Source organism: Pseudoalteromonas maricaloris, assembly GCF_024746855.1.
In the GTDB taxonomy this organism is placed as follows: domain Bacteria; phylum Pseudomonadota; class Gammaproteobacteria; order Enterobacterales; family Alteromonadaceae; genus Pseudoalteromonas; species Pseudoalteromonas maricaloris.
On record NZ_CP024626.1, the window covers coordinates 173,014 to 230,684 of the forward strand.

General features: G+C 44.5%; 39 protein-coding genes (1 of these 39 running past the window's edge). 21 read left to right on the plus strand and 18 right to left on the minus strand.

All coding sequences use genetic code 11. The features are described 5' to 3' along the window. Positions 1-1,422: the 5' portion of a choice-of-anchor I family protein gene (locus CTT31_RS18695; protein ID WP_260492746.1), read on the minus strand. The gene continues 417 nt to the left of window position 1, outside the view; 1,422 of the gene's 1,839 nt are visible here — the first part of the coding sequence; it begins with the start codon at positions 1,420-1,422; its stop codon lies off the left edge, out of view. A 317-nt stretch (positions 1,423-1,739) separates the two neighbouring features. Here CTT31_RS18695 and CTT31_RS18700 point away from each other — a divergent pair, with 317 nt between their 5' ends. The 4 genes from CTT31_RS18700 (at position 1,740) to CTT31_RS18715 (ending at position 10,944) form a co-directional block, all read left to right on the plus strand. Next, the gene (locus tag CTT31_RS18700) at positions 1,740-4,019 is read left to right on the plus strand and encodes a CHRD domain-containing protein (RefSeq protein WP_260492747.1); all 2,280 of its coding nucleotides are present in this window, start codon (positions 1,740-1,742) and stop codon (positions 4,017-4,019) included. Between the two features lie 399 nt (positions 4,020-4,418). Continuing rightward, positions 4,419-5,795, plus strand: coding sequence for a glycerophosphodiester phosphodiesterase family protein (locus CTT31_RS18705; protein ID WP_260492748.1), 1,377 nt, complete (start codon positions 4,419-4,421; stop codon positions 5,793-5,795). Between the two features lie 472 nt (positions 5,796-6,267). Continuing rightward, positions 6,268-8,013 carry a methyl-accepting chemotaxis protein gene (locus tag CTT31_RS18710; RefSeq protein ID WP_211857400.1) on the plus strand — a complete coding sequence of 582 codons (1,746 nt, stop codon included), beginning with the start codon at positions 6,268-6,270 and terminating at the stop codon, positions 8,011-8,013. 549 nt (positions 8,014-8,562) lie between these two features. Continuing rightward, positions 8,563-10,944, plus strand: a complete 2,382-nt coding sequence (locus CTT31_RS18715; protein WP_211857399.1) for a TonB-dependent receptor domain-containing protein — start codon at positions 8,563-8,565, stop codon at positions 10,942-10,944. Positions 10,945-11,418: 474 nt separating this feature from the next. Here the strand turns inward: CTT31_RS18715 and dgt are convergent, their stop codons facing one another. Next, entirely contained in the window at positions 11,419-12,942 is a 1,524-nt protein-coding gene (dgt, locus tag CTT31_RS18720; RefSeq protein ID WP_260492749.1) for a dGTPase, read from the minus strand. 169 nt (positions 12,943-13,111) lie between these two features. Between dgt and CTT31_RS18725 the strand changes: the two genes are divergently transcribed. The 6 genes from CTT31_RS18725 to CTT31_RS18750 all read left to right on the plus strand — a co-directional run bounded on the left by CTT31_RS18725 (position 13,112) and on the right by CTT31_RS18750 (position 20,435). Beyond that, positions 13,112-15,058 (plus strand): BNR-4 repeat-containing protein, encoded by a 1,947-nt coding sequence (locus CTT31_RS18725; RefSeq protein ID WP_165384140.1) that lies wholly within the window; start codon positions 13,112-13,114, stop codon positions 15,056-15,058. Between the two features lie 526 nt (positions 15,059-15,584). Beyond that, on the plus strand, positions 15,585-15,797 hold the full coding sequence (locus CTT31_RS18730; protein ID WP_260492750.1) for a methyltransferase domain-containing protein: 213 nt from the start codon (positions 15,585-15,587) through the stop codon (positions 15,795-15,797). Between the two features lie 346 nt (positions 15,798-16,143). After that, the gene (locus tag CTT31_RS18735) at positions 16,144-16,458 is read left to right on the plus strand and encodes a hypothetical protein (protein WP_069021981.1); all 315 of its coding nucleotides are present in this window, start codon (positions 16,144-16,146) and stop codon (positions 16,456-16,458) included. A gap of 479 nt (positions 16,459-16,937) precedes the next feature. After that, the gene (locus tag CTT31_RS18740) at positions 16,938-17,291 is read left to right on the plus strand and encodes a hypothetical protein (protein WP_260492753.1); all 354 of its coding nucleotides are present in this window, start codon (positions 16,938-16,940) and stop codon (positions 17,289-17,291) included. 126 nt (positions 17,292-17,417) lie between these two features. Next, positions 17,418-18,557: a DUF1570 domain-containing protein gene (locus tag CTT31_RS18745; RefSeq protein ID WP_260492754.1), complete on the plus strand. Its 1,140-nt coding sequence runs from the start codon at positions 17,418-17,420 to the stop codon at positions 18,555-18,557. 636 nt (positions 18,558-19,193) lie between these two features. Next, positions 19,194-20,435 carry a UPF0149 family protein gene (locus CTT31_RS18750; RefSeq protein ID WP_260492755.1) on the plus strand — a complete coding sequence of 414 codons (1,242 nt, stop codon included), beginning with the start codon at positions 19,194-19,196 and terminating at the stop codon, positions 20,433-20,435. A 335-nt stretch (positions 20,436-20,770) separates the two neighbouring features. On the opposite strand, the gene CTT31_RS18755 is transcribed toward CTT31_RS18750, so the two are convergent. Then, a complete protein-coding gene (locus tag CTT31_RS18755) occupies positions 20,771-22,462 on the minus strand; it encodes a hemolysin D (protein WP_260492756.1) in 1,692 nt (563 codons plus the stop codon). A gap of 387 nt (positions 22,463-22,849) precedes the next feature. Between CTT31_RS18755 and lodA the strand changes: the two genes are divergently transcribed. Further along, entirely contained in the window at positions 22,850-24,934 is a 2,085-nt protein-coding gene (lodA, locus tag CTT31_RS18760) for a CTQ-dependent lysine 6-oxidase LodA (RefSeq protein ID WP_260492757.1), read from the plus strand. 5 nt (positions 24,935-24,939) lie between these two features. Continuing rightward, on the plus strand, positions 24,940-26,070 hold the full coding sequence (gene lodB, locus CTT31_RS18765; RefSeq protein WP_260492758.1) for a lysine-epsilon-oxidase maturase LodB: 1,131 nt from the start codon (positions 24,940-24,942) through the stop codon (positions 26,068-26,070). Between the two features lie 68 nt (positions 26,071-26,138). On the opposite strand, the gene CTT31_RS18770 is transcribed toward lodB, so the two are convergent. Further along, the gene (locus tag CTT31_RS18770; RefSeq protein ID WP_260492759.1) at positions 26,139-26,444 is read right to left on the minus strand and encodes a hypothetical protein; all 306 of its coding nucleotides are present in this window, start codon (positions 26,442-26,444) and stop codon (positions 26,139-26,141) included. A 112-nt stretch (positions 26,445-26,556) separates the two neighbouring features. On the opposite strand from CTT31_RS18770, the gene CTT31_RS18775 reads away from it, so the two are divergent. Next, positions 26,557-27,438 (plus strand): LysR substrate-binding domain-containing protein, encoded by an 882-nt coding sequence (locus CTT31_RS18775; protein WP_260492760.1) that lies wholly within the window; start codon positions 26,557-26,559, stop codon positions 27,436-27,438. A 128-nt stretch (positions 27,439-27,566) separates the two neighbouring features. On the opposite strand, the gene CTT31_RS18780 is transcribed toward CTT31_RS18775, so the two are convergent. Together CTT31_RS18780 and katG are read right to left on the minus strand one after the other, a co-directional pair. After that, positions 27,567-29,477, minus strand: a complete 1,911-nt coding sequence (locus CTT31_RS18780; RefSeq protein ID WP_260492761.1) for a S9 family peptidase — start codon at positions 29,475-29,477, stop codon at positions 27,567-27,569. Between the two features lie 170 nt (positions 29,478-29,647). Next, a complete protein-coding gene (gene katG, locus CTT31_RS18785; RefSeq protein ID WP_260492762.1) occupies positions 29,648-31,834 on the minus strand; it encodes a catalase/peroxidase HPI in 2,187 nt (728 codons plus the stop codon). An 82-nt stretch (positions 31,835-31,916) separates the two neighbouring features. Here katG and CTT31_RS18790 point away from each other — a divergent pair, with 82 nt between their 5' ends. Beyond that, positions 31,917-32,051 (plus strand): hypothetical protein, encoded by a 135-nt coding sequence (locus CTT31_RS18790; protein WP_260492763.1) that lies wholly within the window; start codon positions 31,917-31,919, stop codon positions 32,049-32,051. Between the two features lie 271 nt (positions 32,052-32,322). After that, on the plus strand, positions 32,323-35,148 hold the full coding sequence (locus CTT31_RS18795) for a TonB-dependent receptor plug domain-containing protein (protein WP_260492764.1): 2,826 nt from the start codon (positions 32,323-32,325) through the stop codon (positions 35,146-35,148). An 80-nt stretch (positions 35,149-35,228) separates the two neighbouring features. Here CTT31_RS18795 and CTT31_RS18800 read toward each other — a convergent pair whose 3' ends face one another. From CTT31_RS18800 to aroQ, 4 genes are all read right to left on the minus strand, one after another. Then, positions 35,229-36,824 (minus strand): PepSY-associated TM helix domain-containing protein, encoded by a 1,596-nt coding sequence (locus CTT31_RS18800; protein ID WP_260492765.1) that lies wholly within the window; start codon positions 36,822-36,824, stop codon positions 35,229-35,231. Positions 36,825-36,827: 3 nt separating this feature from the next. Further along, the gene (locus tag CTT31_RS18805; protein WP_039491737.1) at positions 36,828-37,082 is read right to left on the minus strand and encodes a hypothetical protein; all 255 of its coding nucleotides are present in this window, start codon (positions 37,080-37,082) and stop codon (positions 36,828-36,830) included. 528 nt (positions 37,083-37,610) lie between these two features. Next, positions 37,611-38,066 (minus strand): azurin, encoded by a 456-nt coding sequence (azu, locus tag CTT31_RS18810; RefSeq protein ID WP_260492766.1) that lies wholly within the window; start codon positions 38,064-38,066, stop codon positions 37,611-37,613. Positions 38,067-38,371: 305 nt separating this feature from the next. Then, positions 38,372-39,577: a gamma subclass chorismate mutase AroQ gene (gene aroQ / locus CTT31_RS18815; RefSeq protein WP_260492767.1), complete on the minus strand. Its 1,206-nt coding sequence runs from the start codon at positions 39,575-39,577 to the stop codon at positions 38,372-38,374. 284 nt (positions 39,578-39,861) lie between these two features. On the opposite strand from aroQ, the gene CTT31_RS18820 reads away from it, so the two are divergent. After that, complete coding sequence (locus tag CTT31_RS18820; protein WP_211857379.1) at positions 39,862-40,536, plus strand: TorF family putative porin; 675 nt, start codon at positions 39,862-39,864, stop codon at positions 40,534-40,536. Positions 40,537-40,672: 136 nt separating this feature from the next. Further along, positions 40,673-41,122 (plus strand): DUF4920 domain-containing protein, encoded by a 450-nt coding sequence (locus CTT31_RS18825; protein WP_211857377.1) that lies wholly within the window; start codon positions 40,673-40,675, stop codon positions 41,120-41,122. Here the strand turns inward: CTT31_RS18825 and CTT31_RS18830 are convergent. The 4 genes from CTT31_RS18830 to CTT31_RS18845 all read right to left on the minus strand — a co-directional run bounded on the left by CTT31_RS18830 (position 41,096) and on the right by CTT31_RS18845 (position 43,449). After that, complete coding sequence (locus CTT31_RS18830) at positions 41,096-41,395, minus strand: AzlD domain-containing protein (protein WP_039491726.1); 300 nt, start codon at positions 41,393-41,395, stop codon at positions 41,096-41,098. The two genes, CTT31_RS18825 and CTT31_RS18830, sit on opposite strands and share 27 nt — an antisense overlap. Next, positions 41,392-42,075 carry an AzlC family ABC transporter permease gene (locus CTT31_RS18835; RefSeq protein ID WP_010607477.1) on the minus strand — a complete coding sequence of 228 codons (684 nt, stop codon included), beginning with the start codon at positions 42,073-42,075 and terminating at the stop codon, positions 41,392-41,394. Before CTT31_RS18835 ends, CTT31_RS18830 begins: the two co-directional genes overlap by 4 nt. Before the next feature lies 1 nt (position 42,076). After that, entirely contained in the window at positions 42,077-42,877 is an 801-nt protein-coding gene (locus CTT31_RS18840; protein ID WP_260492768.1) for an AraC family transcriptional regulator, read from the minus strand. Between the two features lie 98 nt (positions 42,878-42,975). Further along, on the minus strand, positions 42,976-43,449 hold the full coding sequence (locus tag CTT31_RS18845; RefSeq protein WP_260492769.1) for a nuclear transport factor 2 family protein: 474 nt from the start codon (positions 43,447-43,449) through the stop codon (positions 42,976-42,978). Between the two features lie 552 nt (positions 43,450-44,001). Here CTT31_RS18845 and CTT31_RS18850 point away from each other — a divergent pair. From CTT31_RS18850 to CTT31_RS18860, 3 genes are all read left to right on the plus strand, one after another. Then, complete coding sequence (locus CTT31_RS18850) at positions 44,002-46,656, plus strand: glycoside hydrolase family 16 protein (RefSeq protein ID WP_260492770.1); 2,655 nt, start codon at positions 44,002-44,004, stop codon at positions 46,654-46,656. A 70-nt stretch (positions 46,657-46,726) separates the two neighbouring features. Then, positions 46,727-49,678: a TonB-dependent receptor gene (locus CTT31_RS18855; protein ID WP_211857371.1), complete on the plus strand. Its 2,952-nt coding sequence runs from the start codon at positions 46,727-46,729 to the stop codon at positions 49,676-49,678. Between the two features lie 326 nt (positions 49,679-50,004). After that, on the plus strand, positions 50,005-50,583 hold the full coding sequence (locus tag CTT31_RS18860; RefSeq protein ID WP_260492771.1) for a LysE family translocator: 579 nt from the start codon (positions 50,005-50,007) through the stop codon (positions 50,581-50,583). Between the two features lie 272 nt (positions 50,584-50,855). Here CTT31_RS18860 and CTT31_RS18865 read toward each other — a convergent pair whose 3' ends face one another. The 4 genes from CTT31_RS18865 to CTT31_RS18880 form a co-directional block, all read right to left on the minus strand. Further along, positions 50,856-51,395: a YqcI/YcgG family protein gene (locus CTT31_RS18865; protein ID WP_260492772.1), complete on the minus strand. Its 540-nt coding sequence runs from the start codon at positions 51,393-51,395 to the stop codon at positions 50,856-50,858. A gap of 273 nt (positions 51,396-51,668) precedes the next feature. Continuing rightward, the gene (locus tag CTT31_RS18870) at positions 51,669-52,073 is read right to left on the minus strand and encodes a DUF1801 domain-containing protein (RefSeq protein WP_260492773.1); all 405 of its coding nucleotides are present in this window, start codon (positions 52,071-52,073) and stop codon (positions 51,669-51,671) included. Between the two features lie 250 nt (positions 52,074-52,323). Further along, positions 52,324-54,864: a glycoside hydrolase family 3 protein gene (locus CTT31_RS18875; RefSeq protein ID WP_260492774.1), complete on the minus strand. Its 2,541-nt coding sequence runs from the start codon at positions 54,862-54,864 to the stop codon at positions 52,324-52,326. 3 nt (positions 54,865-54,867) lie between these two features. Continuing rightward, positions 54,868-56,121: a sugar MFS transporter gene (locus CTT31_RS18880; RefSeq protein WP_260492775.1), complete on the minus strand. Its 1,254-nt coding sequence runs from the start codon at positions 56,119-56,121 to the stop codon at positions 54,868-54,870. A 186-nt stretch (positions 56,122-56,307) separates the two neighbouring features. Here CTT31_RS18880 and CTT31_RS18885 point away from each other — a divergent pair, with 186 nt between their 5' ends. Then, entirely contained in the window at positions 56,308-57,651 is a 1,344-nt protein-coding gene (locus CTT31_RS18885; RefSeq protein ID WP_260492776.1) for a GH1 family beta-glucosidase, read from the plus strand. Positions 57,652-57,671: the final 20 nt, after the last annotated feature.

The following is a 57,671-nucleotide window of genomic DNA, read 5'->3' on the forward strand; positions in this document are numbered from 1 at the left end:
GCTATCCCAAATGGTGAATGAGCGTGCACCATAGGTGTACAGCGCTTCATATTGGCCGTCATTATTTTCATCGCCTTTCACCGTTGTGACTTTAAGGCGACCAATGTCGTCATCGTCATTATTAAGGTAAGCAAAGTTGCTTGCTAAGGTAAGATCTTCGGCACGGCTCTCATCAATGTACGCTAAACAGCCATCGTCTTTATCGTAATCTAGGCCACCTCTCGCGGTACAGTCGGCTTCATCGGCAGCATCAAAAAAGTATTCTCTACCATCACCTTCGTTAGCAGAGACAATAAAGTTCGCGCCTTTCCACGTGTAGCTAGAGATAGTATCTGGCTGATACATGCCGTAAAGACCGGGATACTTTTTAAAATTGATCTTTTTATCTTTATCCGAGGCATCTATGGTGTAATTAGACCAGTCTTTGAATCCCAAACCGACTAAATTAAGGCTGTTGTCACTTAGATCTACGATAGCGAGTGCGTTGTTTTCTTGAATTGAAACATATGCGAAGCGGTTGTCTTTAGAGATGGTGACATATTCCGGTTCTAAATCCATCGCAACTGTCGTATTAATAAGTTTGCCATTGATAGTGCGACCAGTTGGATTGGCGAAGACAATGCCTTGTGCTTCTAGCTCAGCTTGCTTGGTGTTAAATGCGCTAAAGTTTAATTGTGTTGCTGTATTTGCAACTACGCCATTTGTAATGTTGATAATGCTGATGCTACCTTCAGGATCAACGCTGTAGTCACCTGCGGGTTCCCCTTCATTTGCGACCACGACTTTGCTGCCATCATGAGTAAAGGTAACCATATCAGGTAGTGCACCCGCCGTTACATTTTTAACAAAGGCCGGAGTTGCACCTGAGATATCATAAAAAGCGATTTGTCCTGCGTCACCCGTAGTCTTGGCAGCCATTGCAACTGCCAATAGTTGGTTGTTTTCGTCAACTGCAATACTGTTTGCGTCGCCGGGGGTATTGTCGTTTAAGTTGATTGTCATGGCTGATGTTAAATTTGTAGCGGTAATAACACCTTCATTATTTTTGACCAGAGCGGCCGTATCAAAGCTGGTTGCTGGAATAACTTCAACCACAGCGGCACTGCCTGAACTATTAATGGCATATATCCATTTTTTGGATGCTTGGTAAGCGACAATTTCAGCGGCGCCTTCAGGGCTTTCTGCATTAAGCACTGCGCGTCCCACAAGACTTATTTCAAGCACGCTATTGGCGTTAGTGCCATTGGTTCCGTCTTGTCCGTTTGCTCCATCTTGGCCGTCGGAGCCATTTTGACCATCGTTACCATCTTGTCCGGCAACGCCTTGTTGCCCTTGCGAGCCTGTGGCGCCATCGTCACCATCAAGTGAACAGCCAGTGAGAAGAGAAAGCAAAGAGAGCGCGATAAGTGAGTGCTTAAACATAAAATATCCTGATTATTATTGTTAAAGCAGCTACTTAATCACAAAAATATGACTCTTATATGGCAATGAGGTTTCACAATTATTGTGAGAAATTCATTGATATCACTGAGCTGAATGTAATGCCATTCAAGCGTTAGTATCATCGGTATCAATGGATGAACAGGCAAAAGTTGGTATTGCAGTTGGCGCAATTAGGTACAGACAAAAATATACAATAATTTTGCAAATTTGATGAACTTTTATTCAACTCTGTTCGTAAGGGTTAGCTATGGGTGACAAAAGTCATTCTTTTTAACCGAGTCTACAGGATGAGTATAATGAAAAAGTTTATAGTAAGTGCCAGCCTCATGCTTCTTATGGCATGCAGCGATAACGACGATAACGATACAGTTACACCTCCGCCACCCCCGCCAGTCCAAGAGTTTTCAGCGACTAAGACCTTTGAATTGATGTTATCAGGAAAGCAAGAAGTACCGATGAATACGTCAATGCAAACTGCTTCCGCAACAGTTGAGCTTGATGAAAATCTGATGCAATTCAGAGCAACACTCGACTACAGCGACGTCGAAGGTTTTAGTGCTGCACATATTCACGATGGTGATTTGGGGGCGAATGGCGATGTGGCATTCGCTTTTGAAGCATCAGATGACAATAAGGTCAGTATTCCAATCACAGATCTGTCTGAGGATCTAATTGAGGATATGTTGGATGGTGATTGGTATATCAATCTACACACCGAAGCCTTTCCAAGCGGCGAGTTACGCGCTCAGATTGTGCCAGACACGGTAAGCGTGATCACGTTCAAATTAGATGGCTCACAACAGGTGCCAATGAATGAAAGTAGTGCCATGGGGTATGGTTATGCGTCATACGACAGCACCGACGGCGAGCTTTATCTTCGCGCGGTCACTATGGACGTCGATGATGCCACTGCAGCACATATTCACACTGGCCGCATTGGTATGAACGGCGATGTGCTTGTGGTGTTAGAGCAGGACGACGAAGTAATGACAGACTGGGTAACGCCAGATGACACGATGATCGACGAAGCGACGTTGAACGTTTTGCTCTCGGGTGGACACTACGTCAATGTTCATACGCCAGAGCTACCAAATGGTGAGATCCGCGGCCAAATCCTGACGGACAATTACGCAGTTGCGACATTTGACTTATCCGGCAAACAAGAAGTGCCAGCAGTAGCAACAATGGCATCCGGTGATGGCTATGCCCTTGTGAACACAGATAACTATGAAGTAGAGCTCAGAGTTGTCACTAGCGGTGTTGAGGATGCAACGGCGGCACATATTCATACTGGCCGGATCGGCATGAATGGTGATGTTCTAGTGGGCCTTGAGCAAAGCACCGATGATATGAATGTATGGATGACGCCAGACAACACTATGATCAATGCTGAGATTTTTGCGGTACTCGCATCGGGTGGTCACTATGTTAATGTCCATACTCCTAGCAATCCCAGTGGTGAGCTACGTGGCCAAATTCTTACCAGCAATTATGCGCTCGCTACATTTGCGCTTTCAGGTCAGCAAGAGGTTCCTGCAGTATCGACCATGGCGTCAGGGGATGGCTATGCATTGGTTAACATGAACGATTATGAAGTTGAACTTCGTGTAGTGACAATAGGTGTTGAAGATGCAACGGCGGCACATATTCATACTGGCCGGATCGGCATGAATGGTGATGTTTTAGTGGGCCTTGAGCAAAGCACCGATGATATGAATGTATGGATGACGCCAGACAACACCATGATCAATGCCGAGATTTTTGCAGTACTCGCATCAGGTGGTCACTATGTTAATGTCCATACTCCTAGCAATCCCAGTGGTGAGCTACGTGGCCAAATTCTTACCAGCAATTATGCGCTCGCTACATTTGCGCTTTCAGGTCAGCAAGAGGTTCCTGCAGTATCGACAATGGCGTCAGGGGATGGCTACGCATTGGTTAACATGAACGATTATGAAGTTGAACTTCGTGTAGTGACAATGGGTGTTGAGGATGCAACGGCGGCACATATTCATACTGGCCGGATCGGCATGAATGGTGATGTTTTAGTGGGCCTTGAGCAAAGTACCGATGATATGAATGTATGGATGACGCCAGACAACACCATGATCAATGCTGAGATTTTTGCAGTGCTGGCATCGGGCGGTCACTATGTTAATGTGCATACACCAGCAAGTGCGAGTGGTGAACTCCGTGGTCAGATCCTCACTGACAACTACACTTTGGTAGCGTTTCCATTGAGTGGCGAGCAAGAAGTCCCTGCTGTCACAACCACTGCCACTGGTAGTGGATATGCTTTGGTAAATCGAAACGGCTTTGACCTTGAATTACAAGTCCTCACCTCAGGTGTTGCTGATGCAACGGCTGCGCATATACATACTGGCATTGCCGGTAAAAACGGCCCTGTGTTATTGGCATTAATGCAAGATAGTAGTGATGCCAATCGCTGGATGGCTCCGGCCAATGCAGCATTGACAGCGGAAATATTTGCGATTCTGGCAGGCGGTGGTCACTACGTAAATGTGCATACACCAGCAAATCCAAGTGGTGAGTTAAGAGGCCAAATAGTTAATTAACCTGAGGTTTGGATAAGGAATGTTCCAACTCATTGTTTCTAAAGCACAGCTTAGTTTTTTCCTTCTCTAGCCAGAGAGTTTTAGGGAAAACAAGGCGAATTTACGCACCAATAGCTGGCTATTGGAAGTGAATTCAACGCAGTTAGCGCTAAAACTGGCTGCTAGAAAGGCATTAATTATCCGCAGCTCAGGTTAATTGATCGCTTAGATAATTAACTCGCATCTAAGAGTCTGTTAAGTGCAGGCTCTTTTTCTTTATATTCAAATTCCACAACCACTATCCAGTCAGGGGAGTTATATTTAGTTAAAAAGATGTAACCAAAAAATCATGATTTGTTCCCGTAATCGTAATGCAAAGCGTCTAGCGTAAGCCTTCTTTAAAATAATAATGGTAATACAATGAATAAGATAAGCGTTTGTTCTGCGATCGTAGCTGCATTATTACTGAGTGCATGTGATGATGATTCTGTGGAGGTTGTACAGGTTGAAAAGCCGGTGATCACAACGGAGACTGAAATAAAAGTCGTTGAAGTTCCGGTAATTGTGGAGGTGCCAGCAGGTAGCGCAAGTGCTATGCAAGTGGGCACACGTCCTGATTTCTTGATTCAAGATATGGAAGACAGTGCACTCAAAACCAAGCTTGAGCAGTGTGCTAACGGACCTTTTTATAAAACAGACTTTTCAATTGGACACCGTGGTGCGCCAATGCAGTTTCCTGAACACACGAAAGAATCTTATATTGCGGCGGCTAAAATGGGTGCTGGGATTTTAGAGTGTGACGTTGCCTTTACCAAAGACAAAGAGCTGGTTTGTCGCCACTCACAATGTGATTTACACACTACAACAAATATTTTAGCAACGGATTTAGGCCAAAAATGTACAACACCATTTGTACCAGGCGATCCTGAAAATGGAATTGCAGCCCAAGCGATGTGTTGTACCAGCGACATTACTTTGGCTGAGTTTAAGACATTAAAAGGTAAAATGGATGCCGCAAACTCAATGGCCACAACCGTAGAGGAATATATGGATGGCACGGCAAATTGGCGCACCGATTTATATTCGAGCCGTGGCACTTTAATGACCCATGCCCAGAGTATTGAGTTATTTAAAAGTTTAGGCGTGAAAATGACGCCAGAGCTGAAGACTCCGTCTGTCGCTATGCCTTTTGACGGTTTTACACACGAAGCCTACGCACAAAAAATGATCGACGAATATAAAGCTGCAAATGTAGATCCAAAAAATGTCTGGGCGCAGTCATTTAATCGGGACGATGTCGTCTATTGGATAAAAGAAAATCCAGAGTTTGGCGCACAGGCAGTATATTTGGACGACAGATACGAAGCGCAGGCAGTAGACAATGAAACCATGGTATCAGCAGAGCAAATCGTGCATAACCCAGAGCTATTGTCGCCAACGATGGAAGAGCTTGCAGCGGATGGTGTTAACATTATCGCACCACCTCTTTGGATGTTATTAACCGAAGAAGGAGGGGAAATCGTACCCTCACCTTATGCCAAAGCTGCAAAAGCAGCAGGGCTTGAGATCATCACTTGGACACTAGAGCGCTCTGGTCACCTAGCCAGCGGCGGTGGTTGGTACTATCAAAGCATCAACGGCAGTCTGTCAGGTGAGGCGATGATAGATAATGATGGCGATACTTTTAAAGTGCTAGATGTATTGGCCAAAGAGGTTGGCGTAATCGGCGTATTCTCTGATTGGCCAGCAACGACCACTTACTATGCAAGCTGCATGGGTATGCCTGCCAGTATTTAAGCGGTGTTTATTGTGGTAGGGGCGGATTTACCCCGCGATCTTATCTCTAATGATCGCCGCGTAAAGCGGCGCCTACCAAGGGTTTGAGTATATGGTAGGAGCGGGTTCACCCAACGATCTTGTCTCTAATGCTCGCCGCGTAAAGCGGCGCCTACCAAGGGTTTGAGTATATGGTAGGAGCGGGTTCACCTCGCGATCTTTTTCTAATTATCACCGCCTAATGCGGCTCCCACCAAGGATTTGAATATGTGGTAGGAGCGGGTTCACCCCGCGATCTTTTCTCTAATAATCGCCGCCTAATGCGGCTCCTACCAAGGGTTTGAGTATATGATAGGAGCGGGTTCACCCCGCGATCTTTTGATTTGGTTCTCACTGTTATTATGTCAACTCCATTTGTTCCTAATTCTATGCTAGAAGAATCTCAACCCCTGCACTAGTCTTTATTGTGAACGCTTCAATAAAGGCTAGAATCATGAAGTTAAACTCTATCCGTATCCTCATGACCACTATCTTCGGTGGCATTATTGTTTTTGTGGTCATCGTTACCTTATTGGTTGTTAACATGTACAACGCCTTACTTGATTTTGAACAAATGGCTGACAACCGCTATAAAGCCTATCAACTGGCCGACGAATTAAGACAAAGCTCAGACGATTTAACGCGATTGGGCAGAACCTATGCGGTAACTGGCAACGATAAATACGAAAAGATGTATATGGATGTATTAGCTATTCGTAATGGTGAAAAGGCAAGGCCTGAAGGCTACCATAAAATCTATTGGGATCTGGTGCTTAACTATGGTGAGAAACCAAAACCAGACGGTCAGCGAGAAGTATTACTCGATGCCATGAAAGCGGCGGGCTTTAGCGAAAAGGAGCTCAACTACTTAAGTGAGGCACAAGCCAATTCCGATGGCCTTGTTGCATTAGAAGTCGAAGCCATGAACGCAGTAAAAGGTAAGTTTAAAGATAGTGCCGGTAATTACACCATTCAAGGTGAGCCCGATTTGAACAAAGCGGTTAAGCTTACCCACAGTGATGATTATCATCGCTATAAAGCCAACATCATGAAGCCGGTTGAATCGTTTTTTACTGAACTTGAAAACCGCACCAAACAAAATGTTGTGCAAGCTCACAGTGCTGTAGAGTCTTACGTTTTGTGGGCTATGGTGATGTTAGTGATAACCGTATGTTTCAGCTTATTCGGCGTGTATTTAGTTCGTCGTCGTATTGTGAAACCAATTGAATTGCTTGGTAGAACTTTTGAAGAGATTGGCAGTTCAAACGATCTTAGAAAAACGGTAGACGAAAGTGGCGCAACAGAGATTAAAGCGGTGGCTAATATCGTAAACCGTATGCTCAGTAGCTTTAAAAATACAGTAACGAATATTGGCTCTGCGGGCGGCGCGATGTCACAATCTTCCAAAGAAGTGGCGCACTTTATTCGCAGTAATAAAGAGATAAGTGAAGAACAAAACGCCCGTCTTGAAACCATCGCCACGGCTGCGGAAGAAATGACCGCAACACTCAATGAGGTCACGTCCAGTACAGTGAGTACCGCAGATTATGCCAATCAGGTTGAACTTGAAGCACAGCGGGGGATGGAAGTGATGTCGCAAACCAGTCAGCAATTTAGTGATTTGTCAGTGCGCTTTGACGAAACTGCGAATATTATCTCTGAGTTGACTGAGCAAAGTGACCAAGTGTCAAATGTAGTGAGCGTTATCCAAGCTATTGCAGAGCAAACTAACCTGCTTGCATTAAATGCTGCCATCGAAGCGGCGAGGGCGGGAGAGCAAGGCCGCGGTTTTGCTGTTGTTGCAGATGAAGTAAGGACCCTTGCACAAAGAACCCAAAAATCCACCGAAGAAATTCGCGATATCATCAACCAGCTGCAAACCAAAGCGGGGAGTGCGAATACCGCCATTCAGCAAAGCCAGCACCAAGTGCAAACGACGGAAGAGCAGGTGATGGTATCTTCCGAAGTGCTCGATAGTATCTTTGAAGCGGTGAGCAAAATCAAAGACTTGACTCAAGGTGTTGCCACCGCCTCACAGGAGCAGCTATCGGTGACAGAAGACATTAACACTAATATCAATGGCCTGAGCGATATTTCCAAAGAAGCGATTAAGCGGATGAATGAGTTTATGGCCATTGTTGAGCAGTTAGAGCAAACCAGCCATCGCCTCAACGACAATGCGAGGGAGTTTACTGTTTAGCTTGTAGCAAGCGCTTTACGCGGCGATCTCTTCTTTACTGATCGCCGCGTAAAGCGGCTCCCACCAAGGGTTTTAATATGTCGTAGGAGCGGATCTACTCCGCGATCTTGTCTCTAATTATCGCGCGTGAAGCGCCTCCGACCAAGGGTTTGAATATGTGGTAGGAGCGGATCTACTCCGCGATTTTGTCTCTAATTATCGCCGTATAAAGCGCCTCCGACTAAGGATTTGAGTATATGGTAGGAGCGGATTTACTCCGCGATTTTGTCTTTAATTATCGCCGCGTAAAGCGGCTCCGACCAACGGTTTGAGTATATTGTAGGAACGGATTTACTCCGCGATCTTTTCTCTAAAAATCGCCGCTTTACGCGGCGATCTCTTCATAAGCAGAAAAAAGAAAAATCAAAAAGTCTATAACGCCCCTTAAATATGATTTAAATCAAAAATGCAAATGATATTAATTATCAATATTTTTTGACTTTTGTTCAGTTTCCATTTAGAGTACGCGCCAAAATTTACTTTAATGCAATAAATTTTGGGATATTAACAATGACAAACACGCCTTTTAAACGTGGTGTACTTTCTGCTTTGGTGCTTTCTGCCCTTAGTCCAGTTGCTTTTGCTGACTCGGTAAAAGCACAGCCAGACATGGAACACATCGTTGTAACTGCGACTGGTTTTGAGCAAAAAATACCAGAAGCACCCGCGAGTATTTCAGTGATCACTGCTGAAGACATTCAAGCTCAGTCCTATACGACTTTGCTTGATGCCGTGAAGTACCAAGAAGGCGTGGACATTGGCACAACTCGAGATAAAACCGGCCAAGGCAGCGTGAGTATGCGCGGTTTAACAGGTGAATATACGCTGCTACTTATCGACGGTAAGCGTCAAAACAACCACGGTGATATCTACCCAAATAACTTTGGTGGTAACGCGTTTAACCATATTCCACCTAAAAGTGCCATTGAGCGAATTGAAGTCATTAGGGGACCTGCCTCTACACTTTACGGCGCAGATGCGATGGGCGGCGTAATCAACATTATTACTAAAAAGTCAGTAGATGAATGGACTGGTAGCATCGATTTTGGCCGAAGCCTACAAACAAACGACCAGTTTGGTGATGACATTACCACTGACTTCAGTATCTATGGACCTTTGGTTAAAGGTTTACTCAACTTTTCTGCTCGCGGTAGCATTTATGAGCGTCAAGCTTCAAACCCTGAGTTTTCACCTGCAATCGATCCAAATGGTGAGCAGCATCATCGTGAACTTGGCTTTGGGCGCGGTGGCAAAACAGTAGATAACACTAACACCCAATTGGGTGCAACCTTTGTATTTACGCCAAACGACAACCACACGGTTACTTTTGACTACGATATCTCAAATCAAGAGTACGATAATACACCAAACTACGACGTTGAGTCGGGCAAAATTACCTATCCGCTTGGCACCAAAGATAACATCGAATCAATCTGGCAAGACCGTCGCGGTGTGGTAAATCCACGCGCAGGTTATGCGGCGGATCAAGAATTTGACCGAAGCTGGTGGTCACTAACGCATCAAGGTACGTTTGGTGATATTGAAACCTTTGTGTCATTGGCGTTTGTTGATACCGATAACAATGGCCGTACTATGCCGCTTTCTGTTGCAGAGCGTAAACTACTACAAGCCATGTATGATGGCAGTGGTAAATATGCCGATATGGAAGAAGCAGAACGTAAAGCGCTTGCTGAAAGCACATTCTTACCACGTCCAAAGCGCACACTGAACAGCAACCAATATACGTTAGACGCGCGAGTGGATATTCCTGTTGACGATTTACTTGGCGATCACGTGTTTGTTGTGGGCGGCCAGTGGGTTGATGGTGAATTGCAAGATGGCGTATTTGGTATGGAGTCTGGCGTTGATCAAGGCGTTCAGGAACACCAAATGTACTCGCTATTTGTAGAAGATAACTGGCACTTAAGCGATCCGCTAACAGTTACAGTGGGTGTCCGTCACGATAACCACGATGTATTTGGTAGCCAACTTTCTCCGCGTCTATACGGTGTATACGAGCTGTCTGACGATTGGACAGTAAAAGGCGGGATCAGCACAGGTTATAAAACGCCACAAACGACCGACTTATACAATGGTATCACCGGCTTTGGTGGTCAAGGTACGTCACCGTTTGCAGGTAACCCAGATCTTGAACCAGAAACCAGTGTAAACAACGAAGTTGCATTGTATTGGACGCACCCAACAGAGAACCACAATTTTAATATCACTTACTTCTCAACGGAGTTTGACGATAAAATCGCCCGTGGTGATACCATCAAGAGCTGCTCTGCAACCAATGGTGCAAAACCATGCGTGAATTTAGGTGTATACGACGAGCTTGGCTACGATACTTATAGCCAAAAAATCAATATCGACAAAGTTGAGATCCAAGGTATTGAGCTTGCAGGTCGTTACCAGTTCACTGATGCAGTTTCACTTTACGCAAACTACACTTGGACTGACAGCGAGCAAAAGAGCGGCCCTCAAGAAGGTCAACCACTAACCAATACCGCTGAGCACATGGCAAATGTCACGGTAAACTGGCAAGTAACAGACGAGTTTTCACTAACGCTAAATGCTGAAATGCGCTCTGATCGTTACCGTGGCTGGGACAATAATCTAGACAAAGCCATGTACTACAAAAACTACAACCTACTGCACTTAGGTGCTAAATACACCTTTAACGACAATGTTACTGTGTTTGCGCGTATCAATAACTTATTGGATGAAGACTTTACGTCTTATAGCACGGATTACAACGACTTAAACGGTGATGGTAAATACGAATACCTAAGCGGCCGTGGTGTGGTAAGTGAAGTCGTATTTAGCGACGACTACAACGTAAAAGACAAAGCCCGCAATATTTGGTTTGGTGTAAACGTGACGTTTTAATATTCATGTAAAGCATTACTAGATTACAAAACTCAAAGGAGGTGCAATTTGCACCTCCTTCTTTATTGCCACTTGTGCAGGACGCAGCGATCATTTCTCTACTTTTTACCTCACTCGTAGCAGCGGCTTTACGCCGTGACAGTCATCTGTTTTAACAGAATAAATCCGCTTGCCACCTTGTGTAGGAGCCGCTTCACGCGGTGATCATTTCTCTACCTTTTTTACCTCACTCGTAGCAGCTGCTTTACGCCGCGACAGTCATCTGTTTTAACAGAATAAATCCGCTTGCTACCTTGTGTAGGAGCCGCTTCACGCGGCGATCATTTCTCTACTTTTACCTCGCTCGTAGCAGCGGCTTTACGCCGCGACAGGCATCTGTTTTAGCAGAATAAATCCGCTTGCTACCTTGTGTAGGAGCCGCTTCACGCGGCGATCTTTTCAACAAAATCGCGCTCACTCTCTCAACCATTAACCTCAATCCAACGCGGTCAAGGCACGATAGGTATCATAAGCAAACTGATCAGTCATACCGCTAATAAAATCCTGAATAAGGCGGCAGCGATAATAAAACTCAAAAATCGGCTCTGCTTGCTCAGCCTCACTAAGCTGCGTGACCGTTTCGCGGTATACCGCAACATACTTTTTGGAAATCCGATTAATCAATCGCGACTCTATCGCAAAGTCATGGTCGCCACTTAATGCTGCGTTAAATTCATTAGCGTCTAAGTCAAGCACTCGCTGATATTCATTCAATATGCTGCTGGTGATCTTATAACCTTGAAGCTCCAATTGCTCGACTTCTTTATTCGAAAATACCTTGTTGGCCGCCACCGTTTTCAATGACTTTACAATGGCATGAAGATGGCTATTATCCTCCAGTAACGAAGCGTTAAAACTCCCTTCGTAGATCGCACCAATATTATCGATAAAACGCGTTTTGGCATGTTCAGCAAGCGGGTGTAGCAACCCCACGCGGAGCCAAATAAAAAATTCATTATCAAAATTCGCCATATGCTTGCTGGCTTTGTCATTGGCATAGTGCAGCTTTTTACTCATAAGCTCTAACAGCTTGTCATCGGTGATCCCAAATCCTGCGGCGATATTTTGATATTCCTCTATTAAACAGCCTGTTAACTCATCTACGCTAATAATGCCTTTTTCTACAGCGTCTTCCATATCAGCAAGGCAATAAGCAATATCGTCAGCCGCTTCCATGATATAAGTCACAGGATGGCGATTACCCACTTGGATCTGCAATTTGTCGCACAGCTCACTAACAAACCCACTCTCACTAAAATAGTATCCTGCTTTCTTTTGCAGATAAGATTTATCAATGGCTACGGTTGATTTAGGTGTGGTTGCGCAGCGGGTATATTTCATCACAGTGGCACACTGTGAATAGGTAAGATTAAGGCGAGAAAGCGTATGAATAACACGAATAGCTTGGGCGTTACCCTCAAAACTACAAATATCGAGCAGTAACTCCATTTCTTGATTTAATACCGCCAGATCAGATGCTTTGCTCTCCTTTGAGCCATACCTCAGCGCCGCCCGAGCACTTTTTGCAAACTGCTGATGCTGGCTCAAATAGCGTTTAAACCAATCATTGATAGCGGCCTCGCCAAAGTGACCAAATGCAGGGTTACCAATATCATGCATCAAACAGGCCATTTCAGACAGAGTAACCAAACACTCAGACAAATCCACCTGCTGTCCGTTTTTATCTTCATATTGCAGCAAATCTTGCCTACTTTGCTGCACCAGCGCATCAACAATTTTTTTAGCAATGTAACGGCCATTTTGTTGCACCTCCAGCGAGTGCGTTAAGCGCGAACGCACCGCCGCATTGCGCTCAAGCGGAAACACTTGGGTTTTTTGTTGCAGTCGTCTAAGCGCAGCACTGTTGATAATACGTCCACGGTCGCTCTCAAGGCTACTCGCCTCACTGCCACCGGTATTGTAAGAACGCTCGTTTGTTATTTTATTTTTGAAGTGCATGCCACCTTCCTGTTGAGACCCAAGCTACATTTCCAATGTAGGTGAATGTGGAAAAGTTGTAAACCGTCCAAACTATTCAAATGGCAATGTTGTATTTTTGTTTTCTTTGTTATTAAATTGGCTTCTAGTTTCATTATAGGGACTAGCTAATTCAACTAAAGGAATGACAATGAATACAAATGTGAAAAAAGCGCTGCTAGCCGGAATTTTACTTTCCCCTGCATTTTCTAGCTTTGCTGTCGATTCAAGTAAAGGCTACTCAGATCTTTACAACTTCAATAAACACGGCAAATGTCGTTATGAACAAGTAAACTTAAACTATCAAGATGACTCCCATAGTAATTACGCTAATAACTTTCGTGATGAGCTGTCACAGTACAATTACTTGAACTTGGCTGGAGGATTAAATAGAAAGCTACTACGTGGTAGTTGGTATAGCCTAGATAATCAACTATTTTTAGTTGGTGGCGTCAATGTATCAAAGTATTCAGGCCCGTCTTCGACGGGCTCTGCGAAAGCTGCACCAATGGCAATACAACGTGGTGATTGGACTTATTACGTTATCAATGGTGCGCATTCCGATTGCGCTGTAGCTAATATGCCACCGAATAAAAACTACGAACGCTTAGTTATTGCTGTTGGTGCCTATAACTATAAAACTGGTGAGATTAAGGAGCCTGTTATAGTCCATGTGAAAGAAACCAGTGACTTCCACGATACGGGAGTCATCAATATGGATGATAAAGGCTATGTTTACGTATTTATTTCAGGCCGCAACTCCAATCGTGGCGGATTAATCTATCGTTCAACTTTGAAAACCGATTTATTAAGAGATGGTAATGTAGGCGCATTCGAACTTGTTCACGCTGAGAATGAATTAGGTAGTGCCCTAGATAGAGAGCACAACTGTCCAGATAGCAACGCTTCTTGTCACTACCTTGGCTTTACTTATCCGCAAGCCTGGTGGGTAGAGGATAAATTTGTACTATTGAATACTCGTTACATCCAAACAACAACGGCTATGAGAGACAAGTTTCGACAGGATGCCCGTCGGCAGCTTTATTTTACGGAAGTTGCGCCAACTAATGCGAGCACCCAACAAGTTGCTGTTAAGCCTAGTAAAAAACTAGTTGCACTGGATGATAAGCTGAGTTTTGGACATTATGCTGTTAGTACAGAAAAAGATGGTGTTATCGCGGTCGCATTTAACGTGCACGTACCCGATCGCTGTACCATTAATGGCTTTTCAACAGCAGACTGTTATGCTCGAGGCAAGGATGGAGGAGGCCAACTTCGCCATTACCCGAATGATAACCGAACAAATCTGTATTTTATGTACTCCAGTGATAACGGAAGAACTTGGTATAACCGCAATGGGCAGCGCTTAATTGATACTTTTTATAATGAGTATATTAATAGCTTTAACAAGCTAAACCAGGCCTTGCTGTATCAACCAGACAATAACGTCGATCTTGTTGATGGTTATAACCCATATACAACCACTATAGTTAAGCGCATTTACGTTAAAGATCTGGATATTACCGTCAACGACCGAAAGCAAGTCACCTCGTTAAAGGTGTTAGTTAACGAGACTGACGGGATCCACGGTTTTGTTCCTAAGACCGCGTCTGAATCGAGAAAAATGATCCGCACGCTTGTGATAGATCAACAAGGTAATAAATCCTATGTAGGTTGCTACAATGCATCAGATTGTTGGGCTGATCACGCATATTCTTCGGGCGCGATTCGTACAGAAAATAACAGTGGGTATAGTGAAATTGCTTTCCCTATGTCAAGTGGCGATAGCTTAGCTGGCGGAAAGGTTCATTTGTATAATAGCAACCTCAAGTCAACCCAAGGTATTCAAGCTTGGAGTTATTTGGGCGCTCAGCATTACACAGATCCAAAAGAAGCCAACTATATTCGTAAAATCCACGATGCGAAGTCGATAACGGGAGCTGAGCCAGTTTATTTTTGGGCTCAAAGCGGAACCGACAAGCTTGTTGATTTAGTGCTCTCTGGCAAAAATGGTCGCCAAGTTCAACTGAATGGTAACTTTGGAAGTAAAAAGAAACTGAGCTGTCCAACACAGTACGTTTTCAGAAATTGTAATTAAAACCTGCTATTTTCCTGAGGCCGCGATGCTTGAGTCGCGGTCTTTTTATTTCCATAATCTGTGATTGGTATGTTGCTAGTTGTAAATATTGAAATTGCAGCATAAACAGAACAGCGCGAACCTAAATGTATTAACGCACTTCAGCTAGCTTTTACAAAATATTTAGACCCCTAACACACAAAAACACCATTCAAGCCAGCAAAGTGATAAAAATAGTTGTAATGCATTGTAATAGGCGAGCTCATCTATATTTGTTATTTTTGTGGGGTTGGTTTAATCATTGTGTTAATAGTCTGGCAAAAAATATCCAACACTTTAGTGGCAAAAACATCGGAATTTGACGTAAATCACTACAAAAATTATGGATTTTCGGGTTTAATACTCTCAGCATTCGTTTACATCTAATTTCAAATGAATATATACAGCGGTTAAGGATGAAGTAACCGCTCACGAACAGGATCTTTATGTGTTTGAGCGTTTATCTAACCGTTTAGATTAGTAAGATCAGCTTTACTATGGCATCACGTTGGCAACGGCCAGCAAATGTGAATTTGCAGAGTTTCTTCTTGAATTACCAAAGTGTGAGAAACGTCTTATTCACATTTTGGACGCTGGTTGTGGCAGTGGCAGCGACGCTGTCGCGTTCAAACAACTTGGCTATGAAGTCAGCGCAATGGATGCGTGCGAAAAGCTAGTGAAGATTGCCGCTACACAACTAGGCCAACCAGTGAGACACTAATTCTTTGAAGAGATACAAGATATTGCTGCTTTTGATGGTATTTTGGCTTGTGCCAGCCTTTTACATGTTGCAGAGAAAGACCTGTCGAATATTTTTGTGAAGTTATAATACGCGCTTAAACCTCATGGCGTGTTGTATGTTTCGTTCAAATAGGGATGCCCCTGTATATATTAGCAGCATAGCAAAGTGTGCATAAAATAGTAGCGAGAATGGCGGTGAGCAGAAAATTTGAGTAACTTTTTATTCATATTTATGCAGCAAAATTTAAATCAGAACATTTTATCATCAATGTGGGTAACAAATTGCCCACTAACCAAACTCTAAAAATAAGTAAAAGGATTATGAAATGAAAAAGCTGATTATTGCTGCGGCATTGAGCACGTGTGCGTTTTCTTCTGTGGCTGCCGAAGTGGTATTACACGATGTCAGCGTGTATGCAAATAGCACGGTAAAGCTTGATGTATGGGCAAGTGCATACAATGCGTATGGTTATTGCCATATCAACGGGTTTGATGATGCGGTTCGTTTTACCACTAAATGTGGTGAAGATGAGTCTACTTTTGCACGTTATGACGGTGGCACAAAGTGGGTTCAAAAAGACAGTGGTTCAAAAAACCAGTGTTATGAACTGCTTGAAACCGTCACTTGCGTGAACAACTAACAGCCTGTCGGTGACTGTGTCCTCCGATCGCACTTTAGTAAGTATTTGGTCGCATTTGCGGCCTTTATTATTGCAATTTTATTAGTACCTCGTAGAGCTACCTTTCTCACCGCTTGCTTGTTCCTGTATGCGATTTAGACTTTGCGTACATTCCACACTTCGATTAGAACTTCCATTCTATGGGAGCACAGATTTAACTGGCTAGACCGAAGTTTATCTTAGAGAATAGATTAACAAACCAGTTTTTTGCCAAAAGTGTGGGAATAGGAGAATTAACCTAATATAAGAAATGGCGAGAGCCTGACACTTTTACAGATAGAGAGGTTGAATTAATCGCAGCTTTTGTAGACAGTAGTTTCGAACATATAAAAGTTTTGTGTCTTTCTACCATCACCGAATTTATTTCATACATTGTGTCAGTTACCTTATTATTGTCTAGTCTCCAAGTTACCTAGCGAACCAAATTAGAAAGGTAGAGTATGAACCAAGCCCTTAAATTTTTACTGTCTATCATGATCGTCATCGTGACTTTTGTCGTGTCAGCAACCTTGGCTGGGATGTTGGCGGAGTATGCGGGCTGGTGGAAGAAGCCGGTGATAGGCGGTGTAGCAGCAGCTTGCGTAGTGTTGTCGGGTTATGTGAGTGCGCCGGTTTATAAGCTGTATTCTGCGGCGGTATGGCTGTTGATTGGTGCAGTTGCAGCTTGGGTGATGTCGAGTGTGTTTATGTATGCTGAGGATGCCGACACCTCAGTGCCTTTGTATGTGACCTATGCAAGCGGTGTATTTGCTTTGGCGCTTTGCTGGGGTTTGGAGCGTCGAAAGGTTGTGTGAGGGATTGGTTCTCTGTAATGGAGTGCAAGAGATCGTCGCGTAAAGCGGCTTCTAACTGCGGAAGTCTAGCTTGGTTATTCTCACTATCACGATATTTCAATAAAAAATAGGATTGAGGGTCAAGGAATGAAGGGCGCTTGGAGCGAGTGGAAGGAGGCTATTTTTAAGGCCTGTTTAGTTGTGTTTTCTGTGTTGTTGTTTCTCTTTTTTGATGGCCGTGAGTTTTGGTTTACTCAGATACAGCCTCAAATAACCAATATGCTAAGCAACCAAAAAACTGAATTAAATAATGCGCCTGTGGTTTCAGAGCAAAAGTTCAAACAACCAAGTTCAATTCAGTCACCAAACGGGGATACCTATGACCATCAAACGAGTTTAAGACAGTTTGGTCGCTGTGTTTCTCAGCAAGCTGAGGGAATCAAATACCGAGTTGAGAATGGGATATACACTTGGGTTGATGAAAGAGGCATTACGAATTACTCGGATAAAAAACCGAGTTCTGCGGCTAAGCATTATCAGCCAGAGCGTAATCGTGCTCTTGATTTCTTTGACCTCAATATCTCCGGTCCAAATATCACGGAAAAGTTTAAAAACACCTTGAGCGCTAAATTGAATGCCGTATTTAGAGGGTATACCAGTATTGTTGGCTTGGAGGCGATGCAAAAGGTGACGCTCAGGATCAAGGTGCTACCTAATCGGCACGAATATGAGCGAGTGATTAAATCCTATGGTGGCAATCCAAAGGGTAATGTTGGTCTCTACTTGGGTAGATACAACCTTGCTTTGGTCGAGCAGAGAAATCATCATGCGACGATGCAAACCGCCGTTCATGAAGCGGTGCACGCTATTAATCAGGCTGTGATTGGATATACGCCGCGTTGGTTAAATGAGGGACTTGCAGGCTATTTTCAAACCGTAAAAGTGACGATGCAGGTCGGCACTGTTGCACCAAATCAAGCTAGATTACATCGCGGTTATATTACAGGGCGAGTGTTATCGCCTTATGAGCTTATCAATGCAGAATCCAAATGGAAGTCTTACAGTTCTGAGCTGATGTATAAAAGTAGTTGGGCGACCATCCATTTTTTGATGTCTACCACGACCGGTAGACTAAGTTTGAAAAAGTTGATGCTGCAAGAGCAAACTGAGCGATGTCGTGCTTTGAGTAACCGAGAGTCACAAGCTCTGTTACGTGCGCATTATCCAAACATAGTTGATAGATTCGCCGTCTTTATACAGAGCCCAGTAGAACCGCAAAGGTTGTGATCCTGAGTTTGACGTAAAGAGCGCCGCGTAAAGCGGCTCCCACCAGCGGGGCTAGTGTGGTTGGAGCGGGTTTATTCCGCGATGTTTTATTTAGAGATCGCCGCGTGAAGCGCCTTCCATCAGCGGGGCTAGTGTGGTGGGAGCGGATTTATTCCGCGATGTTTTATGAAAAGATCGCCCGTAAAGTGGCTCCTACCAGCGGGGGCTAGTGTGGTGAGAGCGGATTTATTCCGCGATATTTTATTTAGAGATCGCCGCGTAAAGCGGCTCCTACCAGCGGGGGGCTAGTGTGGTGAGAGCGGATTGGCTCCGCAATGTATTATGTAGAGATCGCCGCGTGAAGCGGCTCCTACCAGCGGGGGGCTAGTGTGGTGAGAGCGGATTGGCTCCGCAATGTATTATGTAGAGATCGCCGCGTGAAGCGGCTCCTACCAGCGGGGGGCTAGTGTGGTGAGAGCGGATTGGCTCCGCAATGTTTTATGTACAGATCGCCGCGTAAAGCGCCCCCACCTGCGTGAAGCGGTTTTTACCTGTGGGATCTAGTATGGTGAGTGCGGATTTATTCCGCGATGTTTTATGTAGAGATCCCCGCATAAAGTGGCTCCTACCTACCCAATTATTAAAGGAATATTCAATATGACTCCAAGTGCGTTACGCAAAGCAGTTAATGCCTTTTCTCAAGATACTCAGCATCAACCGGATTATTATTTTGTTGAAGGCTATTTGATTGGCAAAGTTGCCATTAATGATATTGCTGAAATACACGAGTGGTTGCCTGAGCTCTTTGGTGATTACACGGTTATTTACCGTGCTCAGTTAGAGGCCTTAATGGATTTGCATGAGCAGTGCGTTTCAAGCTTAGATGGAAAAACTTATAAGTTGCCAAAAGAGTGTGCGCTCTCTAAGCAAGACTTTGCTGCATCATTAGCAAAGGGGGCTCCGTTACCGAGCTTTTGTCTTGGTCTGCTTAAGGCGTTGGATAAAGTATCTTTTGAGAACTTGTCACTAGAGCAAAAAGGTGCGGTAAGTGAATTACAACAACAGCTCACCGGGTTTACTAGCTTAGATGCAGCAAAGGAGGCGTTTTCACACGCTGAGCCTATGATGCCTTTTGAGCGAGAGGCTCATGACGTAAAGCGTTATTTGGCAGGCGCGATTATGGAGTTAGGGGATACTTTAATTTGGGATCCTGAGTTAGACAACGAGCTAGGAGCGTTTGAATTTGAAGAAGATTTTGATGAAGAACAAGAAGAAATAAGAAACTCACTGATTGAGAACTTACTCAAATTGACTCACATCGATTCAATCCCTTTACTTGACCAGTTTATTCATAATGAAGAACAAGACTTTATTACGCCTGATTATATTGAGGAAAATCAAGGCAATTTTTGGCTTATCCATGAAACCAGACCTTATATGTTTATTCGTTATCATAAAGCGTGGATTTACTTTTGGGCAGACAGAGTACAAGAGGCGGTTGATGAGTTAGACGGGATGCTGCGACTTAATCCTAACGATAATCAGGCCTGTCGATACCTGTATGTGAACGGTTTAGTGATCTTAAAACAGTGGGATAAACTACAAGCTTGCCTCAATGAATATGAAGAAGAGAGTATTTTTATGCTATCTGCAGAGGCGTTGATGCGTTTTGCGCAGGATGGCGAGAGCAAAGCCTTGAATGAGCTAAAAGCAACAATCAAAGGGTACAATAAGCACTTTATCAAGATGCTTACAGGTCAAGAAAAGACTAAGCAAAAAGAGATATATGGCTACACATTGGGTTCAAAAGAAGAAGTCTTAAGTTATATAGATTGTGGTGGCAAAAAAGCTTGGTTAAGTGTTGAAGGAAGCCTCTTTTGGCTGCGTAAGAAAAGTTAATTGTACTTTGTTTCAGGCTTGCTGAGTGAGTCTATTTAACCTGAGGTTTGGATAAGGAATGTTCCAACTCATTGTTGCTAAAGCACAACTTAGTTTTTTCCTTGTCTAGCCAGAGAGTTTTAGGGAAAACACCGCTTCCGCGTCCTGCTCTCGTTAAGGTACCTACATCCTGTAGGCAAGGCGAATTTACGCACCAATAGCTGGCTATTGGAAGTGAATTCAACGCAGTTAGCGCTAAAACTGGCTGCTAGAAAGGCATTAATTATCCGCAGCTCAGGTTATTTAGGAAAAGGCCCTAAATTAGATAGGGCCTGCTGGTTGGGGGTTGTGTTAAGTTATATGCCTTCAATCATCCACTTTGCAGATAACTGCTCCGGCTCGCCATGGCGATTTAACTCAGGTTGGTTTTGCGCTTGGTTAAACCAAATATATTGCTGCCAAAATTGATTTTTGATATTCCAAACACCACCTTGATAAATCAATGCGTAGAGTGCTTGTTTAGGGGAGTCTACGAGTTTGAGATAGCCTGCGCTTGTGCTGCTGTAACTTAAAAATAGTGAAGGGGCCTGAGTGGCTCTAAAATAGCGCTGACCCTGAGCATTGGTTACCTGAATTAAATTGAGAGGCTCAGTTGGGCTAAAGGTAATTCGGGTGTCATTGCTTAGGGTCTGTGCTGCTAAATACTGGTTATTTACTGGCGACTTTATCGTGATTTGTGTGCCCGTATCTGCACTTAACTGCGGATATGTCCAGCCGCTTGGTGGCGTTTGCCAGGTTAGAGATTTCCAGCGCCAGTTGTAGGGAATATCTAAGTGTGGATCGTTAAGATCTTCAAAACCAGGTTCGGCTTCGATATTAAAAAGACATTGGTTTCGCTCTGCATCTAGCTGTGCAACACGCTCGGCTTGGCTAGTTGTGCCTACATTTAGCTCTGCCATACAGGCTTCAAGCGACTTCCCTTTTCCTGACTCATTAGGGGCCAGTACATAAGTATGGTCACGTTTACTCTCGTCCTCATACCAAGCCAGCATAGCGGCCTCGTCAAACGACAACCAGTTTTGTACTAGTCGCTGTGCTTCTTGCTCGGCTGCGCTACGTCTTTGTGCCTTTGGTATTGCCATTGTGCGAATAAACGCAGCCCAGAGATCTTTACTGGCCTCCAGCGCGACAATCGCGACCGGTTTCATGCTACTAATACGATAAGATTGCCAGCCAGACTCTAAGCGTGTATTCGCCTGCCAAATTACATCGCCACTGGTGAAGTTAAGCACATCTTTGGTGTTGTGCGAATGCTGCTCTGCACCCTCTGAGCAAAGATAAGCTTTTACTTGCCAAACCTTTTCGTAGTTATCTTGTGGAAGCCTTACCGTATGCTCTGGACTAAATGAGTCTTGAAATAGGTGAACGGCACGGCCAAATAAAAAGTAATTATGATCTACTTCCGCAAGGGCAGCGTGGCCACCACCATCCCATACTTTGAGGCGCTTTTCCTCAGCCATGGCTGCATCAATAAAATGTTGAACAAAGCGTTTTTGTGCGCGATAAGCTGCATCTACACCACCTTGGCCTGCAATATCATCATAGCGGCGCATAAAGTGATCTAGCTGAATGTCAGCCGGTTCTTGCGAGACTGCGCTAAAACAGTTTGGACCGGTAGGATCGGTACTGGCGTTGGTGACGTTAAATCCAGCAATATCAACCCAACGCTCACCGACAATGGCGGAATTCACACTGTCGTATCTTGGTTCATAGAGTGGGTTATTGTTTAGCTGGGATTGGAGTCGAGTAATTTCATCTTGTGCGGTATGTAGCGCGATGTTCTTTGCCAGACCATAGCGCCAAGCGTGTCTGGGGTCGTTAGGATCTGGTTCGATAATATGTTCGGCATCCAGCACTTCAAGTGCTGCGGTGCGGGTTAACCATTCATGTCCCATGGGCATGATCCCTTGTCCACCAAATTGGGTGAACGCTTGAACTGTGCTGCTTAATGCAAGTCCTAGTGCAAATGTGAGAGGCTTTATTTTCATATCTACTCCTTGAAAACTAAAAGCAAAAAATAATGTTTTTACTCAACTGAGGGACAAGGATTATAGTTTGTGAAATAAATGTTTCAATTGATTTTTGTTTGTAACGAATAAGTTTTCTAATCACCTGATTTGTTTTTTGAGCGTTAGGTTCTTACATGGTTTAAAAATGATAAAAATATTTTTAATTAAATATCATGTAGTTGTGTGTTGTTTTGTTCATGTTGTATGTTCTGTAATGAAGTGAAGTAGGCACATTTTCTTGCTGGTGCTACAGTTACTCTACTTAGCTGGGACTCAATTTAAGCGAAAGTTAGCGCACACTTAAGTGTTTTTTGTTAACAAGTGTGTTGTTTTGTGCCGTGGTTACTATATCTAAAGGATATAAATATGAACTATTCACTTCACCCCTCTGTCGGTGTCGCAAGACTTGGTAATAGCGATGGTCAGTTTTATTTAGCACCAGACAAAATAGGCGGTTTACCATTTGAATCCGATGAATGGGGCAATAAGATAGACAGCCCTGTCAGTCAGTTTAAAGATGCAGAAGGCCGGATCCGCAGGCAGGGCCAACCCTTTAAAATCATTGACGAAAATAACAATGAGCTAACGTTGTCGAGCGATAACGTTAAATCAATTAGTTGGACCGTACACGTCGCGAATAAAAAGGCGGCATGGTATGAGTTTAATGAATTACAAGGCAACTTACTCTATGGTCAAGATAATAGTTATAGCAATCGCAACACGCCTTGGCGTAATGCGGATGCAACGGATCGCCGAAGCTTAATTATTGATCCAGGTCCAAGAACGATATCTGGCGCAAATGCAAAAGCTGAATTTGACGCCGCCAGTGCGCCTGCAGGATATCCGGTTAGTTTCCCTCCTAAACCGTGCCAAGGCACTGAAATAAAGTCGCTCGGAGATATTTTAACCGATAACGAAGGCCGCCTAGTGGTACTTGGCGGTAAAGGGAATGCGGGTGGTAACCTGCCTCTTGAATCTTACGGTGGGGCGGACACATGGCATGATGATATTGCGGACGGGGCTGTGTATTGCACGGTTACGTTTGACGATGGTAAAACCTTGCAACTCTCTGCTTGGGTAATTGTTGGCTCTCCGGATTTTGCACCGGAAATCGTTAATATCTCCAACCTCAGTGATACTATGTTTGACGTTGCGGTGCGTGAACAAAACTTATGTCCTGAGCTATACAGCAATGGTGAATATCAGTCTTCTTATCAGGCAAATTATTACCAAGATATTGAGCCGATTATCCAGCGTATTAGCCGTTATCAGTGGGTATCAAATGTTCAATCTATGTCGGCATTTGTTTCCAATATTTTTGATTTTAAAGACAACTCTGAAGATAACAAAGCCAATCGTCAGGCTTACTTTAAGTACTTTAGACAGCCAGTTGACCCAGCCACAGTGCAGCAAACTCCGCCAAACGATCAAACCAACCAGCAACTCTTCGAGTATGGTATTGAGGGTAATTTACCACTGATGCCAATGAACTCTGGCAGTAACTCGGTGAGCAACGCTGAAGACAATATTGTCGATAAGTTTTTAACGTTAACGCAGACTCAATACTTCTTACTGAATCAGTGGGCTGCAGGTAACTTTTCAAGTGTTAAACCTTCAACGCCACAGAGCGCAGTCGATGAGTTTGGCGTATTTTATGCGGATCAAGGTAGCGTGGGTAATTGCGTTGGCTTACCTATGTGTCCAGGGATTGAGGTAACGTGGAGTTTACAAAATCCAGCTGTGTACGCTGCGCCTTATATCATTAAAGATCAAAGTATGGGTAATGGCTTTCCGAGCGGCTTGGATGCTGAGCGTGATGAGTGTGAAGGTGGTGGTTGCCAGCCTGGAGATTTAACCAAGCGCATGGCATGCCCGTGGCAAGCAGACTTTTTCAATTGTACCATTCAAAATGTGAACTTTACCGAGCCAACGGTGAATAAAGTGAACGTCGGCACGGAAGACGATCCGCAAATGGTGCCAGCTGCCCCAACTTACTACAGTTACTGGTGGCCACCACAAAGCCCTTGGGATGTATTGACGAATCAATTTGATGATCAATCACTTACCCATCTGCCTGCAGGCCAGCAAGTCAACTATGCACGTGGTATCAATAGTTTTGTGCAAATGGTTGAGCATTGGTCGGCACTTGGTTTTATCCGCAATCAAAATAGTGATGAACCGAATTTCCCTTACTTTACGGAAATCGAACGTAATCACCAATTGTTTGCGTATAAGGATGTGCCTGTCTCGGATATTACGAATAATTGCCAAGACGACGGAACCGATATTCCGGTGTTTTATATTCCTGATGACCTTAAAAGCCACTTGTCTTGCGGGTGCTCTAAGGCCAAAGCAATATTAAAAGGGCTTGAAGAAAAAATGGCGAAGCCAATTACGCAAAAACGAGCTGCGAAAAAAGTGCCTCGCAGTGGTACTCGAACAAGACGGTAATGGATATGAATGGTACTCACGAATGTGATGTGCTAGTAATTGGTGCTGGCCCTGCCGGGGCTAGCACCGCATTAAACTTGCTCAATCACACAGACCTATCAGTCATTTTAATCGAGCAGTCTGATTTACAAAAATTAAGAATTGGCGAAAGTGTATCTGCAAGTGTGTTTTCGGTATTGGACTATTTGCAGATAGACAAAGCGGATTTCGGTCCGCACTGTTTTACTCCAACTCAAGGTAATAGTGCATTTTGGGGAAGTGAGCAATCCGCTAATCGTCACGCGATTTTTGCACCAGACAGAGCAACCTATCAAATTAATCGCGAGATATTTGATCTAACCTTGCTCGAAAGCACTATCCAGCGCGGTGGTACGGTATTCCCGCGCACTAAAAGCAAAGCAATTACTCAGTTACAAGACGGTCGTTACTCAGTGGTGGTGAGTCATCCTGACTATGGTCAGTTTACCATTGTTTGCAAGTATCTAGTTGATGCGTCAGGGCGTAATTCGTCTATTGGCAAATCTCTAGGTGCGGCAGTTCAGCAATATGACAGACTTACTGGGGTTGGTGCCTTCTTTAAAGTAAAGCGGGGGGCGCTTGAGCAACTGCAATTAATTGAAAGCGATGAATTTGGTTGGTGGTACAGTGCGGCGCTTTCTAACGATATGTTAGTTGTAACGTATTTCAGTGATTTTGAATTGCTCTCAAAGCAGCGCCTAAATCGTCTGACGCAGTGGCAAGCGCACTTAGGTAGTAGTAAATATATGTCACGGCGGGTAGAGGATGCAAAGATGGTCGATGAAAACCTATGGATCCGACCTGCCGGGAGTCATTTTAGCAGTTTTGCTCATCTCAAAAATTATTTACCTGTGGGAGATGCGGCTTGTGCGTTTGACCCTATTTCTTCTATGGGATTAGGGTTTGCCATGACATCGGGGTGCCAAGCGGCAGCCATTATCGGCAATACCAAAACATCTCAAGCATTTATGCATAGCAGCAAAGTATATCAACAAGACTTAGCACATCAGTTTGATCAGTACTTAGCGCTAAAGCAGCAGTTTTATAATAAGGAAAAACGTTGGTGTGACGCGCCTTTTTGGTTCAAGCGGCAGCAGCTTATCAATCAGGTTGCTTAACTGAAACTAACCGAAGAATAACAACTGCTAGCGCACAAGTTGTTATTCTGATTTCGGGTTAGCTTATATTAAAGCAAACTTAAAATGTGTTTGGCGTTTTGTCGGGCAAGACAGCCCTTGACGGGATCGGTTGAAAACGTTTTAGCCGATATCTCCATAGGCTCCCCTTCATGAAGTACATCACCGCTATAGACTTTAACTCGACAGGTCGTTTTGTTTTGCTCTTCTGAATAAACAAGCTCCACTTTTTCGGCCTTCATGATTAAGTTTTTGTATGGGTATCCCGCATCGGTAAATACTTTTTCAGTTTGTACCTGATCGGATGTTGATGCTAGTGCTGCTAGAGGAAATGCAAGAATAATTGCGTATTTCATGATAAAGACTCCTTCCGTCTCTGATTTCACTGCTAAGTATTGTGTGCATTCATAAAACTGACAAACTAGAAATTCTGACCTATAGTTAAGTTTTAATTAAGTAAGGCGGCGAATGAAATCACCTCCACTCAAAGGACTTTGGTATTTTAAAACGGCGGCGGAATTAGGCAGTTTTAAGCAGGCGGCGGAAGCCTTATTTGTGACTCAAGCTGCCGTGAGTCAACAGATAAGAACCCTTGAGCAACAGCTTGGTTGTATGTTATTTGAACGACAAACAAGAAAGGTATTGCTAACTCAGCAAGGACAAGACTTGTTGCCTTACTTACACAAGGCCTTTGGGCAAATGGAAATGGGTCTATCGACGTTAAAATCAGATCCTAACCCAAACACTATTAACCTGTCGGTTTTGCCTTCATTTGCTACTTGTTGGCTTTTGCCTAGATTGGCGAGCTTCAACAAGGCGTTGCCAGACTTCCAGCTACGTATTGATCCAACCGAGCAACTCGCCGATTTTAACCACGACGATATCGATATTGGGATCCGCTTTGGATTTGGTAACTATCCGGGACTGAAAAGCGAACTCATCGCGGAGGATGAGTTAGTTCTTGCCTACCGCCCTGGATTAATTGACCCAAACAAACCGCTGCGAGCGCAGCTATCAAAGCTCAATTTTATCTATGACGAAGGTCGAGATAATCAACATGCGTGGCTTGAGCTAAACAAGCAACTGGGTTTAAGTGGTCATACATTCAGTAATCTCAAAATTGATAATGCAGCATTGGTGCAGCAGGCAACGGTGGCTGGGCAGGGGTTCTCTTTGTTACGCCGACGTTTAGTGAATCAATCTTTAGAGCTTGGCCAGTTAGAAATCTATCCCGACTTTGCGTGGTTGTGTGAATATCGCTATTTCTTGGTCGCACCTGAGCGTCACTTTGAATGGCCTAAATTAAAGGCGTTTCGGGATTGGATAGTTGCCGAGCTTAGCGCGTGCTGAATTATCCGAAGCCCAAGTTATTTAGCTTTATCCCACGATGTATTTTTGCGCACAGGGGACTATAAGTAAGCAGTTCGGATCCGAGTAAATAACCTGAAGTTAGATACTCGGATCCAGCAGCCTATTTGTTAAAGGTGCTTTTTAAGAAAGTCGAGATAGGCTTGAGAGGCCTCAATACGGTTTTCCTTTTTCGAAAATCCATGCCCTTCATCGTCAAATAACACGTATTTGACAGGCACATTGTTTGAGCGAACGGCTTCGACCAATTCATCACTCTCTACTTGAAGTACACGAGGATCGTTTGCACCTTGCACAACCATCAATGGCTTAGTGATATTTTTGGCATGGAAAAGTGGTGAGATACGATGCAAACGTTCCTTATCGGTAGCCGGATCGCCTAACTCATCATATAGAGACTTCCTATATGCTTCCCACCATGGTGGAATAGACTCAAGAGTTCTTACCCAGTTAGTCACACCAAAGATATTGATCCCCAATTTGAACTCTTCAGGCTCAAATGCCAGTGCCGCTGCAGTCATATAGCCACCATAGCTTCCGCCCATTATGCCGATACGGTCAGCATCGACCCAGTCTAGCTGTTGTAGATATTTTTTACTCCAAACGATGTCTTGTAAATCATCCTCACCATGACGTTTGTCGTCTAAGTGGAAGAAGGTTTTACCATAGCCAGAGCTGCCTCGGTTGTTTACGGCGAAAATCGCATACCCTTGATTAACCAAATGCTGAGTAAGTGCACTATAACCCGTCATACTTTGGCCTCCGGGACCTCCGTGAACAAATACGAGCGCGGGCACTTTATTTGTCGAACTAGCCAGCTTTGGCTTGTAGAGTACGCCTGGCACCTCCAAACCATCAAAACTGTTAAAGCGAGCGATGGTGCTCTCGACCAAATGTTCGGTATTGATTTTGTCGCTCAAGGTTGAGGTCAACTGCTTAACTTCATCACTGCCAACACGCCATACGTACAAGTTATTTGGCGAGGTGTCCGAATTTAAATAAAAAGCCATCAGCTTTTCATCATCGGAGAAGTTAACGCTGTTGATACTACCTGCAGGGAGCTTAGGGAGTTTGATGTCCTTGCCTGTTTTAAGATCGGTGATCGTGACTTTTACGCTAGAGTCTTCGTTTACCCCTACGACACGATAGCGGTTGGAATCGGAGAAATATAAGAACCTCACGTCCCAGTTTTTTTCTATGTACGGTGTGTGTTTACCCGTCGCGATTTCATAGCGCCAATTTTGATAAAATTCACCATGGGCATCGGTGTCATAGTATAAATATTTGTCATCTTTAGAAAATGCTGAAGCGGAAAAGTTTGCCTCGTGCGCCACGTTTGAAATCTCAACGAGTGGGGCGTCGGGGTTATGTAAGTCGAGTAAGAAGAGATCGCTATCTTTATTACCTTGTGCATTGATAAGTGCAAGGTAACGATCGGTTTCACTCACCTGTTGGACATTTAAATTGTTGTCATTTTTATAAATAAGTTCACTTTCGTAGGTGGCAGCATCAAAGCGATATAGATCCATAAAGCGCTCGTCACGCTGATTGCTTAACACGTAAAAGGCGTTGTTATCGTTAGTAAAACCAACAAAACCTGCTCTCACTTTTTCTCCTGGCGTGAGATCTTTGACGTGACCATTTTCGTCACGGACAAAAACATGAAAGCGCTCATTGCCACCGTTGTCTCGCGTGAATAAGATGCGGGGGTCATTTGGAAAATATCCGATAGGGTAGGTTGAATCGGTGGCATCTGTTATTTGTGCTCTTTCACCGGTTTTGACGTCAACTTCATAGAGGTTATATATTCCCGATTCGTCAGAAGTGACCAAGATTTTCTGTGCATCAGGGCGAAACGCGCTGCCTTGAATATTTGTGGTATCAAAAAAAGTTTCTGCTGAATAAGTTTTAAAGTCCGAGATAACTTGGTTAGTTTGCGGCTTATCAACTTGTTGAGTTGTTTGGTTACATGCACTGAGCGTGGCGAGCAAGGTGCACGCAATGAGTGATTTTTTAAACATAATTTCCCTGCATTCATTTTTATTATTGATTTCTAGCATATAACGATAAGAAACAATGGCAAGCATCTGGCTTGGGTTTTGTGTAAACCAATGTAGTGGTTAGGATGTGATTGTCTTTGCTGCTGAAAATCAGCGTAAAGGATAATCACATCCCAGGTTTTTTTAAGTGGTTATTTTAGGTCAAACCGGTCTGCATTCATTACTTTGGTCCATACCTCAACAAAATCACGGACAAACTTCTCTTTGCTATCATCTTGTGCGTACACTTCGGCGTAAGCGCGCAAAATAGAATTAGAACCAAAGACGAGATCAGCGCGAGTCGCAGTCCATTTAACCGTATTCGTATCGCGTGTTTTTATCTCATATAGGTTCTCTCCACTTGGCTCCCAACGATATGCCATATCGGTCAAGTTGACGAAAAAGTCATTACTCAAAGTGCCAACGTTATCGGTAAATACGCCATGCGATGTTTGCCCGTGATTGGTGCCAAGCACGCGCATTCCGCCGATCAGTACGGTCATTTCCTTGGCAGTGAGCCCCATCAGTTGGGCTCTATCAAGTAGCATTTCTTCTGGTTTTACGCTGTAGTGCTGTTTTTGCCAATTGCGAAAACCGTCATGTACAGGCTCTAATACATCAAATGACTCAATGTCGGTTTGCTCGTCTGTGGCATCGCCTCGTCCAGCGGTAAAAGGCACTTGAACTGATACTCCGGCATTTTTAGCCGCTTGTTCAACGGCAGCGCAGCCACCCAATACGATTAAATCAGCCATGCTTACGGTAGGCGTAAAATTACTTTGTACGGCTTCCAATACCGCAAGTACTTTCGCTAGACGCTCCGGCTCATTTCCAAGCCAATCTTTTTGCGGGGCTAGGCGGATCCTTGCACCATTTGCACCCCCTCTAAAATCGGAATATCTAAACGTTCTAGCACTATCCCACGCGGTGGCTACTAATTCTGAAAGCGTCACATTGGTTGCTAGAATTTGTTGCTTGAGTGCGCTAATTTCACTGTCGTTTAGGGTGTAGTTAACGCTGGGGACGGGGTCTTGCCAAAGTAGATCTTCGTTAGGGACTTCAGGGCCTAGATAACGACTTTTTGGGCCAAGGTCGCGATGGGTAAGCTTAAACCACGCTCTTGCAAAAACATCGTTAAAATAGTCGGGGTCGGCATAAAACTTCTCTGAAATTTTACGATAAGCAGGGTCCATTTTCAGTGCCATATCGGCATCTGTCATCATCGGCATGCAGCGTTTGGATGTGTCTTCAGCATCAACTGGTTTATCTTCTTCTTTTATATTGATAGGCTGCCATTGCCATGCACCCGCCGGGCTTTTGGTCTGCTCCCATTCGTATGTGAACAGCAAGTAGAAGTAGCCATTGTCCCATTGAGTTGGGTTCGTCGTCCAAGCGCCTTCAATACCACTGGTTACTGCATCAGAGCCAATGCCACGCGAGCTGTGATTCATCCAACCAAAACCTTGTTCATGCAAGTCCGCGCCTTCTGGTGCCGGGCCTAATTCATCGGCATTGCCATTTCCATGTGCTTTACCCACAGTGTGTCCGCCAGCGGTTAGCGCAACCGTTTCTTCATCGTTCATTGCCATTCGAGCGAAGGTAACACGCATATCTTCAGCTGTTTTTAACGGATCGGGATTACCATCTACGCCCTCAGGATTAACGTAGATAAGACCCATCATCACAGCGGCAAGCGGATTTTCTAAATCGCGTTCGCCGCTATAACGGCTGTTTTGGTCATTTGAGGGAGCCAGCCACTCTTTTTCGCTGCCCCAGTAGGTGTCTTTTTCTGGATGCCAGATATCTTCTCGGCCACCGGCAAAGCCAAAGGTTTTGAATCCCATCGACTCATAAGCAACGTTGCCCGCAAGCACGATTAAATCGGCCCACGAAATACGATTGCCATACTTTCTTTTAATCGGCCAAAGTAAACGCCGCGCTTTATCTAAGTTTCCGTTGTCCGGCCAACTGTTTAGCGGAGCAAAACGCTGATTACCCGTGTTTGCGCCACCGCGACCATCCGCAACACGATAACTGCCTGCAGCATGCCATGCCATTCTGATCATTAACCCACCATAGTGTCCCCAGTCGGCGGGCCACCATGGCTGCGAGTCTGTCATAAGTTGCTCGAGATCTTTTTTCAGGGCGGGGTAATCGAGGCTGTTAAATGCGTTTTTGTAATCAAAATTGGCATCCATCGGATCGGTTTTCGTATCGTGTTGATGCAATATGTCTAAATTCAGGCTATTTGGCCACCACTGGTGCTCGCTATGCTCTGAAGACGTATTTGCACCATGTGCAAAAGGACAAATCGATGGTGTGTTTTGCTTCTTATCCATGGGAGATCCTTGTTTGTTCGATGACGGAAGATTGCTAAGGTCTATTGTCTTCTAAGTTTGTTTTTGCAGAAGTTTGATTGATATGTACATCGGGCAAGTTGTACGCCAAGAGCAAAACATGCTCAGAGGAACAAAAATCAAATCGCAAAGACCAGATAAAGGTAGTCCCGATAACCGCTTTTTACCAGATTTCGGTGGCCTTAAAGGCCAATATTGAATACCAAGAAAGTGGTGACATTTGTGACTTTCTGGGAAGTGTTCACGCCAAATCTGACTGATCACATGACTTTTTATTAGATGCCTGAATATTCAATAAAAGTAAATAAATATTGCGCAAATCGTCTAGAATCATTTGTTGGAACGGTTTAATTGTGTTATCAGTATAAAAAGGCGCAATAAATAACCTATTTCATTCCCTGTGGTGATAATAAGAAACTTTCTATCGTCAGCGTCTAATTATAATTTGGAACGTTACAAAGGAAACCGTTATGACAATAACAAAACAAAAAACGACTTTGGCGTTGGCAATCGCCAGCTTATGTGGTTCGGGCGCTATGGTGTGGACGGCCCCTGTACTTGCTGAGGAAGCAGCGTCGGAACCCGTTGAGAAGATCATGGTGACGGGGTCGCGAATCGCGCGGGCAAACCTAAGTAAACCTGGTGCGGTAACCACAATATCTAGGGCGGATATTGAGCAAACCGGGTTTAAAAATATTGGTGATATGCTGCAAAATCTAACGGTTTCCGCCAGTGCACCTAATGCTTCTCAAAATGAAAATACGTCGGGCGTGACAAACTTTGACTTACGCGGTTTAGGCGCACAGCGCACGTTGGTCTTGCTAAATGGCCGCCGCTTACCAAACGGGGGAAATGGCGCGGATGCTGCAGTTGATCTGAGTGCTATTCCTACTGCGATTATTGAACGTGTTGAAATTTTATTGGACGGCGCGTCTTCTATTTACGGCTCTGATGCGGTGTCTGGTGTCGTAAACATTATTACTCGCCAAACGGGCGATATTTTTGAGATCAGTGGCTCCATTGGCCAATCCGCTGAAGGCGATGCTGATACGACTTCTTTGGAACTCGTAACAGGGATTGTTGGTGATAAAGGGCGTTTTATGGTGAGTGCCAGCTACGATGAAAAACAAGAAGTGTATGCTGGCGACAGAGACTTTAGCCGCTATGATTTAACACTTAATCCCGATGGCAGTTACGGCCAAGGCGGTAGCTCCGCAATGCCATGGAGTAACCTAAAAGTCACGGATGAAAACGGCAAGGAAATATTTGTTACCCGAGGCCCAGAATACGGCGAGTGGCGTGAAACTATCTCCGATGCGTCACTTGCACAAAATGATTTATACAACTACCAAGAGCCGAGCTTGCTACAAACGCCTTTTGAACGTTATAGCATGAGTGCGTTTGGCGAGTATGATCTTGGCAATTTGAAGTTTTCGGATGACGTGGTATTCAATTTCGAGGCGCTTTATTCACATCGCAAATCTACTACCAATGGTGCGCCTCAGCCATTAGTTCCAGTTTGGGGTGGGTATTTAGATTTCACTTACTCTCCTGATAACTATTACAACCAACAATTTGGTCCGAAAGACAAAGATGGTAATCCTTATGCCATCAATGACTGGCGTCGCAGAATGGTGGAAACCAATGGCCGTATGAACCATGTGGAAAACAGCCAATACCGTATTGTGATGGCGCTCTCTGGTGATTTTAATGCAGATTGGAGCTGGGAGCTGGCCTACAATTTTGGTCGCAACTCAAACAAACGACTAAAAACCGGCATATTCAATTGGCCAGCGGCTAAAAATGCGGTTGGTCCTACCCATTTTGATGATCAAGGCGTGCTGCGCTGTGGTGCTACACCGGATACGCTAATTGAGGGCTGTGTGCCGCTTAATATCTTTGGTCAACCCGGCACCGACTCTGAGATCTCCGAGGACATGCTAAATTATCTCTCTGGTGATTGGCCAGGGATCCAACAAGGTCATAACCAGATTAAAATCGCCAGCGCGAATGTAAGTGGGGTAGTGGCGAGTTTGCCTGCGGGCGACCTCGGTGTGTCTTTTGGTATCGAAAATCAAAAGGTTGAGGCGCGCAATCAAACAGATGCCGTTTCTATCAATATTTTAGTTACAGATGGGTTAGGTCGACCAACTGGCGGCGAATATTCGCTCAATGAAGCCTACCTAGAAGCCGTTGTGCCACTGTTATCAGACCATGACTGGGCGCAGAGCCTAGAGTTAAATCTAGCGACTCGATATTCAGACTTTGATACGTTTGGCTCGACCACCAATTCAAAAGTGGGCGTATTCTGGGCGTTGAATGAGCAGTTGAGCTTTAGAGGGACTTGGTCACAAGCATTTAGAGCGCCTAATGTGGTGGAACTTTATAAAGGAAGGTTACCTGGTTTTGAAAATGGCGACGATCCTTGTGCTGTAGCCAATCCAAACCAAAACTGCGTTAGCACAGGGGTTCCCACTGATGGTAGTTACCGAGAAACGATCGGACAGATCAGAACCAATACTGGCGGTAACACGGAACTTGACCCAGAAACCGCGACGAGCAAAACACTTGGGGTGATTTATCAGCCGAGCTGGCTTACTAACGGTTCAATCACCTTAGATTTTTATGACATCCAATTAAAAGATGCCATTGGTAACATTAGCGCGGTGACTAAATTGAGTGAATGTATGAATAATGGTTTGTACTGCGACTCTGTTCATCGTGTTCAATCTGGTGAGTTTCAGGGAGTGATCACCGGCGTTGATGTGTTTAATGAAAACCTCAATGCGTTAAATCGTCAAGGGGTAGACGCTGAAGTTCGTTTTGACATCGGGCAGTTTTCATTTGGTGATTTGAGTACTGCACTAAACTGGTCATTTGTGAGTAAACATGAAGTCATTGAACCAGGCCTTGCAACCAAAGACAGAGCTGGACAGCGCGTTAATGGCCAGATGGCGGTGCCTGAGCACAGAGTTAACTTTGCACTTAATTGGCAGCATGACGACTTTAGCGCAAGTTGGCAAAGTTACTACATCGATTCGATGATAGAAGAAGTGTCGGTTAAACAAGGAGACCAAATCGTTAACTTTACCAATACCGTTGATAGCACGCTGACACATAATGCTCAAGTAACCTACCATGTAGACTCTGTTGATACTCAAATTACGCTGGGCGTTAACAATCTATTGGATGAAGCGCCGCCTTTTGCGACGGGTAATGGAAATAACGCAGATCCCATTCATTCGTCTTTATATCTGGGTCGTGAGTACTATCTAAGATTTAAGACAGAGTTTTAATTTCACATTGTTTCCCTGTGAGAGTAAGACAAAGCGGGCTGGGTTAGCTCGCTTTTTTCATTACCTTACACGCTGTTTGGCTAACTCATGGTTTGTTGTGGCTGCTGATCTTGCGAAACAGGCACAGAAGTTTGTGCTGCCGCGTTGATCCGTGACACTGCTTTCCAACAAATCAAGGCCATTAAACACATAAGTGCAGTTACAATAGCAAAGTCAACTCTCGTTTGAGTGGGTAATGTATTGTACTGGCTAACAAAAGACGACGCATTCATGACCGCGCTTAAGCAATAGCAAATGCCACTTAAACCTAATAATACTTTGCTAAACGACAATACATGCTTTGCGAATTGGCTGCTAATGAATGCAAAGATAAAGGCTGAAAACATCGAAAACTTAACCGTCTCTAGTTTGTCTATGTGACTTGTCGATAGAAAAGTTGTCATCGCGAAACCAATGGCGATGGCCAATAGCACACCGATAAAGCCACCTGACGTTAATCGTTTTACAAATAATAGACTTTTAGCACTTTGCTTTTTCTGCTTGGCACGCTTGTCAATCCACATCAAATTACCGGTCACGATTAAATAGGCGGTTGCAAGGCCAAGACTCAAAAATGCCAGTCGCATGCCATATCCTGCAAAATCTCCAAAGTGAAGACTCGCGATGGTAGAGAGCCCTGCGCGAACAGCGTTGTCGTAGTTGTTTTCAGTGAGATAAATTTGTGATTGGTCGTTTAGTGTGTATTGTACTTCTTTGTAATTTGAAAAAGCATCGTTACTTTTCGCGGTAAAACTCACTACTGCGTTTTTGTCGCCAAAGTGGGTGATTTCCACCGTTGTGAGCGATACATCCCCTAACGTATCTAGTGCCTTTACTCTTAGTTGATCGACGCCGCGCATTGGTTGTGATTGCTCCAGTGCTTCGATATTTGGTTCGTTAAATCCAGCGGCTTGGAGCAGAGCCGTTTGATTGCCACCGTAGAGTAATACGGCGTATGAAATCTGATAAATGATAACGAGATTAAATACTAATCCCGTGAAGGCATACATTAAGTGAAAAGGTAGGCCCATCGTGCCAATTAGATTATGAGCATCTAACCATTTGTCTTTTTTACCTTCGGCGCGATATTGGAAAAAGTTTTTGGCTATTTTGCGCCAGTGAATGATGATCCCGCTTAGTACAGCAACGAAGAAAAATAGGGTGATGATCCCAACAAAATAGAGTCCGGCGCGGCCAAGCCCTAAATCGTAGTGCAACTCATAGAGAAAACTGGCAAATTCAAATCTGTCGGCATCTGCGAGGACTTCTCCCGTCTGTGGTGATAGCAGAAGGTGCTGGTCTTGATGATCTTCGCCCGTGATCGGGTGCGGCTCGTCTAAATGGGTTGCAAAGTAAACTTCAATAAAAGGGTTATGTGGCGTAGGCTCGCGCATAAAAAAGCCATGGTGTGTATCGACATCGTATTGCTGCGCAATTGATGTAATCGCCTTGTCGTAGGAAATGGCGCTAAGTGGCTCGTTAGACTGGGCGGCTAAGGAGGCACGCTCCCAACCTGTGATGTTGTCTCTGAATAGGCTCAGAGATCCCGCAATAAACACAATGAATAGTACCGTTGAAATAATGATCCCAATCCATGCATGTGCTTCGGTCAAAGATTTTAGTGTTTGATTTTTCATTGTTTATCTTATTAACAGTAATGCTGTGTTTAGTAGCAAAGAGGGGATAAAGATAGCAAACAAAGGTTTGCACGCGGCTTTAGCGCTTGAAAATGCATAGCTCCAAACTAAGATCCCCGCCCATATCGGAAATGCAAGCACCAAGCCTATCATCAGTTTTGTGGACTCTGAAAATGGCAGGAGTAAATTGAGGTTTAGCACCAAAGAAATAGACAGTAATAGCCCTAAGAAAAATCCAACTAACGTTTTAGGCCACATAACTTATTCCCCCAAAAAATAGAGATAGCAAAAAAACCAGTGTTGAGCATAGATAGAGGCGCTTTACTGAGTATCCACTTATTAGCGTCACCGACACCAAAGAAAACATAATTAAAACGAGACTGGCCAACATTGCAGAAATAATTGGGTATTGCAGAGTCAATATAATAACCCCAGACAAAACAAGGACTAAAGCTATACTGTATGCTGTGGGTTTATGTATCGAAGAGGCCAAAAATCGTTGCTTAGGACTTGCTAAGTAGAGTAACACGGCGGTAAACCAAAACGGTATAATTGAGAAAAAGCTCATGATGGTGATAATCATTATTGTTTGCAATTGATTGTAATGATTATAGGTATGTTGTTCAAGGGGGAAAGTAATAATTGCAGTGAGAGAGATAGCCTAACCGGAGTGGGGCGGTTTAATGCTTGAAAAAACCGCTTCTTCATCGCGGGATAAAGCTCGAGTGGAAAACTGTAAGAGCGGGTTTTTGAAATGGCTCATTATAAACTCCGCTCTGAAAATGGTTAGCTAAGTGTAAAGGTGCCTTGCATAATGGCGAAATGGCCCGGGAAAGAACAGAAGAACTTGTAGTTGTCACCTTGCTTTAACTGCTCAGTAGAGAAGGTCACTGTGGTTTGCTCGCCACCGCCAATCACCTTTGATACGGCTAAAACGCGGCCGTCGTCTGGCTTTACATAACTATTATTTGCACCTGCCGACATACCATCGGTTGCAACGGCTTGAACATCTGCCGCTTTGCTCAACACCCAGTTGTGGCCCATGGTGGTGGCTGGCAGTTTACCCGTATGCTTTAACGTGACTGAAATTTCTTTACAGCTAGATGGCGCACTGAGTGATTTTTTAGAAAACTGCATCATGTCGTTGGCTTCGATGCTGAGCTCACATTCATTTGCTGATGCGGCATGCGCAAACGAAAAGGCACCGAGGCTAAGCAATGTGATGGAAAGAGAGGCTTTCATATTTAACTCCTTAATTAAAAATCATTCTCATTATTATCTTTGCCAAGGTGAATGTAAATGGATGCAGATCAATAAAACGGGTCTTTGCGTGAAGTGACTGAAATTAAAGAGTGAAAAGCAAAATGAAAGTTTAACAGGCCCAGATGTTCAGGCCATCAATGCAATGGAAAGCCGTCAAGCTGCTAGAACAAGGCAGTGGTTCTTTTAAAACCATTGCCTTATGGCTGATGTCGTTGGTGTAGTCCTAACCAGACAAGACATCAGCTAATCCGACTTGTTGTAATCGCAACAAGTCGCTAATTTGTTTATGAAGCAGTAATAGTGCAGTTATCCACCCTACGCACCTTTTGCAGTGCCGAAAAGAGCCTAGCTTTATCGATTGCAAAGAGCTGTTCGGTGTTTATTATTTGGTTAAACAAGCCTGCCTGTTCATCCGTGAGGTTACCGTGCTTGGCAAGGTGCTGGGTCAGTGTTTCAAGAATGGCTGCACCAAGCTGATTTAATGTGCTTCTTAGCTGATCCAAATTCGCGTCTTCGTTTGGTACGCCTTCAGCCAGCCATTGTGCCCGGTATCTGTATTGAATAGCTTTTGCAGCATCCATTTGTGCTTGGAAAAACGCCTCAACGCTTGCACTATCCAGGCATTGCTGGCGGGCTTGCTCTAGCGCTTTTGAGAGCACAGTGGCTTCACGGGATAAGTCTTCAATTGGCCTGTGTTGTTGTGCTTTAAACAGTGCTACAGGCTGCATCTGAGCGAGGCGTAGGTTGATATGTGAGAATAACTCCTCAGCAGAGTCTGTTCGCGTTTTAACCAATGCATTCGCCTTTTCAACGATCTGTGCCAGCGCGGTGCGAGCTTCATCTTCGCTTATCGGCTGAGATCGTTTTTCCATTTTCATCAGACCAAACAGCGTATGGTTGTCCGCGTTATCCTGAACACTTACTTCGCGCAGTGTCAGCTCAGGGTAAACCACTTTAAGTGCGCAGCTACCTACGGCAACGGTGTTTTGGTCAAATTGTCCATTTGCAAGTAAGCGAGCCGCTTCGTTGGTGCCTTTGGGTACGGGCTTGGTTTGTACCTGATGAGCATTGAGCCAATGACCAATTTGGTTCAGGGCTGCCGGGTGGGATGCTGCATGCGTAATTTTAGCTGTCTTGTTCAATCCAAAAACACACATTTCGATGGGCATATGCACAGCGGCACTCAGCTCCGTTACCTTGTAGTTACGCATCGCATTGACAATGGCTGGGACCAGTTGTCCTTCAATAGTGGAGTTGGCCAGCGCGCTGAAAGCCCAGCTCTGCGCTTGCGCGGCATTGGCATAAGTATGCTCCGGGGTGCCCGAGTAAAAACGCTCATAGTCCTGCGACTGGCGGTTGGCGAGTAGGTCAAGTGCAGCATGATTAAAACTCCCCGGCCCGGCTTGTACATAGACCGACGCGGCATGGGTTGTCAGTGTAAACAGCAGCGCGGGTAACGCCAGTAAGCGAAACATAAATGACAATTTCAAGGGCTTTTCCAAAGATTTTACAGGCAAAAACGGATCCTAACAGAACCACTACGTGCTGTCCTGCAAGCGGAGTGATTTATTGATAATTTACAGCGTACTTTATGTGCCTGCTTACTCGCCTTTTAGCATCAATAAGTACCTTTTTATTACCGCCAGCCAGACGCTTATAAAACGGAAAAATAATCATGCCAAGCTCGTTAACAAGCGGATAAAACTGTATCAGTGACAGGGTGGGAACGGCGGTCTATGCTTGAAATGACTGCAATTAAAGGGTGATTTCAAAGATGAAAAAATACTGGCTGCTGCCATTGTTGTTTACTCCACTATTCGTCAATGCGGCGACATCTTCTACCGTAACATTGGCTTCCGATTATTTATTTAATGGCGTGAGTCAAACTAAGGAAGACGAAGCGCTGCAAGTCAGTTTAGATTGGTTTGGAAAAAGTGGTTGGTATGCTGGAGGCTGGGTGTCTCAAGTAGATTTTGGCGATGGTACGGATGTAGAAGGAGATCTGTATGGTGGCTACAAATTTACGCTAACTGAAAAATTAAAACTTGATGTTGGTCTCTCGCAATATACCTATCATGGTGATGATGTGAGTTCTGATTACAACTATGCAGAAGCCTTTGCAAAGTTTAATTACGGCCAGACAAATTTAGACTTTTGGTATGCATGGGATTACTTTGGAACAGGGGCTGCTCACGGGATAGTGATGCTCACGCATAGTATCCCAATCACAGAACGGTGGTCGCTGACGCTCGGGGTTGATCATTCAATGAGCTTTGATAGTGATAAATACGAATGGGAGTCGGGTGATGATGACTATACCCACTGGCATCTAACTGGAACTTACTCGATTAGTACTTGGTCTTTTTCATTGGGTTATGAAAGCAATGATATTGATTCCTATGCAGATTCTACATTTGTGGCGTCAATTTCAAAAACATTTAATTTCTAAATTTACCTTTTATTAACTTTTGTGTTGATTTTAGTTGCGAATTGTACTTTTATATAGCTATATGCTTGATGCTCCATAACTTTTTATAGGAGTAAGCAATTGATGAGGTAATAGTGATAAAAGCTATGGAGTCGCAATGATGAAGGATACGATAAAGCTAACTGCACTCTCTTTGGCGGTATTTTCTCGGTTTAGCTTTTCAAGCCCGCTAGAATTTGCCGGTGGTGCAGACATGTCTAAGTTAGTCGAGGCAGAGCACATATTGCCAAATCTCAATGACTACACAACAAACCTTGTGACCGTAAAAGGGGTGGTCACTCATGTTTGCAGAAAATTAGGTTGCTGGATGACGCTGCGAGTAGCAAATGGCCTAGACGTAAATATCGAAGTTGAGCAAGGCGATATGGTATTTCCACTTGCTGCGATTGGCCGTGAAGCCCATGTGACGGGGCGCTTCGAAGCGCTAAACCAGCGTGCATTGGTTTGCGTGAGTAAAGCAGACGATGAAACGGCGCTCATGCGTTTGGAGTTTAATCCAACGGCCGTAACCATTTCGCATTTAGTACAGCAAGTAAAACACAGCTAGGCTCCCAAACGTGGTGACATAGAGGTTTTTAAAACGAAACGCCAGTATTACCGCGACCGTTGCGGCGACTAAATAGGGGTTGCTTGGCGTGATGGCAAGTTGCTTGTCTTGAATAAATACAATGGGTACCCAAATGGCGGTCAGTACGCAAGGGGCGCTAAAGCTTAAAAAGCGCTGTAGTTTAGGGCCGATAGTAAAAGGCAGTTGTTTTGCCAAAAATAGATACCGAGTTGCAAACGTGACGCAAGCCATGGCTAAAATAGTGGTGATCATACACGCTCCTTTTTACTTTGTAGCACATATCCCACCGACATCCCGAGTAGTGCTGAGGCGATTAAACCAAATTCAAAATGGATCAGTTTGAACACTAAGATAGTTACTGCCGACGTTAAACAAGCACATAACACGGGTAATGCGTTAATACTCGGGACCACTAAAGCAATAAATATTGCCGCAATCGCGAAGTCTAAGCCAAGGTTGGTCAAGTCAGGTAAAAACTGACCTGCGACGATACCAATGAGCGTCCACAGATTCCATGCAACATAAAAGCTACCACCTGCGATGAGCGCATACACGAGCCGAAGTTTGCCTTGATAGGCGCGGTGGTGATGGGAAAACGCAAACAATTCGTCAGTGAGAAAAAACGCAATGGGGCCACGCCATTTAAGGGGCTTATCTATCATTTTGTTGCGGATAGCAAGGCCATAGAGTAAATGTCTCGCGCTAATAATAAAGGTAGTCGCAAGCAAGGTGATAAGCGCGGTGTCTTTGGCAATAAGCTCTATTGCCACTAACTGCGCTGAGCCTGCAAAAACTAATAACGACATTAACTGTGCCTCGAGCGGCGTAAAGCCATTTTGCACGGCAAGGGAGCCACACAATATTCCCCAAGGAAGCACGGCGAGATTTAATGGCAACATATCCCAAAAGCCTTTGCATACTGCGACTTTCATATTAACAAGCCTTGCTATATTGACTGGGAGTGATCCCCATATTCTTTTTAAAGTGACGGTTGAAATGGCTTTGGTCATAAAAGCCTACGCTTAATGCTGCATGGGAAACACTTTTGCCACTGCGCAATAATGCTTTGGCATGATTAAGCCGGTGTTGTATTTGAAAGGCATGGGGAGTGAGGCCGGTGTGGGCCTTAAACACGCGAATAAAGTAAAAGGGACTCATGCCGACAAGGCTCGCTAAGGAGTCGAGTGACACATCTTCAAATAAATTATCCAAAAGAAAATGGCGTGCTGTGGTAATTCGTTGCTTAACCGAAGGGATTTTTGTATCGAATGTGACTTTGCCTTGCTTATTGCTTAAATAAGATAGCAGAGTTATAAGTTGAGACTGCTTTTCAAGCACGCTGGTATCACATTCTAAGACGTTAAAAGTGGCGTTCATGAGTGCCGCAAGCGCTCGGTCGTGTACCACTGCATCATGGAAAAAAGGAGCCATTGCCTTGCCATCACCAAGAAACTGATTAAATAGTTCAGGCGTTGGGTAGAGTGAACGGTATGAAGACTTATCTTTGGACGCCTTTCTGCAGTCGTGCACCTGCTCTGCATTAATCAAAATGACACTATGCTGACTAGCTAAGTGTTCACCGCCACTGCGGTAGAATCGCTGCGCACCACTATCCACTAGGGCAAGCGTATAGCCGCTGTGGCTATGTCTACCAAAGTCTTCCTGCTTATCAATGTTGTGTAGTACTTCTAGGCCACCGAGTTCACGGTGAAAACTAAACTTTGAGTGTTGCATAATTCTCTCCCCCATTGATGAAAAGCGTATCTGTCTTCACTCAAAAAGTCTTGTACAAAATTGCACAATGCCATAAACAATAACCTGGTTAATAACGCCTAATGCCAAGTCTCTTTTTTGATCACGTTAACAAGGCGGTGATTGATTAAGCATCGGCCATCGATTACTTTAAGCTCGTCTTCATACACTCCGTTAAATACGGTGATTGGGGCATCTGATTGAGATTTTGGCTGCTGATAAAGAACAAAGTAGCTTTTAGCAATAAACTTATTTGCCTCGATAGGTTGAATATCGGCACTGGTTATCATGTGCATACTCTTTGTTGTTTTTATGGCTTGTTGCTGCCTTATTGTTATTTCTTCAGCACCAGTAATATTGATATTGAGTGCTGGGATACTAAATGTTGCATCCTGTGTAAAAACACTTTGATATTCTTGCGCTGAACCCGAATCTCGATATTTTATGTAATTGTGTAGTGTCGTTTCACAGAGGCGCTGGTTACTGCTTGGGTTGGTGGTCATGCAACCACTCATAACACCTGCTGCTGCAACTAAAAGGAAATATGATTTCATAACATGACCCTAATTTTTTGCTCTCAACCTGAGGTTTGGATAAGGAATGAGCTGATTCATTGTTTTTAACTCACGTAAAACTGGCTGCTAGAAAGGCATTAATTATCCGAAGCTCAGGTTCGATAATCTCAGTGAATTTCACCGTATTGTCAACCAAGTTAAAGCGTATGATTTATCTTGACGTAGCGATTGCGTAAACATGTAAAGCCCCTTTACAGCTTTTTCTGCTGCGATTTTATGAGATGCTACTGTTCTGTTAAGTCTGTATTTATAGCATGCAGATTTTCACCTTATGACAATTTAATATTGACGAATAAATTAACTTAGTTTACTTTTGTGAAAGCGCTTACATTTTGCGTGTATTTTTTTAACTTTATTTGTAAGCGCTTACATTTGTTGCTAGGAACGCGCTGAGTAGTCTTCCAGCGTATAGCTAAATAACCTGCTCTGAGAAACGATGAGTTAATCGACGGCTTATCTAAGCCTTAGGTTAAATAATAAAGTTCTTAGTATTCAACCATTTGACAACGACGTTTTGCATCGGGGTAACTGATGAAAATTGCAGCAAGAAAATTAACAAGGCTATGTACCGCAATCTCTGTGGCTATCATAGCGGGATGTGGCGGAAGCGCCGAGACAGAAACTAATTATAAATCCGTTGATACCACAGCGCCGGTTTCAGATTGGACGCTAGTGTGGAGCGATGAATTTGATAGCGATGCGATAGACACATCTAAGTGGACGCACGAGGTAAATTGCGACGGCGGTGGCAACAATGAAAAACAGTGTTACACCGACAGTGAACAGAACGCGTTTATTGCCGATGGCATGCTGAATATTGTCGCTACCCCAGCGCAAGCAGGCGCACAACTGCCGTATACCTCGGCAAGATTGAACACCAAATATAAAGCTGATTTTAAGTATGGCAGATTCGAAATGCGGGCCAAGCTACCAAGCGGGCAAGGCAGCTGGCCGGCGTTTTGGATGTTGCCTACGGATGAGGTTTACGGTGGCTGGCCCAAGTCTGGTGAAATAGACATCATGGAAGCGGTAAACCTCAAGGTCGCTAATGAAGACGGCTCGGTTGAATCTAACGTGCATGGCACGCTTCATTACGGCCGTGATTGGCCTAATAATGTTCACACCGGTAAAGCATACGCCATACCTGATGGCGTAAATCCAGCCGATGACTTCCATACCTATGCTGTGGAGTGGCAAGAGGGTGAGATCCGTTGGTACGTTGATGGTTATCTCTATGCCACGCAACGTCAATCGGAGGTTCGTTACAACTCAAAGCAAGAAGCGGTTGGTTTAAAACACCGTGGATGGTTTGCTGAATACTACGAGCAAGGTTCTGGCGAGCTGGTTACTCATTGGGATAGTGCGCCTTTTGATCAGCCGTTTCATCTTATCTTAAACCTTGCCGTTGGTGGTGATTGGCCAGAAAACGTTAATAATAAAGGTATCGACTCGGACGCCTTTGTGAACGGACAATCGTTTGTGGTTGACTATGTCAGAGTGTATGAATGCGGCTCTAACCCTGAAACGGGCAAAGGATGTGAAACGGTGCGCCCAGGCTACGACGACCTTGAAGATGCGTTAGTCGAAGGTGAAGCACCTATCCCGTCGCCACCTTCTTCGGGTACCGCTAAAAACCTAACCATCTTTGATGATAATTTTAACGTTAACTGGCCAGCTTGGGATTGTTGTGGTGGCTCTACGCCTGCATTGGTTGCAGACGAAAGCCGTGGCAATGTTGTTGAGTTTATGGTCGGTGAGACGCCAACCGTAAATGGCTTTACCAGCCGTGCCGAATTTATCACAGATCCAAGCGGTAAAGCCTCGCCATTTGATGCAACGAGTATGCTAGAAGCGGGCTATATTCGGTTCGATATGCAAGTGACACAAATGCCTTCAGACCCGAGCGCAGCATGGAAATTTAAAGTTGAAAGCCAAGGTGCTTCTAGCGCTGCTGAACTCGATCTTTTTGCAAGCGTTGAAGGACAATCACCAGCCGCAGGCTCGTGGCAAACTTATACCTTCCCACTACAGCAGTTGGCTGATGCAGGACTTGATGTGTCAGCTATTGATGTAGTGATGATCTTCCCAGCATGGGGTGCCGGAAATGGTGCTATCTATCGTGTTGATAAGGTTGAGATTGCACAGGATACAAACTTACCTTCGTTGACCTTATTTGAAAATGCCATTAACGCTGAGTGGCCGCTTTGGGATTGTTGTGGTGGCTCGGCACCGGCTGAAGTCTCTGACGATGCGACGCATGGTATTGTTGCTGAATTTACGATTGGTGACACACCAACGGTAATGGGGTTTTCGTCTCGAACAGAAGTGGGCGGAGCTGGAAAGCCGTTTGATGCAACTGCAATTTTAGCAGGTGGCGTAGTACAGTTTGAGATGAAAGTCATGAGCCTACCGTCAACGCCTGATGCCCCTTGGCTACTTAAAATTGAGTCTGATAACGCCGCGAGTGCGGTTGAGCTACCACTATCTGAATCACAAGAGGGTGTAGCGCCACAGGTCGGTGAATGGCAAACCTATACTTTCTCAATTGAAGCTTTGGCTCAGGCAGGACTTGATCCAAGTGCAATTGATGTGGTGATGATTTTCCCAGCTTGGGGCTCAGGTAGCGGTGCGGTTTATCGTGTTGATAACGCAAAAATCTTTCATCCTGACGGTGACAAGGCGAGTGGTGGTCTAAGCTTATTCAAAGATCAAGCTGCTGAGCAGTGGTCAATTTGGGATTGCTGTGGTGGCTCTACACCCACAATCGAAGTAGACGAAGATGCAGCCCACGGTCAAGTTGCGCAATTTGTTATTGGTGCAACCCCAACTGTGATGGGGTTCTTAGCGGATGACGATGTCTATTACGATGCTTCCCATTTACTAGAAACTGGCGTAGTTAAGTTTGATATGAAAGTGACTTCAGCACCTGCAAATATCGACGCTCAATGGCTGTTTAAAATTGAGTCAAATGATGCCAGTGCGGCGGTAGAGCTTGCTCTAAACCAAAGCGGTGAAGGTCAAGCTCCAGAAGTTGGCAAATGGCAAACGTATACGTTTCCACTTCAAGCTTTGTACGATGCAGGACTTGATATTAGTGCCATTGATGTCTTGATGGTATTCCCCAGTTGGGGAATGGGCGAGGGCGCCGTTTACCGCATAGACAATGTTGAAATCATCAGTCAATAAGCCAGTGTGGATCGCCAATAGTGCTTTGAACTCGGTGATCAAGCAGCAAGAATAGAATCGCAGGGCAGTCATGAATAACAAACAATTCAATAAAAGTAAGCTTGCCGTTCAGTTGTCGCTAGCAATAGCGATGAATGCGGGTATGGTCAGCATTGCTCAAGCAGAAGAGCAACAAACAGCCGAAAAAGTCGAAGTGATCGAAGTGAAAGGGATCCGCGGAAGTTTGATCCGTTCAATGGATTTAAAGCGCTCCGCATCGGGGGTTATGGATGCCATTTCGGCAGAGGAAATGGGGAAATTTCCAGATACCAACTTAGCCGAATCTTTACAACGGATCACCGGTGTTTCGGTCAGCCGTGCCAACGGTGAAGGCAGCCAAATTACCGTACGTGGTTTTGGGCCTGATTTTAACTTGGTGACATTAAATGGTCGTCAAATGCCGGGCACAGGTAATACTCGTTCGTATAACTTGGAAAACCTAGCCGCAGAAGGCGTGAGTGCGCTTGAGGTATATAAAACCGGACGTGCTGATGTACCAAGTGGCGGTTTAGGGGCTTTGGTCAACATTGTCACGGGTAAGCCACTACAACGCCCAGGGCAACACTTTAGCGCAACAGCAAAGGCGATTGTTGATACCTCTAACGAAGCGGGAGATGATGTTACACCTGAGGTTTCCGCGGTTTATAGTAATACCTTTGCCGATGAAACCTTTGGTTTTGGATTTTCCTTCTCCCATCAGCAACGTGATTTTCAAAAGCAGCAAGCCAATATTCAAGGCTGGCAGGCCAATGTTGATCTACCTGATTTAGACCCATCTAAAATCATTGATGGCCGTGCTGAAGATGCCGAGGGTAATAAAGTCGGAAATTACTTTTTTCCAAAAGACATGAACTACGGCATTGAAGATCTAGAGCGAGAAAGAACGAACGGTCAAGTTACCTTTCAATATGCACCGACTAACGGTTTTGTTGCCACCTTAGATTATACGGCAAGCCTTGCCGTAACTGGCTCTAATACGGTGGGGTGGGGTATTTGGAATGAGTTTGGCGGTAATATTAACGCCTATGAGTTAGATGCAAATGGCACCGCGGTTTATGCCGATATTGGTGGTAATGATGCGTCGTTTACTGCTAATAGGAATACGACGGAAGTCGAGGCGCGTTCACTTGGCTTAAATCTGGACTGGCAAATTAACGATAATTGGCATGTAGAGCTTGATTATCACGACTCGAAAAACGAAACCGATAATGGCGCAGATAAAGGCTTGGGTAGTGATGGTCAAATCATCTTAGGCTCAGATCAGTTGCTCACTAAGATTTATGACTATCGGCAGGGCGAAGTGCCGCATGCAAATGTGCTTTGGAAAAATGGCACGAATGAACTCATGGCAAGTGAAATTGATTCTAACTTTAGCCAATTTATCCATTCTCCCGGAGAGGCGACGGTCGAGCAGTTGCAACTTGATACCACTTGGTTTAACGACAGTTTTGATATTGGCCTAGTGAGTGTGCAGTTTGGTGCTGCTCGTACTGAACAGTCAACTGGGGGGTATGAAGCGTGGAGTGGTCTACGGGGAGGACCGGGTTTTAATCCTTCGTTTAAAGAAATTTTCCCAGATAGTATGTTTACGCGCCATGAAACTGGTGATTTGCTAGACCAATTTGCTGGTGGTGGCAGTGACTTACAGCCGGGGTATTACTATACCTATGACTTTGATGAAGCTATTGCAAGGCAGCTTGCGTATCTAACAGAAGATGTGATCGGTGCTGACTACTACTCGGCGGACGCCTATTTTGATGGCATAGACAGCCAAAGTAGAGTTGATGAAACCACTGACAGCATCTACTTGCAATCCAAATGGGAGTTTGAATTTTCTGAGTACTTTGTGCAGATCAACGCAGGCCTGCGCTATGAACAAACGGATGTGACAAGTGTGGTGCGTCAGCGTGTGGAAACGCAAGTGAATTGGGACAGTCCATCTGAATGGATTATGCAATACGCTGCGGGGGGGGATGACAATTTCTTAACGCAGGAAGGGGATTACGACATTCTATTGCCGATGATCGATGTGCGTTTTGATATCACCGAAGATTTAATTGCACGAGCGTCTTGGGGCAAAACAATGTCGCGTGCGCCGCTTAGCAATCTTGCGGGTGGCAGAAGTTTGTCAGGCAGCCCAAAACCGGGAGCAAGAACTGGCTCTCGAGGCAATACAAATCTATTACCGTTTGAGTCGACCAACCTAGATTTTTCACTTGAATATTATTACAACGAAGGAAGTTACGCGTCACTTGGCTACTTCAAAAAAGAGGTCGATAACTTTATTCAAACCACAATCACGCAAACCACCATTGAAGGTCTTTACGATATTTACAATGGTCCAAGGTATAAACAAGCGATTGCAGATATTGAAGCCCGTGGAGAGCAGGCAACCAGTGATGCTATTTTTGCGCAAATGCTCGCCAATGGTCACGGTAATGCCGATGGTAAAATTGAGCCAAGCAGTGACGATCCTTTGATGGTATGGAACATCAGCCAGCCACAAAATACCGATAGCAAATCGGTTGATGGTTTTGAAGTGGCGGTACAGCACTTATTTGGTGAAACGGGTTTTGGCCTTGGTGTAAATGCAACTTTTGTTGATGGCGATGTTGAGTTTGATAGTGAAAGCCTAGTGCAGCAAGCACCGCTGACGGGGTTGAGTGACTCGGCTAACTTCCAAGCATTTTACGAAAAAGACGGGTTATCGGTGAAGTTAACCTACGCATGGCGTGACGCTTATCTTATCGGGGTAGGTCAAGCGCAAGGCTCGGCAGATGCACCACCGCAATATGCCAAGTCTTACGGCCAATGGGACGTGAGTGTGAATTACGATATTGATGAGCAGTTTACGGTGTTCTTTGAAGGTATTAACTTAAACAATGAAACCGAGCAAGGATATGGTCGGTATGAAGAGCAATTCTTATTTGCTCGTCAATACGGCCCGAGATACTCGGTTGGTGTGAGGTATACTTTTGAGTGATCCTTTGCGTATCCGTTCACTAAATACCAATTTCACTTAATTAAGCAAATTGGCATAAAAATGCAGACCGATGAGTCTGCATTTTTTTGGCTCTAATTCAGTAGGGGCGACTTTATGTCGCGCTCATTCAAGTACATATTTCATAGGGTAAAGATAAGGCTTACTTCGAAAAAGGGTTTTTTTGATAAACTCAGTACGCCGCTTCCACCTATCGCATATTACTTTGTAAATTCATGATTTAGTGTGATGATGCGGTGAGTGAGATTCGTACGAGTGTTTGCGGGGTTAATATTGTGGACAATTATTTTCTGTTTGTAGGTGTCGCTTTGGCGACAATTTTATTACCTGGGCCTGCGGTGATGCTGACTATCAATAACTCAATTCAAAGAGGTTTTGCCAAGTCTTTAGCTGGTATTTGTGGTGTCGCGCTCGGGATTTTGATTGTCGCCGCGGTATCGGCATCAAGTTTAGGTGTGATCTTAGCCAGTTCCGTATTGGCATTTACGGTTGTTAAATTTATTGGCGCTGCATATCTTTTCTATTTAGGCTACAAAATGTGGCGAACTAAAGGTGAAAGTAAAATAGGCAAGTCTATTGCAGCCAGTTCGATGAAAAAGTGTTTTTTAGAAGGCTTTTTTGTTTCGATCACTAACCCTAAGGCTGTTATTTTCTTTATGTCTATCTTTCCGCAATTTATCAATGTGGAAAATGCCTTTTTGCCGCAATTTATGTTGCTGGTTTTTACCTTTAGCCTGCTGGTGTTTATAGTGCATATTTCTTATGCGGTGTTTTCTGGCCTTGCTAAGACTAAATTGTCGTCACCGAAGAGCATGACGATGATGAACAAAGTGAGCGGTGGCGTGTTTTTTGGGTTTGGCGCCGGTTTAGTTGCCGCCGGTAAGTAGTTTGAGTGGCTTAAAAATGTAAGCATACTCCCTTTTCCCGCGAGTAGTTAAAGGGAGCAAAGCTTGAGTTCGGCATCGCTTAGCTCCGCACTGCAGCTGGCTTACTAGCCTTAGTGCGAGTGGTTGGGCTACTTAGATTTGAATAAGCGCTTGAAGCACTCATTAAGCCAAAACAACCCAAAGTTGTTAATATGCCAATGACGACGTAAATAATAAAATCGATTACCATGATGTTGCTCATATTTAGTTCCTCTCCGTTGGTACAATGTGCATTAAATTCTGTGGGTTTCTACGTGTGATTCGACGACACGGAAACTCTGTGGGACCTCAAACTGAGGCATTAAGTTAAAAACAATCGCTGGGTACTTAAACTTTCTGTTTCTTGATGCGCTTGTAGGGCTTAAACAAGTGATATAAAGCGGCTCGCCATCCAAATTAAAATGAAAGCTATTGCTGCAATCTGACGATTGAGAATGCGGCCCTCTAGGAGTGCTCTGCGAAACTAGGTTTTGCAATTCTTGGAGTTTACGCCAAACAGACTTATTAAAGTCGCTGTCATCTAAGTGTTGGCTCTGCTCAAAAACCGCCACAAACGCGGCACTTTTCATGCTGTCAAACTCTACCTTTTCGACAAAAGAATAGAGACTCGTTATTAAACTGAAGTTGTTGTGTCTTGAGGTGAGATCGCCAAAACCTAAAACCTCAACATGGTTAAACGCTAATTCGGCTCTATTACCACCACAAATGCATGGAAATTGCTGCTTGTTCACGAAATCGATAAAACTACCTTGCAGCTCGGGTTGTGGTGTCATGTTTTATGCTCCTAATGTTGTTATTTGCGCTAGTTGGTTTTGGTGTTTTCCAATGCTGAATGGCGAAATGCATCTACATTGTTTATCTATCACTATGTAAGCAAGGCTCGAACCACAAATTTAAATATTTAAGTTGCTGAATTTAATTGATTTTTAATCTTCGTGTTTTAATGGGGTAATTTTTTCACGTTTTATTCAGGTAAGAAGTACACGGTTGTAAAAATTGGTAACGGTGGGTTTTTCGCTTCGGGCAAGGTTTACCCTGATTGGTTGTTATTGTCCGAGTAAAGGTAAGTTTTTGAGGTTTTTATAGTCCATTGCAATGGCGATACAACGGTAAAGTAGTGCTGTTGGCATGTCTTGTTCTAATTTAAGGACAATCGCTCGGTTTCCTTCAAATTGTAACTCGTCGGAAAATAGTACTCTAAATGTATCAACTAGCTTCGTTTGGCAGTGAAAATAAAGGTGATAGTTAGTAGGCGCTTTGGCTTTCCAAGCCATACGGAAAGGGCTACCCGATTTAACACTAAAGCTTAACTCTCCCCACTTTATTGCCTCAATCACTGCGCCAAAGTTTTGCTCACTGGCCACCTGTATAACGAGGCTACGCAGTGCCCTGATTTTTGCTTGTGCAGCAGGTGGATAGGTACTAATCACTTGTTCGGCTATGTTTGACACTCTGACTCTTCCTTGGTGTTAGCTCATTTAGCTCATAAAGTAGAGTATTAAATTGAACGGGTGAGGGCAAGTGTGCTCTTGGTGTGACTTTTTAAATCGCTTGTTTGTGCCCTGTAAAAAGAATAAACGAGCGCATCAGACAATTGGCTTATCTTAGATCTCTTAAATTCTAGTCCACATTAAAGTTGGTTCATTAGACACTAAAAAAACGATGTGAACACAGCTTGGTGCCCACATCGTGTTAAGGGGACTAATTGCAGCTTAGTGTCGGTGATGCTTCTGAAGAGATCTGTATCTCAGACAGCGTTACCTCGAGTATCCCAGCGGTTGAAAGCTCGAAAGGGACAACGGTTTTAGTGAAGTCCATCCCTTGGGTTTCAAAGCAATTGAGGTCAATGCTTAGTGATTGCCATTTGGCCAACGGCATCGCTTGAAGTTGCTTAGCAATATCGATTTTTGCGGTGCATGAGCCGTTTGCATCCGCTTCGCCTTCGCAGCTCATCGCTACCCAAACCGGTTTATCTGGCGCTGCATCAACTTGTACTTTAAAAGTAAGGGCGCTGTCGGTTGGAATACTTGGGCTTATGTCTTCCCTAAAGTAGCTTTCACTAGCGAGTCTAAAGCCGCTGCGTCGACTACCGTCAAAAAGTAGCTGAATGGCATCTTCTTGTACTTCTCTGTCAGTTGTGCGGTAGCTAATACCACCGAGCGTATGGGTGTTGGCATTTATCACTTGATTTTCGGTACTGCTGTATAAATGGCCTTGCCAAGGTTTATTGATTGATCTTACCAGTAAGTCTACACCGCCGGCGAGATTTGCCTGAGTTTGTATTTGCTCTGGTAAATTATCTGCTAGTACATTTTGGTCTGAATAACGTAAGCCAAAACCATAAGGTAAAAGCGGGTCGTAATTTTCATCTTGGTAATTGACGATTTGTGTCGGCGTTTTTGGCCAAGAGTAGCTAAGCTTGCCAGTAAAATCATACTTAACTTGGCCGTTTTTTTCGGCAAGTAATACGTCACTGATCCCAATTCCCTCAGATCCCGGTAACCATGCCGCCACAAATGCATCTGATGCGTTGAGTTCAGGGTTTACCCACATTGGGCGACCACTGATAAACACCGCCACCGTAGGAATTCCAGCTTGTTTAAAGCGTTTGAGTAATGCGAGATCAGACTTATCAGACGGCTTGTATTCAAGCGTTGCTCTATCACCGTGGCCTTCTGCATAGGGATCTTCGCCAAAGACCACAATGGCAACGTCAGGCTTATCTTCAAAATCACCGCTAGTACTTAATGTGACGGTGCCACCAGCCGCTTCTGCTTGCTGCTTTATACCATCATAAATAGAAGTACCGCCCGGGAAGTCGGCATTGGTGTTGTTGGTACCTTGCCAAGTAATACTCCATCCGCCGGATTGTTTGCCGATATTGTCGGCACCATCGCCTGCTAACAAAATATGTTGGTTTGGTTTAAGTGGTAATAGCTGATCTTTGTTTTTGAGTAAAACCAGTGACTCACGTACGGCTTGGCGCGCAACTTTACGGTGCGACTCTGCGCCAATGATTTCTGAGTTGCCAGCCAATGGACGATTTGCAGGACTTGGTTTTTCAAAAAGTCCCGCACGGAGTTTAACTCTTAAAATACGACTTACTGCATCATCAATGCGAGACTGCGCGATAGCGCCGCTTTTTGCTTGCGCTAGCGTATTGTTGTACAAGGCTTTCCAGTCGTTCGGGGCCATGACAATATCAATGCCGGCATTAATGGCCTCCGCGCAGCTGTCGTTCGTACAGCCTTTTATTTGGCCGTGACCATTCCAATCGCTCACCACAAAACCATCAAAATTCATTCGCTCTTTGAGCACTTGGGTAAGCAAATAATGACTGCCATGCACTTTTTCGCCATGCCAACTGTTAAACGACGCCATCACCGATTGTGCTCCGGCTTCAAGTCCGCCTACGTAGCCTTGAGCGTGAAGTGCAATTAATGCTTTTTCAGAGGCGATGTTGTCGCCTTGGTCGTCACCATCAACTGTGCCACCATCGCCGACAAAATGCTTTACCGTGCTGATCACGCGGTTCTTACCAAGAAAGTCCGCCTTAGGATCGCCCTGTAAGCCTTTAACAATAGCGCTGGAATACGCTTTTACGATGTCGGGATGCTCCGAGTATCCTTCATAGGTGCGTCCCCAGCGATCATCACGCACCACCGCGACCGTCGGGGCAAAGATCCAATCAATTCCGGTGGCTAACACTTCTTTTGCGGTAATGTGGGCGATTTTCTCAATAAGATCTGGGTTATTTGCTGCGCCAAGGCCAATGTTATGTGGAAATAGCGTAGCGCCAATGACGTTATTGTGGCCATGAACCGCATCCGTTCCCCACATGGTTGGAATAGTGCTGCCATCTAGGCTATCGTCAATCGATGCCTGATAGAGCGCTTCGGCAAGTTTAACCCAATCTTCCGGCGTTGCATGTTTGTTGTTGTAAGGAAATGCGCCACCGCCATTGAGATATGAGCCGAATCCGTACTCTCGCATTTCTGCGACGGTAATATTTCGAATCTCAGGCTGGATCATCTGCGCAACTTTTTGCTCCAGGGTCATCTTAGCGAGTATCGACCGAATTCTTTCTTCTAGATTGTTATCGGTTTGGATAGCAGGCGTCAGCGCTGGCCAGTTTTCTACTTGGCGAGCTGCATCAACACTGGTTTTATTTGGGCTTTCGCTACAGCCTGTTAAGGTTGCGATAGCCATTGCAAGACTTAGCATGGTTATTTTCGTTTTCATGTCTTAATTACTCTTGAAACGCTGAGGAGTTGCGCCTTTTAATCCAAAGTAGGCGATGTAGATATAGCATAAAGCAGGCAGTAAGAATGATAGCTGCAGATTGATTCCGTCTGCTAGCATCCCTTGTAATAGCGGGATAACTGCACCGCCGACAATAGCAAGACAGAGAATGCCTGAGCCTTGTGCCGTTTGTTTTCCAAGCCCATTCAACGATAAGCTAAAGATAGTCGGGAACATCACGGAGTTACAAAGCCCGACCGCCAAAATGCTCCAAAGGGCGAGCTGACCGCTGCTAAATACTGCGATAAGCACTAATGCAAATGCACAGACTGCATTAAAGGCAAGCACGGTTCGACCCGATATTTTCTGCATGACTAACGCGCCAATAAAGCGTCCGATCATGGCTCCACCCCAATAATATGCGATGAGCTTTGCAGCTTGGGCTTCGGTCATGTTGCCAATGTCCGGTTGATGTAAGAAGCTAACGAGCGTTGAGCCAATTGCCACTTCAGCTCCAACATAAACGAAAATACCGATTGCACCAAGCACCAAGTGTTTATGCTGCCATGCCTTGATTTCACCTGTGGTGACTTCCTCAGTAGTAGTACTACTTAGCTGGGGAAGTTTGATAAAGGCAAAGATCAAAGCCAATGACGCGAGCATGGCTGCCAACATCAAGTAAGGCAATTGGGTTGCGCTGGCATTGCCCACCTCAACTGTGCTTCCCTCACTGAAGATGAGCATGGCGCCAAAAAATGGAGCGACAGTCGTACCGAGAGAGTTAAAGGCTTGGGTCATGGTGAGTCGTGCAGGGGCGGTTTCGGGAGAGCCAAGTACACTAACAAAAGGGTTAGCAGCAACTTGTAGCACTGTGATCCCTGCCGCTAGTACAAATAGCGCGAATAAAAACACGCCGTAGATACCACTTTCAGCCGCTGGGTAAAAAAGCACACAGCCGATGCCTGCGGTAAGTAATCCAGTTACAATGCCTTTTTGATAGCCGATTTTTCCAACCAATTTGCCAGCTGGCACCGAAACAACAAAATAGGCGCTAAAAAAGCAAAATTGGATCAGCATCGCTTGAGTGTAATTAAGCTCAAACGCGCCTTTGAGATACGGAATTAAAATATCATTCAAGCAAGTAATGAAACCCCACATAAAAAATAGTGAGGTGAGGGCCCCCAAAGCAAATCGGTACTGGCCAGTATGGCCTGTGGCGATTGCTGCTGAAACCTGTGGTTGAGACGGTACGCTCACGACAAACTCCTAGTTGATTTTTTTTGGTAAAGCGCTTACATTTATAAAAATGAAAGCGCTTACATTTTTTAATGATGATTGCAGAAAGCGAACACGAATTCAAATAAAAAATGTTTTTGCCTTGCACTGTGACTAACACAACACGCTCGTACCTTGGCGTGAACACATAACTTGGAACGATTAACCATGAATAAAATTATCCTGCCAACACACTCGGCCATGTTGAAGGCAGACTATATTTTCGGCGTTGCGACTTCGTCATTTCAAATCGAAGGTGAGCGGCGTGGGCGTTGTGAGTCTATTTGGGATAGGTTTTGTGAACATGATGGCGCGATAAAGGATAGTAGTAACGGTGATATTGCCTGTGAGCATGTATCCAGATGGCAGCAAGATGTTGAACTCATAACCAGTTTAGGGGTTGACGCCTATCGCCTTTCTATTTCTTGGCCAAGAGTAATGAATGATGATGGCACGGTTAACGATGCTGGACTTTCATTTTACCAACAATTGGTCGATGCGTTGGTTGTTAAAGGCTTAAAAGTGTTTGTCACGCTATATCACTGGGACTTACCACAAGCGCTTGAGGATAAGGGCGGATGGCTGAATCGAGAAACGGCTGTGGCTTTTGCACGGTATACCGAGGTGGTATGTAAAGCGCTTGGCGATAAAGTGTATGCGTACACCACGTTAAATGAACCATTTTGTAGTGCACATTTGGGGTATGAATTAGGTATTCATGCACCGGGCTTGCGCTCCCAAGCGGCGGGACGACAAGCAGCTCATCACCTGCTTCTTGCCCATGGTTTAGCGATGCAAGTGTTAAGAGCGCATTGCCCAAATAGCCTCCATGGAGTCGTGTTGAATTTTGCCAATGCGGATCCTGTGTCTACAGCGCATTGTGACGTGGAAGCGGCAAAAATTGCGGATGATTACTGTAATCACTGGTATATCAAGCCTATCCTTGAAGGGCTGTACCCAGATTTACTTGCCCAGCTCCCGAGAGACGTACAACCAGATATGTTAGCTGGAGATTTAGAGATTATTGCTGCTCCCATTGATTATCTTGGCGTGAACTACTACACCCGAAATATTTATCAATCTGATGGTAATGGATGGTATGAACAAGTTGAGCCTAGTGCCAAAACGCTCACTACAATGGGCTGGGAAGTCGTGCCAGACTCTTTTTGTGCATTGCTTCGGGAGTTACATGCTGAATACCAGTTGCCACCACTTTATATCACAGAAAATGGTGCAGCCTTTGACGATAAAATGGAAAATGGCGAAATATTAGACGTGCAAAGGCTGGCGTACTTCCAATCTCATCTGCTCGCGGTTAATCAAGCTATGGAGCAGGGCGTTGATATTCGTGGCTACTTTGCATGGAGTTTAATGGATAATTTCGAATGGGCAGAGGGGTATACGCAACGCTTTGGTATTGTGCACGTTGATTATCATACTCAGCAAAGAACCTTAAAGGCGAGTGCAAAAGCCTACCAAACGATGCTGCTAGAGCGTAAATCAAGTGTCTAAAACTATGCGCATTTTGAGCC

Bases quoted from the DNA above. Each gene is read 5' to 3' on its own strand.
- CTT31_RS18700 (WP_260492747.1), top strand. From the start codon at position 1,740: ATGAAAAAGTTTATAGTAAGTGCCAGCCTCATGCTTCTTATGGCATGC.
- CTT31_RS18705 (WP_260492748.1), top strand. From the start codon at position 4,419: ATGAATAAGATAAGCGTTTGTTCTGCGATCGTAGCTGCATTATTACTG.
- CTT31_RS18710 (WP_211857400.1), top strand. From the start codon at position 6,268: ATGAAGTTAAACTCTATCCGTATCCTCATGACCACTATCTTCGGTGGC.
- CTT31_RS18715 (WP_211857399.1), top strand. From the start codon at position 8,563: ATGACAAACACGCCTTTTAAACGTGGTGTACTTTCTGCTTTGGTGCTT.
- dgt (WP_260492749.1), bottom strand. From the start codon at position 12,942: ATGCACTTCAAAAATAAAATAACAAACGAGCGTTCTTACAATACCGGT.
- CTT31_RS18725 (WP_165384140.1), top strand. From the start codon at position 13,112: ATGAATACAAATGTGAAAAAAGCGCTGCTAGCCGGAATTTTACTTTCC.
- CTT31_RS18735 (WP_069021981.1), top strand. From the start codon at position 16,144: ATGAAAAAGCTGATTATTGCTGCGGCATTGAGCACGTGTGCGTTTTCT.
- CTT31_RS18740 (WP_260492753.1), top strand. From the start codon at position 16,938: ATGAACCAAGCCCTTAAATTTTTACTGTCTATCATGATCGTCATCGTG.
- CTT31_RS18745 (WP_260492754.1), top strand. From the start codon at position 17,418: ATGAAGGGCGCTTGGAGCGAGTGGAAGGAGGCTATTTTTAAGGCCTGT.
- CTT31_RS18750 (WP_260492755.1), top strand. From the start codon at position 19,194: ATGACTCCAAGTGCGTTACGCAAAGCAGTTAATGCCTTTTCTCAAGAT.
- CTT31_RS18755 (WP_260492756.1), bottom strand. From the start codon at position 22,462: ATGAAAATAAAGCCTCTCACATTTGCACTAGGACTTGCATTAAGCAGC.
- lodA (WP_260492757.1), top strand. From the start codon at position 22,850: ATGAACTATTCACTTCACCCCTCTGTCGGTGTCGCAAGACTTGGTAAT.
- lodB (WP_260492758.1), top strand. From the start codon at position 24,940: ATGAATGGTACTCACGAATGTGATGTGCTAGTAATTGGTGCTGGCCCT.
- CTT31_RS18770 (WP_260492759.1), bottom strand. From the start codon at position 26,444: ATGAAATACGCAATTATTCTTGCATTTCCTCTAGCAGCACTAGCATCA.
- CTT31_RS18775 (WP_260492760.1), top strand. From the start codon at position 26,557: ATGAAATCACCTCCACTCAAAGGACTTTGGTATTTTAAAACGGCGGCG.
- CTT31_RS18780 (WP_260492761.1), bottom strand. From the start codon at position 29,477: ATGTTTAAAAAATCACTCATTGCGTGCACCTTGCTCGCCACGCTCAGT.
- katG (WP_260492762.1), bottom strand. From the start codon at position 31,834: ATGGATAAGAAGCAAAACACACCATCGATTTGTCCTTTTGCACATGGT.
- CTT31_RS18790 (WP_260492763.1), top strand. From the start codon at position 31,917: ATGTACATCGGGCAAGTTGTACGCCAAGAGCAAAACATGCTCAGAGGA.
- CTT31_RS18795 (WP_260492764.1), top strand. From the start codon at position 32,323: ATGACAATAACAAAACAAAAAACGACTTTGGCGTTGGCAATCGCCAGC.
- CTT31_RS18800 (WP_260492765.1), bottom strand. From the start codon at position 36,824: ATGAAAAATCAAACACTAAAATCTTTGACCGAAGCACATGCATGGATT.
- CTT31_RS18805 (WP_039491737.1), bottom strand. From the start codon at position 37,082: ATGTGGCCTAAAACGTTAGTTGGATTTTTCTTAGGGCTATTACTGTCT.
- azu (WP_260492766.1), bottom strand. From the start codon at position 38,066: ATGAAAGCCTCTCTTTCCATCACATTGCTTAGCCTCGGTGCCTTTTCG.
- CTT31_RS18820 (WP_211857379.1), top strand. From the start codon at position 39,862: ATGAAAAAATACTGGCTGCTGCCATTGTTGTTTACTCCACTATTCGTC.
- CTT31_RS18825 (WP_211857377.1), top strand. From the start codon at position 40,673: ATGATGAAGGATACGATAAAGCTAACTGCACTCTCTTTGGCGGTATTT.
- CTT31_RS18830 (WP_039491726.1), bottom strand. From the start codon at position 41,395: ATGATCACCACTATTTTAGCCATGGCTTGCGTCACGTTTGCAACTCGG.
- CTT31_RS18835 (WP_010607477.1), bottom strand. From the start codon at position 42,075: ATGAAAGTCGCAGTATGCAAAGGCTTTTGGGATATGTTGCCATTAAAT.
- CTT31_RS18840 (WP_260492768.1), bottom strand. From the start codon at position 42,877: ATGCAACACTCAAAGTTTAGTTTTCACCGTGAACTCGGTGGCCTAGAA.
- CTT31_RS18845 (WP_260492769.1), bottom strand. From the start codon at position 43,449: ATGAAATCATATTTCCTTTTAGTTGCAGCAGCAGGTGTTATGAGTGGT.
- CTT31_RS18850 (WP_260492770.1), top strand. From the start codon at position 44,002: ATGAAAATTGCAGCAAGAAAATTAACAAGGCTATGTACCGCAATCTCT.
- CTT31_RS18855 (WP_211857371.1), top strand. From the start codon at position 46,727: ATGAATAACAAACAATTCAATAAAAGTAAGCTTGCCGTTCAGTTGTCG.
- CTT31_RS18865 (WP_260492772.1), bottom strand. From the start codon at position 51,395: ATGACACCACAACCCGAGCTGCAAGGTAGTTTTATCGATTTCGTGAAC.
- CTT31_RS18875 (WP_260492774.1), bottom strand. From the start codon at position 54,864: ATGAAAACGAAAATAACCATGCTAAGTCTTGCAATGGCTATCGCAACC.
- CTT31_RS18885 (WP_260492776.1), top strand. From the start codon at position 56,308: ATGAATAAAATTATCCTGCCAACACACTCGGCCATGTTGAAGGCAGAC.